The following is a 57,671-nucleotide window of genomic DNA, read 5'->3' as shown; positions in this document are numbered from 1 at the left end:
ACTTGGGCATCCCGGTACTGCCAGAGGTGAGGTTAAAGAAAACGACATCGTCAGGCTGACACGGGTGATGTGCCGTATCCGGCGGGTGAGCGCGTAACGTCTCAATCGCACTGATGGTTAAGGCGTCGGCAGGTAACCATTGCGACAGGTGTGCCACGGCTGGTTGCAGCGTTGCCGTTGTCAAGATCAGCGGTTGATCTAACAGCTTCCAGACGTTACACAGTTTTTCGACGCCGCTGTTTGCATCTTGATAAGACGGAGCCGGTGCCATGATCACGGGGATAAACCCACCGAGAATGCAGCCCCAAAACGCAGCGATAATATCCTGGTTGCGTTCCAGTTGAAAGATGACTTTGTCTTGCGGTTTAAGACCTTGTTGCCTCAGACCTGCCAGGATCTTTTCTGCTTCTTCCAGTAACCCGGCATAGGATTGATGCAAAACCGTGCCATCGGGTTGCAGATAAACAATCCGGTCGCCCAAAAATTTTTGAGCCGCTTGCTGTAAAACAGCCAGTAGAGTTTTTGGAGCATCTGCCTCGTCGGGTAACGGTCCGCCAAAACTCAGTGCCGGAACTTGAGATAAATGCTGTTCATCGGTTTCGGCAGCAGCAGCGGCGATATGTTCTGTAGTATCCGGAGCGATCGCCGGAGCCGCTTTCCAGTCAGGCAATAACGTAGCAAGATGCAGCAGAGAGGGTTTGAGGCTGGTTTCTTGCACCACCACAGCGGCTCGATCTACTGCCTCAACCGATTGCAATTTGGTTTCCCACCGCTGTGCCAGATCCGGATCAATCACCGGCAATTGCACAAGTGCCGCAAGATCCGGGGCACCCGTTGTCGTCAGCGGCAAATGAGAAACCGGAACATAGGCAGTCGGTAAAAGTTCGCCGGGTAAAACTGTTTTGAGATACGACTGTAAACGCTCTTCAGAAAACGGTTCGGATAAGACAACATAAGCGACTCGCTCGTGTCCGGTAACAGAAGATTCCCGTTTTAAAACAGTGCAGTCTTCAACGGACGATTCATCCCGCAACACAGCTGCAATCAACTGTTCATCCGTAATGCTGTCGGGTTGTTGGTGTATGGATTGAGCGAACCTCTGCCGCAATTCAGGAATTGATAGGCGCTGATCAGCCTTTGTAGATATATCTCTCCCTGTCAGAGTCATGCCGATTTCCCCTTGATTTTTGCAAGTTGTCAGGACTGGTTTAAGCGGCTTCAGTGAACCTTCCTAGTGTCAGGTTGGCATATCTCTCCGAAACATTACTAGGCTTGCCACTTAATCTTTATTGAAAGATTACAAACGTTTGATCAGATGGAAGTTTTTACGAATGTTGTGCAATGCTTCATGCTCAAACTTTAAAATTACTGAGAAAACTTGTAAGAATTAACTTTAAGGATCGTGAATTTAATAAAACCCAATTCTGTTCGTGAGAGCGATGGCAAAGCCATCGCTCTCACAAACAGGATGACAGGTTAATGAATCTCAGATCTTTATCAACCCACTTTATTTTGCCATCTAGAGTTTTCCCGGCAGAAACATTCCAGTTTTCAAGGCGATATGGATGTGTAAGGATCATGGATTTAATAAACCCCAAGATCTAGAGTTGGAAGCGCGGCGTTGCCGCGCTTCCAACCATAAACGTCCAGGGTTTATTGAATGGGTGATTCTCAATCGAAATTCACAATAGCCAGCCACAATAGCTAACCAGCAAGCTAAAACCCTTTAAGACTTAACGTATCGTTAATAAAATGGCACTCAATTCTTCAAGCCCCGATGTTGCCTCCCGCCAATCCTTAGAGCCGCGATCGCCAGCGTCACCGAGTTCGACGGGCGCAGATCTGTGGCAATCGATCCAAACTATTATTAGCCTGCAAAATCAAGCGCCTCCCCTGGTTGAAGTTAGCCGTGAGGAAGAAATCCCGGCATCCTTTACCCAAGAACGGCTATGGTTGCTCGATCAACTAGCCCCAGGAACCGCTGCCTACAATATCCCGTTTGCGTTTCAGATCACGGGAAAACTGGATATTGCTGCCTTAGAACACAGTCTTCAAGCTTTACTGCAACGACACGAAGCCCTACGCATCACGTTTGACGCGGTAGCCGGTAAACCTATTCAGGTGATCCATCCTTTCTCAACCGCATTGGTAGTAATCGATTTGCAGGCGATCGCGGATGGCGAACGGCAACGGCAAGCGCAGCAACTGGTTGAGCAAGAAGCACGGCAAGGGTTTGACTTGCAACAGGGACCCCTCTTCCGCTCTAAACTGTTGCAACTGGCGGCGGATGATTTTATTCTCATCCTCAATGTTCATCACATTGTCTTCGATGGCTGGTCAGAGGGCATTTTATTTCAAGAGCTTTCTGCCTACTATAATGCAGCCGTTAATGGCGAACCCCCCGTCCTCAAGAGTCTTCCAGTACAATATGCAGATTTTGCCAGCTGGCAACGCCAGTGGTTGCAGGGAGAATTTTTAGAAGCCTTGCAAACCTATTGGCAGCACCAGTTGGCAGGTGATTTACAAGAGTTACCGTTGCCCTGCGATCGCCCCTATGCCGAAGGACAAAAAACTCGGCGCAGTGCAGTACAAAAATTTGTCTTATCCAAAGATTTATCTTTCGCTCTCAAAACCCTGAGCCGACAAGAGCGCACAACCCTGTTCCCGACCTTACTTGCAGCGCTCCAACTCTTGCTCCATTTTTATACCGAACAAGACGATCTGGTGGTTTGCAGCCCTACAGCCAACCGCAACCGCAGCGAACTTAAAGGATTGATCGGCTATTTTGTAAATTTGTTGGTGCTCCGCAGTGACCTATCGGGCGATCCCAGTTTCAAAGAGTTTTTGGCACAGGTTCGCCAAGTCACCTCGGGTGCCAGTGCCCATCAAGACCTACCGATCCAGCAACTGGTCAATGGCCTGGAAGGTGGACAAGTACCCGTGTCGCAAGTCTTGTTTGCCTTTCAAAATATGCCGCGTCAAAGCTTAACCCTATCTAACGTCGAGGTTCAGCCGCTAGATGTAGATGGTGGTACGGCTGACTTTGACCTATTTCTTTCCATCATCGAAGATGCAGGCATCCTGAACGGCATCCTGAAATATAATGCTGATTTGTTTGATCACAGTACCATCGAACACTTCATTCGCCACTTTCAGACTCTCTTAGAAAATATTGTGAGTCATCCAGAGCAACCGCTGTCTCTGCTGATGCCGCTGAGCCAAGCCGAGTGCCAGCAGTTGCGTCATAAACGGCTTGAAAATTTTACAAAATCAGCCAAGCTTGCTGCCCCGACAAGTGCGTATGAAGCACCCCGCAATGCTATGGAGTTGCAGTTGTCGCAGCTCTGGCAAGAGTTGCTAAAAGTGCCCCAGGTAGGAATTCGAGATAACTTTTTTGAACTCGGAGGACAGTCGCTTTTGGCGTTGAGCCTGTTTGCCAAGATCGAACAACAGTTTGGCAAAAACTTACCGCTCGCAACCTTATTTCAAGCACCCACGATCGCCCAATTAGCAGAGGTATTGCGCCAGGAGAAGAGTTTGACATGTTGGGATTGTCTGGTTCCCATTCAAACGAGCGGTTCAAACTCTCCGTTTTTCTGTGTTCATGGGTTAGGCGGGCATGTTTTAGAGTTTTGGGATTTGGGACGTCATTTAGCACCAGATCAGCCCTTCTATGCCATCCAAGCCTTAGGACTCAATCCCGACAAGCAACCTCACCAGAGCATTCCCGAAATGGCGGCGTATTACTTAACCGAAATGCGAACCGTTCAACCCCACGGTCCCTACTTTTTAGGGGGATATTCGTTCGGCGGAATTGTTGCATTTGAGATGGCACAACAGCTTCAAGCCGCAGGTGAAACGGTCGCCCTATTAGCGATGCTCGATCGTCCTGGTCCTCATCTCAAATCCTCACCCACCTTTGCTGAACATCTCCGAGCCTTGAAATACAACCTTTCTCAATTTCAGCATTGGCATGAAAAGGTAGCTTTTCTGTGGTACCGAGTGTCTGAAAAATGGACGCCGTTCTATCGAAAGTGGCGCAACGTGTTGATGTCCCAAGTTTTGCGGCGGCAAATTACTAGACCTGTGAAAACCCCAGAACATGCTGTAAAACGGGCTAATTGGCTCGCTTTAAAGGACTATAAATTGGAAGTTTATCCAGGCAAATTAACCTTGTTCAAAGCCAAAATTAATTTAACGCAAGCCCATCGCGATCGCTTCTTTGGCTGGCAAGGTATGGCGGAACAGGGCATTGAAGTTCATGATGTCTCAGGCGACCACTCGACCATGATTCGAGAACCTCATGTCCAACGCTTTGCACTAGAGCTAAAGCAATGTATTAATCATGCCAACCACCCTAACCATGCCAACAGTACCCATCCATCAAGCAATATTTAGGCGATTCTGGTCCCCCAAGGTGCTTCATCGTCGGGACATTGAGTTTGGCAAAGGGGGCGATCGCCCTCTCAAAATGGATCTCTTAATGCCTCAAACGGCTACCCCGTCACCTTTTCCAGCTTTAGTATGGATACACGGTGGCGCTTGGCAAAGAGGTGAGAAGGAAAGTGGTATCCGATATCTCATGCCCTTTGCCAAAGCTGGATATCTTTGTGCCAGCATTGAATATCGCTTTAGCCAGGAAGCAATTTTTCCGGCTCAAATTGAAGACTGTAAATGCGCCATTCGGTTTTTGCGTGCCCATGCTAAAGAGTTGGGTTTAAATTCCGACAAAATTGGCGTTTGGGGAAGTTCGGCAGGCGGTCACTTGGCGGCTCTTTTAGGAACATCTCAACATGCCAGAGAATTAGAAGGAATAGGCGGATGGCAAGACTTTTCCAGCCAAGTCCAGGCTGTTTGCGATTGGTTTGGACCCACTGACTTTTCGAAAATGACCGCCTTTCCCAGTAGTATCGATCACACGGCAAAGGATAGCCCAGAATCCTTGTTAATTGGGGGATTCGTGCAAGATCATCCAGATAAAGTTGCACGCGCCAATCCGATTACCTACGTCACACCAGACGCTCCTCCTTTTTTGATCATGCATGCCGATAACGATGCCATTGTCCCGTTCAATCAAAGTGAGTTACTGTTTCAGGCTCTCAAGCAGGCAGGCGCAGAAGCGACCCTTGAGATGATCCGAAAAGGTGGACATGGAACAGGATTTAAATCACCTAATGTTTTGAAGAAAGTAAAAAACTTTTTCCAAAAACATCTTCAATAAATTCTCCAATAGATCTCTTGTAGATTAGTTTGGGCGGGGGCAAAGCCCCCGCCCAAACTAATCCCAAACCCTTAATTTGCAAGAGTTTTTGTAGGATGCGTTAGGCGATCGCCGTAACGCATCACAAGCCCCAGAGTCGATGCGTTACGCTGCGCTAACACATCCTACGCAAGAATCCGGTTTTATTAAATCCACGCTCCTTAATTTGCAAGAGGTCTAACATAGCGCTGTGCAGGTTGTGTTGTTGAGAGGGAGTTGCGTAGAGCTACGCTCTACGCAACTCCCTCTCAACAACCGACAAACCGATTCTGGGGAGTGGCTCTGCCACTCCCCAGAATCGGTTTGGGTCAGATTTAAACGAGAGGTTTAGCTAACCGCCGTCTTTTGATTCACGAGTTCAACGATATCGCCAACCGTCCGAAAATTTTCGAAGTTGATTTCACTCGCCTCAAACTTAATGCCAAATGCATCTTGAAGGTTGAACACCAACGTCATGGCATTGATGGAGTCCAGCCCCAAACCAAAAATATCGGTGTCGTCTGCAATTTCTTCATTGCCCACGTCTGGCAGTAGGTCTGAGATGATAGTCTGGGTTTTTTGCTTTAGTTCTTCAACACTCATAATTTGTACCGTAACGACTTAGTGCTTGCTGATGATTAAAAACTGATTTCGCAGATCTATATAGCGATCGCAACTAAACGTTGAACGCCATTAAAATCATAGTCGGGGCAGAGATTGATACCACGGCAAAGATAAATCTTAACCTCTAGTCGCTAGCAGATTGCGAACTGGCGTACCCGATACAACCATACCGCAGCTTTCCAACGTGATATTGCGATCGGCACTCAGTTTTTCATGGGCAGCTAGAATGACCGCTTCCGTTTCTTCCCAGTCAATGCATTTGTCTGTCACCGAGATGCCATACTTGAGCTGACTGAGATCGTTAGGAATATTTTGATTGCCTTCGTGCAAATTTGACTCCAGCATCATCCCGACAATAGATTGATTGCCATCAACAATTTGTTGCAGCACATCATCAAAAACCGTAGCTTGCAATTTGTGATTTTTGTAAGAGTTACCGTGGCTACAATCCACTACAATTCGAGTCGGCAACTTCAAACTCCGCAGTTTTTTCTCAACCCACGCAACCGTTGGCGCATCAAAATTGGGTTGCCCACCGCCACCCCTCAAAATCACGTGTCCGTAGATATTTCCTTTGGTTTTGAACGTATTGATCTGACCCATCTGATCAATACCCAAAAATTGATGGGGTGCCCTGGATGACTGAATAGCATCTAAAGCCACCTGAATGTTGCCATCCGTGCCATTTTTAAACCCAATTGGCATGGATAGACCACTTGCCATTTCCCGATGGGTTTGAGATTCAATCGTGCGTGCTCCGATCGCAGACCAGGAAATGAGTTCTGCCAAATATTGGGGTGTGATTGGGTCAAGCGCTTCTGTTGCCGACGGCAACCCCATCTCCGCAATTTTGATCAGCAGGTTCCGAGCAATCAACAATCCCTTTTGAATATTGAACGAACCATCAAGATCCGGATCATTAATCAGACCTTTCCATCCAACTGTCGTCCGAGGTTTTTCAAAATAAACCCGCATGACCACGAGTAATGTGTCTTGAACCTTCTCAGCCAGCACCTTCAGCTTCTCAGCATATGCCAGAGCCGCGTCTGGATCATGAATGGAACAGGGTCCCACCACCACAAACTTTCTCGGGTCTTTGCCATCTAAAATATTTTGAATCGCTTGCCTACCCTGCAACACGGTTTCCACCGCAGCCTGAGTGATAGGCATTTGCTCTTTGATTGCCGCTGGGTTAGTTAAGACCCTTGAAGATTCAATATTCGTGTCGAGAATTCTGCTGATGTCCATAATTAACCGTGCCTCAGCTTAAAGACGTGAATGCCGCTACACCCCGGCAGCGGATAATGCGTTTGACTAAACCAATGCTTTCCGCAAAATCTTACCCAGAGGGCTCTTGGGAATCTCATCGCGGAATTCGACGACTTTGGGGATTTTGAACTCCGCTAGACGTTCTTTACAATAGGAAAAAATCTCTTGTTCTTCACACACTGCCGCATCTTCAAGAACAAGAACTGCTTTGACAATTTCTCCGGCATGAGCGCCTTTGACGCCAACGACAACCGCCTCTTTCACCTTGGGATGAGTCACCAAAACGTCTTCTACTTCAATCGGGTCAACCTTGCGCCCACCCGTATCGATAAGAATTTTCTTTCTGCCAGTGATATAGAGTTTGCCCGTTGCATCAAACTTACCCAGATCGCCGGTGAGAAACATTCCGTCTTTGAATGCTTCCTGGTTTAACTCAGGCATATTGAAATAGCCATTGGTGAGCGTTGGGCTGTTGATGACCACTTCACCACTGGTTCCGGCAGGTACCTGATTGCCCTGTTCGTCAATAATCTGGATGTCCATGCCTTGTAGCGGCTTGCCCACTGAATCCCAGCTTTCTGGGACATCAGCATCTAAGTTAATGCAAACGGCACCAGCTTCAGTACAGCCATACAGTTGTCTGACCGGGATGCCAAACCGCTTGAAAAATTTGTCGAATACATCTTTACCCAGGAAATTACCCGCCGAGAAACAAAGCCTAATTTTAGATAAATCGGCTTGGGCGCTGGCTGGCGTTTCTGCCATGGCGTTAAAGATATAGGGAACACCTGGAAGAATCGTAATTTGCTCTGTGGTGATTAATTCTAGAATTCTAGGAACTTTGAAGACAAACGGCACCTCTACGGGAACCCCTTTCTGCATCGACTGCTCCAGGATAACTAACGTGGCACCGTTGCATAGAGATGCCAACATGCAGTTGCCTAAGCCGTGGGCATGGTAGAGGGGCACAATGCAGAGGTTGTTGTCAGAGGGGGTTACTTGCGCCGTTGCCGCAAATCCAGTGGCTTCGGCATGAAGATTTTTCTGGGTTCGACACACTCGTTTGGGTCTGCCCGTAGAACCGGAGGAATATTGATATAGCAAATCGCCTGCAAATGGCTCTGAGCCAGTACTCGCTCCGTCTGACCCCGCAAGCACCAGATCAGAAAAGTTTTGGGCTGGCGGTTGAGCCTGATCGACCACAATGAGCTCAATCTTTTTATCAAGATTGGCAAAAATACCCAGGCAAAGTTCTGCGCGTTTTGCATCGGTAATGATCACCTTAACGTTACTATCGTCGAGGTAATACCCAATTTCTTCCGCTTTGAACAAATGGTTGAGGGGCAAAACAATCGCATTAAGCTTGGCGATCGCATAGAAGCTAATCACGAATTCAGGGCAGTTGGGTAACAGTAGGGCAACACAATCACCCTGTCCAATGCCAATGGAACTCAACCCTTTGCTGAACCCTTCAACGTTGTCATGCAATTCTTGATAGCTCATTCTCAATTTGTCGTAGACAAGGGCTATCTTTTCAGGATGAGCGGATACAGCTTGGGTAAATAGTTGCGTTAACATACAGCACCTAAACTCTAAAACAACGTGCGATCGCCAGCGATTTGACTATCGACTTAGAAGCTCTTGGTGAAATAACTCTCAGGGAATTTCTCTGTAATCATCATCACAGATTTTCGATTAGTTACAACCCGATAGGTTCGAGACAAAAGCCGTTCAGACGGTTGCATGGTAAAGTGTTCAGCTATTTCACCAGGCGCTTCTTTGCTGGAGTCAAGAATTTCTTTAAAGGTTTCAACCCGCTGCTCAAACCAAATCTTACCGATCGGCATCTTGGTTTCTAGCAAAGCTTCTCTAAACCGCTCATCCAACCGCTCAGGAACAATGATGGAATCCGCATAAATAAAGTTTTTGCGGCTAATCTTCCCTTGCAGCAAGATTTTCCGGACAATGACCTCTGTTCCTTGCTTCAATTCCATCGCAGGAATATCGTGAGACAGTGAAACTAACTGCTCAGACAACTTAACCACGCGGATCTGTTCAAACAGATAAGCTTCCAAAATATCCGTAACCGTTCCATCAGTTGTCAGCAAAATGCGCTGGAACGTGCTCAGCGTCGATGGTTCAATGTGGCTACGTTCTAGGGTTTTTTGTAAATCAGTTCTCATCAACTGTTCTTCTGCTTGCACTGAAACCATGGCTCCCTTCTCCTCGAAAATTGCTTGATCCTGTGAAAGATTTTGGATGTGCGGATAAATATCTAAGCGGATAAATGTCTCAACAGTCTGTATCCCGTTATTCCGGACGGATCGCAAAACCAGACGAATGCACGCTGAATCTTCTCCCTTGGTCTTGAAAGGGTTGCTGTAAAGCAGATCAGACCTTGTAACATCTCCGCAGAATCCTACAGCATTCAATGTTTTAGATTTGTAAACAGTATGTCACATTTAAATAGGGTGACTATCCCGTTGACATCCATCTATCCAAATCTTCATTCATTCCTTGTCTAGCCTTAATCTTTTAGCTTTAATCCTATGCACTAGTAGACTCAATTAAAAATTTTGCAGGGGGTCAAGGGGAGAAAACTCCTCTCTTTGGGGCATAGCCCCTAATCCCTCAGGTTGCAAAATTTAGGATTTGCACTACTAGCGTTTTATTTCAAGTTTCGAGATGAGGCTAATAGACTGAGTGGTTCTTCTGAAAGATTGGCAGATCTTCCTTGAGTCTTGCTAGTGGTTCCACTTAATCTTTATCGAAAAAATACATTCATAATCCTGCTCTAAACCAGTGTCATTCTGGGTTTGATTGATCGAGGCTGGCATACGTTAATGCAACGAGATAACTGACGCTGGGGAAAATGTATGGAAACATCTGTAAAGCTTATATAAAGCATCTGGAATCCCTGGAAATACAGTGTGGGTTTGTTCTAATCCGCCATCAATCCTTGGAAACGACGAGGATAATAAGGGAATAAAAAGAGGATAAAGAAACATTTTCAGTCTGGTTCTAGTTAAGTCTAAAACCTTCCGAGTTGATGACATGGCTCAACTAAATTTCCTATGGCAATCGGCAAATGTGATATCCATATTGCCCCATGATCAGGTTCACGTTTGGTGCGCATCTTTAGAGCAATCGCTTGATAAAGTTCAAGCATTAGCTCAAACTTTATCGGCTGACGAACAGAGTCGCGCCAGCCGCTTTCGGTTTCGTCAACATCAGGAAAATTTTATTGTCAGTCGTGGATTTCTCAGAGAAATTTTGAGTCGTTATCTACAGATCAAAGCCGTTGATTTGCAGTTTTGTTATAGCCCCAATGGCAAGCCATCGCTAGTCAATACAGTTGAGGGAAATAGATTATCGTTTAACCTATCTCACTCAGGCAAAATTGTGCTTTATGCCATGAATTGGAATCATGAAATAGGGGTCGATATTGAAGAAGTTAAAGCCATTCCAGATCTAGACGGATTGGTCAAAAATTTCTTTTCTGAACCTGAAAAACGGACTATTTTAGAGCTTGAATCTGCTGAAAAAGTAGTCACTTTCTTTAATGGTTGGACTCGCAAGGAAGCGTATTTAAAAGCAGTGGGAACCGGGTTATCGCTATTTCCAGCACAGGTTGAGGTCTCACTCAGCTCAGACGAAGACCCCCGACTGATCAAGATTTCTGGCAATGCTGAAGCGGCAGAGAAATGGGTTCTGAAAACGCTGGTTCCAGCCGAGGGCTATGTTGGTGCGATCGCCCTTCCCAAGCACGACTGGCATTTTCAATATCGACAGTGGGTAGGTTAAACGCTCTCAATCATCCAACCTAATACCAATCTTTTATGAAGTTGCGCCAAACCAGAACCCCCTGTAGTCCCCTTTGGCAAAGGAAACGGTGACAGCCGGAGGTAAATCAGGCGCAGCCTCATATAAAAACGGTATAAAACTTAGGATCGGGGAGTTAATAAGACCGAAGCTTTATTTTTGGAAGCACGGCATCGTCGTGCTTCCAAAAATAAAGCTTCGGGGTTTATTTAATATGTGATCTTTAGTTAGTTTTTTCGATAGTTGTGATTGAGTAATCTTCACCTTTTTTCGTAATCGTAAACCGAACGCGATCGCCAGTTTTTAGATCTTTAACCAGATCTGGATTTGCTGCTTCAAATGGCATCATCATTCCTCCCATAAAGCCATCAAAGAAAGCTCCATGGTCAATGACAACAATCTCTCCACCATTTTGAATATCTTTAATCACGCCTACAGCGGAATGCTCTGTATCCTGACACCCACCCAGCAGCACCGTAACCGATAGCATTGTACAAAATGAAAAAGCTAGAAATGCCCTTTTCATTACCTACTCCTTAACAGAGTATTTTTAGAATAATTAAAACCTGGATCTAAAACCCTGCGCCATCCGCGCAGCGGATGGCGCAGGGTTTTAAGATTTCATGTCCAATGATGCCGACACACGGATACTCATACTCTGAGGATCAGAAATTAATTACCCTGTGATTCTTTCTAAGAGAGCGACAGCTTCGCCGTCGCTCTCTTAGAAAGAATTGGGCTTGATTAACTCTCCAAGCCTTAGCCTTGCTTGGACTTCAGCTTAGCCCCAACGGCGATCGCCCCTAAAGCAAGTAATGCGGCTCCAGAAGCAGGTTCGGGAACCGATTCCGGATCATCCCGGTGAGGACAGTGTCCTGTACATTGGTGGCAATTCATACCGAGTGGGCAGGGATGGGTTCCAGGCTCATTTTCACACGGCTCTACATGGTCTCCCATACTGCCGTGATCCATGCCCACGTGACCACCGCCATCGGTCTGGGTTGCCAACCAGTCTGCACAGAAAGCGACTTCGTCCACATCTAAACCCAGGATTTCAGTAGAACCAGGCATACCCATGTGTCCACCGCCATTGACCACCATATCAACAGCTTCTTCGCCCCAACCCATATGTTGGTCAGCACCATAGCAGTAAAACTCAGGTCCCATCCCAAAGTTGGGGTTATAAAGAGTATCCGAGGGATCGTTTAACAAGGCGTCTGGGTCGTTGGCAAAACCCTGGCTGGCGTCATCAGGATCGGCAAGCCCCAATGCGATCAAAGAATACACACCATTTTTGACACTAATGTCAAAGTCGTAAGCTTGGTCTAACCCAAAGATATTAATCTCAGAGAAATCACCCTCAATACCAGCCGCATTTAAGAAAGTGTATTCGTGTCCAATTTCTGGGACATAATCGCCCAGGAAGTAGAGATTGAGAACTCCATCCAGAGAAGCGATTCCAGAAATATTTAAGACATCAAATTCTGAGCCAGGAGTCAAGCCTGCAAATTCAATCGTCAACTCACCGGCAGCATCTTGGATATAGTCACCCAAAATATCAACCTGACCAGGCGAGTTGCCAGGGCTGACAACACCTGTATTGGTCAAATCACTGGATAAAGTGGTATTTCCATTGACGACCAGTTGCGCTCCACCTGTACCCGGAAGATTGGGCATTAAATCTTGTAAGTCAGCCGCAGCGCTCACAATCCCGCCATCCCAGGGATACATAGGGTCATTGAGGTTATGACCATAAGATTGTCCACTCGAAGGATAATAAGCACTACCCCAATGACCACTAACCTGCCACTCTGCCCAAATCCGGTCTACGTTGGCATGCAACAACCAGAACATAGGATCATTGGGAGATGCGGAAACGTTACTGATCGTGCCACCAAAGCCGCCGATCCAGCCATGCATATTATTATGCATACCATTGCCCGCTTCTAAGCGTCCTCGGAAAACGGTATAGCTGGTAGCTCCCAGAGAATTGTTGACCTGGGCTACAGTACCCAGACTGGTAATACGACCGCCCAAATCGCGAGTCAGGGCTTGAGACGTTGTATTGATACCGCGCCATCTGACAACGTTCAGGTCAGATCTAATTTTCCAGCCATTGCTCAGGGCAAAATACCCAGACATCACCTGAATTCCGTTGGAGCCGCCTGTTCCATCGGGCCCCATGAAATTATCTTGAAAGATTTTATTATAGGTTGCGGTAGTGTTTGTCCAATCCCAATACGGTAGCGTCACTGTTGGATCGACGGTTTGAAGCGCTTTTTCAAATTCATAGAGGAATTGTCTGTGCCAGGGGAGAAAGGCGGAGCCGCTATGGGCTGGATTCACTAATGTTGTTCCATTAGGTCCCATCCGACCCTGGACATCGGTAGTGGCAATATGAGTGGCAACAAACTGGTCATATTCACTGACGGCTAAGCCATTGTCTGTCGTCACTATCGTGTTCTTCAATGTCACAATCGCATTGATGAACTTATCAATTTCTGTTTGCGTTAAGTCCGCTGCATTCTTCCGAACCGATAACCCAGTCGTTGCTGCTGCCCCCGCAGGTAACGTATCAAAGTCGATATTGTATCCGTAGTCGTAGGTATATCCCAGATCAGTAAAGTCTAGAACATCGGCTGGGGTTACATAGCTTTGTGAAAATGTATACGCTCTAGCGGGTTCCACAACGATTAAAGCCAGTAAGCTGCTAACACTACCAGCGACTACACTGATGCAGGCGGAAAAAGTCTTAGATTTCATAGGGCAACTGGAGAGATTAAGATTGGGTTTTACAAGGATAGATAGAGTAACAAGCTTAGGAGTAGTGCCAATCGGCGATCGCTCTATAGCCGTAACCGAATTAGGCTATGTAATCTATAAAGAGTCGGTGTTTACCTAGTCAAAAGTACTATTACCAAACGGCTCATTGATACCCAGCACCCTTGTAGTCTTTCGGATATGCAGATGAGTTCTTAAGTATCAGATTGCCATGGTTGTAGTCTGATGGACAGTGTTATCACTAGAGGTTCATAGAAATTTCACCGAAACAGCAATTTCAGTCTCTGTATCATTAAGCGTCATTCCTGACTAATAGCTCAGTAATTACGCAAATAGATTGAAACGCCAGAGACTTCGCTACGAGCGTTAGGATGAATTATGGGTCACGTCCAAGGTGAAAAAAATCCAGGTGCGGCGAATGTGAGCGATGAGATTTGGTGTGGGTGCCGCACGCAGCGCGGCACCCACACCAAATCTCATCGCTAGATTAAGCCATGCCAACTTCCAAACGATGCGGTGGAGGAATTATGAAAACTTCGAGTCGTTTAGGTGTAGTAGTCCTTGCGTCTATGATGATGGCAGCGATCGCCCCTGCCATTGGGCAAGCCGTTCAACTCTCCGATGGCACCGTCTACTTCGTTCGACCGCCTAGCCTGGAATACGCCGCCACATCTCGCCGTCTCGCATTTGTCCGAGGTGCAACCTATTACTTCACCATCCATGTGCCAGAAAATGCTGGAGAACCCCTGGCACGCGTTGTGATTAACCAACGAGATGGAGCTTCTCACGCCCGACGAATTCAGTTTAATGCCGAGGATAGCTTTGCATTTGTTGGCACTCGGCGCGATCGCAGTGCCCAGATCAGCATTGGTGAAGCCCGCTACGATCGCGACACCCAATCTGTTTCACTAACGTTTGATCCGCCTATCCCGCCCAATACAACCTTTACCGTAGCATTACGTCCAGAGCGCAATCCCCAAACCGATGGGGTTTATCTATTTGGTGTGACAGCATTTCCTGCGGGAGAAATTGCCCATGGGCAATTTCTTGGCTATTGCCGCATTGATTTCGATGCCCGAGGAGATCAATTACTCTTATTTTGAGTTTTGTCACAATTAATACGCTGAGATTCTTGCCAGTAGCTTATGCCACTGAATCTTTAAAGAGGCAGTGCTGAATCTTGCTATGAATTTGAACGGAAAACCAGAGGTTTTCCGTTCAAATTCATACTTAAAACCAGCCTAAACAGGAATGTGATCGCCGTTGATTGATTTATTCTTATGGGCACTCTAGGGGAAGGGTTTTACATCCTGCCTCAAACTTGCTGGTGCGATCGCATATTTAGTACAAAGAATAAGGTTCTAAGCCTGATTCTGTCAGAGCTTCAGAAAAACCTAGCGACGATGTCTTTTATCTTTAGCCAAGCTGTTAATCTTAACTAAGGATTATGGATTGAATTCAATCGAAGATTTATTTTTGTAAGCGCGGCGACGCCACGCTGATAAAAATAAAGGTAGAGTCGCGGCAGTGCTGCGACTCTAATAATGCACATCTATCGGCATACCGACATTGCTTGGACGTGTTTTAAAACTCGCTAAGAGAATTTTTTGTGTGCGCTTTGCGTACACAAAAACAACTTTCAAAGTAGACCCCAGATGTGGATATGAATTTGACCAGGAAATCAGAGGTTTCACAACCAACTTCATGTCCGAGTTTAGCCACGTCTCTGCATACCCCCCCACGCTATTTTGTCTATGTCTTAAAGAGTGGTCATCCCCATCTATTTGGAAACCTGAAATTTTCCTCCAAAGCAAATTTCAGGTCTCAAGTTGAACCAGATATACCTGGTTCAGAGGTGGGAATATTACCTATTCTTTAATCCAGGGTAATAAGATGTGTTAGCGCTTTTTGATCCATTGCTCCATTCAAGGATATTTTTCCATTCGCAAGCCACGCTTGCCGACCGAAACATATCCCCGCTATCGTTCACGTCTTGCGGCACACTCTTCAGAGGAAATCATGGCAGCATTATCTCCCTTTGACAAAGTGATCCAGGGTTTAGAGCAAGATCACAACTTACTTCGCATTAAAAAGTTGATGGTCTATGCATGCCGAAATCTTTGGGAGAATGATCCACACCAGCTTGCCTGTTTTCAGCTGAGAGAGCTAGTGCAAGATTTTATGGCGATCGCCCCCACGCTGGATCAGTTCAAAGACCGTTTAGATAAAGTCGTACAAACGATTAACAAACGGGCAGAATATGCGCTCATTGCCAACGCCATCATCAACCACCTGACTCCTCTTTATTCCCACCAGCAACCCTCAGAACCTTCAGAATTAGACGGGCATCGGTATGTCAAAGTGGCTCAGGTTTTAGAACAAGATCCCGACCACATTCGTATCAAAAAGCTGTTGTTCTGCGCCTGTAAACATGTCTGGGAAAATGATCCAGCCAAATTAAACTATTTCAGCTCTGTTAGCTTAGTTCGCGAACTCTATAGTCTCACGCCATCTCCTGAAAGCCTCGACTCTGTACTTCGCAGCATTGTCAAAACCTTAAATCGGCAAGACATTTATCGGGCGATCGCTGAAAAAATTAGCAATGCTTTTCAGATGTTATACGCCGAACAAAGCGAGCCAGAAACCCACATTGTCATGGTTTCAACGGTTCCGGCGGCGGCTACATTCGACGACACCCAGGCGCACCCAGGCGCACTCATAGCGGCATTGTCAGGAAACTCACACCCTGTATCTGAGCCTCAAGTAGAGAGCCAACCCGCCCCCAATCCCCTGGAATCTAACGCGCTCAATCAATTATTTGAAAATCGCAAGCCCTTTGATGAGTTTGTGTCGGATTTATTTAATTTACGTCTAGAAATTATTAAATATACCAATCCACTCCGCGCCAAGCTCTTGATTTTTGCCTTACTCCACTCCCTACCCCAACTCGATAACCAGCCGTGGGGCTTAGTCAAAGAATATGACTTGGATGATCTACTACGGCGCATGTTTCAGTCCTATCGAATCTTTACTTATTTAGAAGTAGAACTGAAAGCAATCCCGGCAAAATTTCCAGATGCACATCACTACTCACAAGCCGCTTCAGCCTTACTCTGTTTACTAAAACCGATCTATCAAGGCGGGGTCGAAGACCTCAGCCTGACCCCAGAAGAGTTTGCGGCTGCCACTGCCCGTAAACCCAAAAAGACAAAGCGCAGAACCTCAGTCTCCAGCCCAGATCCCCTCAATCTCCAACCCATCGAAGATAGCAAAGGGCAGGCAACCTGCCAGTTTCCTACAACACGGAGCCAGTCAATCGTATCGGCTCCTGATATTTCGACTCCAGATAGCTCTAGCCCAGAGAGCAAAGAAGCAAAGACCCTGTTTTTGCCCGAGACCCTCCTCCAAAAAACGGGGCAAAATCAAGTTCACAGTAGTGACGACTATACGATTCCCCTCTCCCCCTAACCGTGCAGTAAGGACTCCATAATGGATATTCACGATCTATTGAAGCTCTACGAATCTGGACAGACTGATTTTAGGGGAACCAACCTGAGTGGGTTAGATATGACCGGAGCCGACTTGATCGGTGTCAATCTGAGTCAGGCTGATTTACACAGTGCGACGTTGGCATGGACCTATCTCAACCGGGCAAAGCTAAGCAAAGCCAATCTCACAGGAGCCATTTTATGTGGAGCCAATTTGAGTCAGGCAGATCTGATTGGGGCACTGTTACGCGATGCCGATTTGCATGGAGCCATGTTGCAAGGGGCTGATTTACGGAGTGCGGATCTGACGCTGGCAAATTTATTAGATGCCAATCTCATGGATGCAGATCTGCGCAATACCAAATTGGGAGGCGCAAATTTTACTGGGGCATGTCTGCGGGGCGCTAACTTGCGAGAAGAAAATCGTCGCTATGTAGTCAGTTTGCGGGGTGCAAATTTACGCAAAGCAGATTTACGGGGGGCAAACCTGACAGGGGCAGATCTAGCGAAAGTAGATTTACGAGGAGCCAACCTGAGTGAAGCCACTCTTCGGGGAGCGGATCTGAGAGGAGCGGACTTGAGCGAAGCCAATTTACGCGGCACATTCCTTACAGAAGCATTGCTCAACGGTGCCAATTTAAGGTCAGCCATTATGATCAACGCTAGAGTGGAGCGAGCAGACCTGACCGAGACAGATTTGGCAAGCGTTAACCTCCGAGGGGCAGTGTTACCCGATGTCAAACTCACCAAATCAAATTTGTGTCGGGCAAATCTTTCAATGGTGCAAATGCCCAGAGCCGATCTAAGTCGAGTCAACTTACGCGATGCAAATTTGCAAGATGCTAACTTGACCGATTGTTATATGGCGCGAGCGGATTTTACAAATGCGAATTTGAGAGATGCCAATTTAGTACGGGCAGAAATGAGCAGTGCTAATTTGACGGGTGCGGATTTGCAAGGTGTAACCATGCCCGATGGCAGTGTGCACTAAGAACCTATGTAAAAGCAATACTGTAGGACAGGGGTTCCACTCCGGCACCTCGTCTTAATTAACCATTCGATGGCTATAGAGCGAATTATCATCTGTCGGCAAATTTAATAATCAAATGTGTTCTATTTTTCTTTAAATTTGTAGAAAATTACGGTAGGCTAAGTCGGGCATCTTGATTTGTCTGGGGGCTATAGCAGTCAAGATGCCCACCTTACAGGTAACGGTTTTGGGGATAAATTTGAACGTCAGACCAGAGTGCTTCACATTCAAATTCATCTCGCTACTAAGCAATACCCTTACCTTCTACACCAGGCAGCTATCCGATTAAGCCAATAGGTTTAGTTCTATTGGGTGATGTTCTGCCCTTAAAATTTGTTTACCTTTATTGAGACCATCTCTGCTGCATCTCACTGCTTGACGTTGCAGCCTATCTCCTGCCCGAACTACCCAGTACACGTATTGATAAAGTTAAGGTTGAAAGCACAGTCGAAAGTTAGGTCGTAGGAACAGAACTGCTGCTCAGGGGGTAATAAAAAACACCACTGGGCTTGCATAAACAAAGCACCTGTGACACGTTGTGGCTAGCTCCACACACCTTACGAATGGCAGTGTGGCTTGCTGACCAATCCTTAACATCACTTATCCAAGATCCACAAGATCGAGTTAAAGCCCCGTCATCACGTTCCATCCATATCATCACGTTTCATAAAATTCCATAAAAGTCGGATAGTCATTTGACCCATCACGCCCAGCATGTTGCCCTCAATGCAGCGCTGATTGCGGTTTATCGCTCCTCCTTTCCATAGCCTTCTCCGCCGAGGAAATGGCGATCGCCCCCAATTCATTACCTTCTCTAAACTCATTACCCCCTCTATTCGTTGCCTACGATTTTAAGAGTCTCTTCAAAGGTCTCTTCTCGTTGCTCTGACCGGGGTCTTGTAGCGTCTCATTACCAGTTCTAACCCCTTATTTGATCGATCAACATCTATCCAAGGTTCTTGCCAGAATCCTTCCAGAGCGATAAGCTCAGGCGTTGCTTGACAAAGCACCTGTACTAAATTGATATGCTAATGTTTAATAAATTTTTTACAATTTACCTGGCTCAGCATCTATTACGCCATCAACGGTAGCAAGATTTGCACGCATTTCGTTCTGAACTAGCCAGTTCTAGCGATCGCCGCATCACTAATCTGATTTAGCTCAACGTCCCTGATTTAGCTCAACTTCTAGGAAACGAAGATGTCATCCTCTAAGCCTTCGTCCGACACGCTAGGACCGACTATCGAAAACCAAGGAAATGCTATTGACGCATCTCCTTCTCATCCACCGTCATCATCTAATCCACCCTGGCTCCTCATTCTTGGGGTAGTGATCTTGCTCGTTGGAGGTAGCTTGGGATGGCGTTGGTGGACGGGTAAGCAAGCTCAGGGAGCTGCGGCTCAACCTGCGGCAGCTCAAGGGATTCCCGTCAGGCTGGAAACAGTGAGAAGTGAATCCATTCAAGATTTTTCAGAATTTGTGGGAAGTTTAGAATCTCGAAATTCGGTCGTTCTTAAGCCAGAAATTGAAGGACGGGTCAGCCAAATTTTTGTCACGTCAGGCGATGTAGTCGAGGCAGGAACTCCGTTAGTAGAACTCAGTCCAGAAAAGCGAGAAGCAGAATTTGCCAGTGTTTTAGCCAGCGTCAATTCAGCTCGGGCAATTCGAGCCAATGCCGCATCTGAGTTACAGGCTCTACAAGCAGAACGGGTTTCGGCTGAGGCTGAAGTAGAGTTGCAAGAAGCCGAATATCGTCGGGCTGAAATACTAGTCAACGAAGGGGCGCGATCGCAGCAAGAGTTAGACATTGCAGAACGCGATCGCCGTGCCGCGATCGCCGCCCTCAACGCGGTTAGTGAACGGATTAATGCTTCTCGTGCCAGCCTTGCTGAGTCAGACTCAGCACTGCAACAGGCACAAGCCAACGCGTCTCTGGCAAGTGCCCAACTGCAAGATGCCACTATTGTTGCGCCCTTCTCTGGAACGGTAGGCGATATCCCTGTCAAAATTGGCGATTTTGCCGATAGCAGTACGACCTTGACCACCGTGACCCAAAACCAGGCACTTGATTTAAGGCTATCCATTCCTCTAGAACGCCGATCCAGTCTACGCCAAGGGCTACGGGTTGAATTAACAGATCCGCAAGGGAATACGCTGGGCACGGGGCAAATTAGCTTTATCTCTCCTCAAGTCGATGTGGCAGCCCAAAGTATTTTGGCAAAAGCTTCCTTTAATAATCTGCAAGGCTTATTGCTCGATGGGCAATATGTCAAAGCCAGAGTGATCTGGAATAGTTCATCCGGCGTTTTAGTCCCATCATCAGCAATTTCTCGATTAGGGGGGCAACCGTTTGTCTTTGTTGCCAAGCAACAATTGGCTGAACCCGGTCAACCGCCGATGTTGGTTGCAGAGCAACGAGAAATTCAGTTGGGTGCCCTTCAAGGGAACAAATATCAGGTGATCGAAGGGCTTCAGCCTGGAGAAAAAATCGTTGTTTCAGGGATTCTCAATTTGTCTGATGGTGCGCCAATCGCTCCCGAAACTCCTAATTCGGGTGGTTAAGACCTATGCAAACATCAACCTCTTCTCTTTAAAAGATTGATTTTCAGACAACGTGACAGAAAGAGCTGTTGCATATTCAATCCATCGCTGTTGGCGATCGCCGTTCAACTCCTGATCTGCTCTCTTGTTGACCCTCAACCGTCATACCAAATGTCAGGTGCTGCGGTTTTTGCGATCGCATAATGAGTGCAAAACTGCCCCCGACACGTTGGTCTACCTTCTCCTTGCAGTCCTTCGACCTACCGCATCTGTATGTTCTCCAACTTCTTCATCAGGCGACCTGTCTTCTCGATCGTTCTTGCGCTGATCATTCTGCTCGTTGGAGTCATCTCTATTCCAACGTTACCGATTGCCCAATATCCCAACATCAGCCCGACCCAAGTCACCGTTGCCGCAAACTACACCGGAGCCAATGCAGAGATTGTAGAGAGCAGCGTTACGAATATTTTGGAGCGAGAAATTAACGGGGTTCAGGGAGTTCGGTACATTTCTTCTAGCAGCACCAACAGCGGTTTTAGCAATATCACGGTCACGTTTGACTCTTCACGAGATCCTGATCTGGCAGCAGTAGATGTCCAAAACAGAGCCTCGATTGTGTCGCCTCAGTTACCTGAAAGTGTTCAGCGGACTGGGGTGCAGGTCACCAAAGAAAATAGCAACTTTCTGTTGGCGATCGGTCTGTTTTCAGAAAATGAGGAGTATGACAACCTATTTTTGAGCAACTACGCCGACCTCTATATGGTGGATGCGATTAAGCGCATCAAAGGGGTCGGGGGGGTGCAAATCTTTGGAGAACGGAAGTATGCCATGCGCATCTGGTTAGACCCCAGTCGTCTTGCCAGCCGTGGACTCACCCCCAGAGATGTAGTAGATGCCCTGACTGAACAAAACATTCAAATTGGGGCAGGGCGAATTGGTCAACCTCCAATTTCCAGCGATCAGGAATATCAGATTGACTTACGCGCAGCCAGCCGACTGACGGATGTAGCTGGGTTTGAGGAAATTGTTCTGAGAACTGGAGAGGATGGTAACTTAACCCGCTTAAAAGATGTTGGGCGAGCCGAACTGGGGGCTGAAGACTACAGCACATTCCTGCGATATAGAGGAAAGAATGCCGTTGGCATCGGGATTACGCAATTGCCTGGGAGTAATGCCCTTGATGTTGCCCGTGCAGCTAAAGCAGAAATGGCAAACCTGGCAAAGACATTTCCACCCGGATTAGAGTATCAGGTGGCGTTTGACACCACGCTGTTTGTGGAAGAGTCGATGTCAGAAGTGCTGAAGACATTGATTGAATCGGTTCTGCTGGTCGTTTTAGTGATCTTCGTCTTCCTGCAAGATTGGCGCACTACGCTGATTCCAGCGATTATAATTCCACTGTCGCTGATTGGTACGTTTATCTTTGTTAAAGCGTTCGGCTTTTCGATTAACACGCTCACCCTTTTTGGTCTAACCCTGGCAACGGGGATGGTTGTGGACGACGCCGTCATCGTTGTAGAAAATGTGAGCCGATTAATTCAGCAAAAGGGATCCACACCCAAACAAGCGGCGATCGCATCCATGCAAGAACTAGGGAGCGCAGTGATTGCAACCTCGTTAGTGCTAATGGCAGTGTTTGTACCCGTCGCTTTTTTCCCAGGAACCACGGGCGCACTCTATCGCCAGTTTGCACTGACAATCGCCTTCTCGACTGCAATTTCCACCCTCTTCGCGCTGACCTTAACGCCTTCGCTAGCGGCATTGATGTTGCGTCCCGGACAACGCCCACCGCGCTGGTTAACTGGATTTTTCGATGGCTTCAATCGCTTACAAGACTGGTGGCGACGGGGCTATCAGCAAGCACTCGGTCGGCTGGTGCGGTTCAAAATGATCATCCTGGGTCTATTTGTTCTGTCTTTAGGACTCACAGCCTATCTATTTGTGACGGTACCGAGTGGATTTTTGCCCGAAGAAGATCAGGGGTATTTTGTCACGATCATTCAGGCTCCCGAAGGTGTTTCTCTCAATTACACCGATAAAGTCATGCAGAAAGTTGAAAAAGAGCTGCTTGATTTACCGGAAGCCGTGGGTGTATTTGCGGTTGGTGGCTTTAGCTTTAGCGGCAGCACGGCAAATAATGGAATTATCTTCACTACGCTCAAGCCCTGGGATGAGCGCACCCGCCCCGATCAATCGGTACAAGCCATTATTGGTAGCTTATTTCCTAAATTCATTTCGATTCCCGAAGCCCGAGTGATTCCCATCAACTTGCCCCCTATTCAAGGGTTAGGAACCTATGGAGGATTTAGCTTCCAACTCCAAGATCGTAGAGGCAGCAGTGATCTGGGTGGGTTAGTGCAAACCACAGGGCAAATTATCGGCGAGGCGAATCAAACACCGGGTCTGCAAGCCGTTTTCACGACATTTGCAGCCAATACACCTCAGATGGTTGTAGAGGTCGATCGCAATACAGCCAAGGCGCTGGATATTTCAGTGGACGACATTTTTAGTACGTTGGAAACGGCGATGGGGTCGCAGTATGTCAACGACTTCACCTTAGGTCAACGAAACTATCGGGTTTACGTTCAAGCCGACGAGCAGTTTCGCGCTAAACCCGAAGATGTCGGTCAACTCTATGTCCGCTCTGGACAAGGTCAAATGATTCCGCTCAGCGGTCTGGTGACGTTAACATCGACAACAGGTGCCCAAAACATTACCCATTACAACTTGTTCCGGTCTATTGAAATTACTGGGTCTGCGGCTCCGGGATTTAGTTCGGGGGATGCCTTGAAAAAAATGCAGGGGCTTGCCGCCCAAGTTCTGCCGCCTGGTTTTGGCTATGAATGGTCGGGGACATCGTTAGAAGAAGTGGATTCGGGCGGGCAGGCACCCTTTATTTTTGGATTGGGTTTAATATTTGTATTTCTCGTACTCGCCGCTCAGTATGAGAATTTTATTGACCCTCTGATCATTATGTTGGCTGTACCCCTGGCAATTTTAGGGGCGTTGTTAGCTCAGTCGTTGCGGGGCTTGATCAACGACGTCTATTGTCAGGTGGGGCTGGTGATGCTGATTGGTTTAGCCAGTAAAAACTCGATTTTGATTGTGGAGTTTGCCAACCAGTTGCGTCGCGAGGGGCTGCCGATCGCCAAGGCGGTGGTCGAAGCATCTCAAGAACGATTGCGCCCCATTCTCATGACCTCTTTCTCAACCCTGATTGGTATTTTCCCATTGGCTACGGCAGTTGGTGCTGGGGCGGGTAGTCGGCAGTCGTTAGGAACAGCGGTATTTGGCGGTATGTTCGTTGCTACGTTTTTGAGCTTGTTTATTGTGCCGGTGTTGTATGTGATCGTGATTAGTTTGAGCGATCGCCTGATGCGTCGGTTTAAATCGGCTGAGGTTGACGGCAGTGGGGTCGCAGAAGCCGATTAGTTCACAGGCGCTCCATCTAGATCGTCACCCGAATGAGACAGATAGTTTGAGAGCCGCGCTTTGCGCGGCTCTCAAACTATCTGATCTATAACCAGTTTGAATGAATAGGGAGAGTGGCAGTTGACCGATAGTCAACTGCCACTTCTCAATTACAGCGCTTTGCGCTTGAGTAAGCCATAGTTATTTTTGTGAGAGCCGCGCTCCGCGCGGCTCTCACAAAAATAACCTGGTTTTAAGCGATTGAAAATCGCTGTAGATTGGATCGTATCAAACCCTTATGCCTGTCGTTCTTCTAACTGATTCAGCGGAATGGTGACGGTAAACGTAGTGGTGCCTGCAATACAGTCAACGTCAATCAATCCATTGAGCTGTTCGACGAGTTTTTTGACCAATGCCAAGCCCAACCCGGTTCCCCCATGTTTCCAGGGATCTTTGGTATTGGGAATGCGATAAAACTTCTCAAAAATGCGCGATCGCTCTTCGATAGGAATCTCTACACCCGAATTGCTCACACTAATTTTTAGATCGTTTCTCAACAATCTCACTGTCAGCCAGATCTGTTCTTTCGGCGGTGTGTATTTACAGGCATTTTGCAAAAGTTCAGCCAGAATTCGATCGAGTTTCGAAAAGTCAGAGGTGAGATGGATTAACCCAGATGGAATTTCGATTTGAAATTGCTGTTGTTGTTTATCTGTGCGTTCTACAAACGGTTCAACCAGATCAGACACCCAATCTTGCAACGACATCGATCGCAAATTGACCGGCTCAACCTGAGCTTCTAAACGTGATAAATCAAGTAAATCGTTGACCAGATTGATTTCCCGATTGCATTCGCCCTGCAAAATTTGTAAGTAGCGTGCTACAGGTGTACGAGTTGCTTCTAACAAACCGGCTTTATCGAGCGTTAGCTCCAGCATTTGAGTTGCCATTTTGATGCTGGCAATGGGCGTACGCAGTTCATGAGAAACCGTACTCAAGAAATCGTCCTTTAACCGATTTAACCGTTCTAGTTCAGCAACCTGTGCCTGAGCTGCTTTATAAAGTCGGGCTTGACGTAGCGCGATCGCACATTGGTTAGCAACCTGCTGCACCAGGCGAATATCTTGCTCGCTGAACGCATAAAACTTGTGGTTGATCAACCACAGATCTCCTAAAACACCTTGATCATCCAGAATGGGACATGCCAGCATCGAAACATGCCCCCGCACTGGATTAGGGACAATTGAACAAAACTGAAAGGAATGCCCTGTAAACAGTTGAGAATAAATTTCGGGAAACGCCTTCATATTGGCGACCCGCCCTTGAGATGGAGAAACGGCTGTTGTATGTTCGTAGCAAATCGTAGACGTGCCTTTCTCTAAATCATACAAAGCTGCATTACAACCGCTGATACCAATGGTTATCGTCAGTTCTTGCACCGCCCCCTGGAGAATTTGAGTTTCATCTAAACTATCGCGAACTTTGTCTGTAATCCGCTTTAAGGTCGCCTCAAACTCAAACGCCAATTGCAGTTGGGCATTTTGCAATTGATATTTGCGTTCTAACTCGATGTTGTATTGGTGCAAATGTTGATGGAGTTCTGCATGATCAATTGCAATACCCAAATGCGTCGCCAGTTGCTTCAGCAACTCTATTTCAGACTCATGCCAAGCGCGCGGACTGGTGCATTGATGCACAATCAACAATCCCCAGATCTGCTCTTTAATCATGATGGGCATGAATATGGCAGCTTTGACTTGTTGATCGTCTAAGGCTGTGGTGATTGCCGCAGGCAGCGCTGATGGCTTGGATAAGTCTTCAATAATTTGCGGGTGGCGTTCTCGAAAACTCTCCATCCAGGGTTGATACCAGGCTTTTTGCGAACTTCTTTGCTCGGGGCTCAGCGTCCAGGGAAGGTCTACCATCTCCGCTTGATTGATCACATGATCTGACAATACCTGGGAAATAATCACCCGATCTGCGTGGAGAAACTGGCGTAATTCTGAGGCAGTTTTTTCAAAAACGGTATTGATCTGAAACGTTTCGTGAATGTGCTCAATAATTTGAGCAGTAAAGGTGGCGATCGCAATTTTTTGGTTGGCTTGAGCAATCAGCGGATGCAATGATTTTGGGACAGATACAGGCTTCAGATCCGCCGCTGAACGTCTTGACTCAACTGACGGAGCACTCCCACCCGCCGCTGAACTCTGATCCTCACTCACTCGCTCTTGACGTTGCCGAGATGCATTGGGTCGATTGTGCTTGTGGGTATCAGTGTCCATTGTTTGGCATCCGGCGAGGGAGTTTCGTTGTGATAACGAATTAACAGGGTGACCAGCATGATCACTGGCGAACCCGGTCATTTCAGTCTCTAAATTCTGATGGCGGCTGAGATGCTTCATGGAACCCAATATCGCTTAGAGCAATTGCCAAATTTAAGAATAATGATTCGGTTGTAACCCAAGACCATGTGCAAACTGAATCGACTTATCGATTTTGCAAAGGGGCAATTTGCCCAAACCTCCTGCAACATCTTTAAGTCCCCAAAATAGATTTGGTTTATGGCTCTACGCAATCCAGTTAAGACATCGGGGGGTGGGGGCGGTGCCCCCCACGCAGGGGTTTCACCCCTGCACCCCGTCCTAACCCTAACGCGTACCGCCATATACGGATCTAGACACAATTAAAAGCCTCGATTCCACATTCTGTATCGTCCGTACGTAGTATAAATTTGGGGGTTTCAGATTTAAGTGTGCCTACGTACTTATGATTGACAACGCAGAGTGTAAATAACGGAAACCTGGTAGGATGTCTCCACAACTCCGTTGATTTACTGAATCAAACAGCTCAGATTGGCATAATGCATTGGCGTTGTTTCGTCTGTCTTTTAGTATTCCCCGTCCCCCAATAAAATGCTCAAATGACACCGGAGGAACTTACGTAATCAGCCCTAATTAGTTTTAGAAGAACCGATCGATTTACGGTAAAAACACTCAGTCCTGAAGCGGGTAGCGCCAACCTTTAATTGGGCACAGGCGGCTTCTGAAAAAACTGTCGCAAAACTTCTCCTGGCTTGCGATCCCAGGTATCAATATGCTCGTAAATCAACCCATTTCTGATGCGGTAGGTAGACGTCCCGTTGAAAAAAATCTGTGCATTCCAGGGAACCCGCAACGTCCCTCGGACCGTCCACACGGCTAAAACGGTATCTTCTTCAGTCTGCGTGACCGTGTGTAAATCAAAATGGAGGGCTGTAAAAAATAGTCGTCCGTGAAACCGCAGAGTCCAGAAAATAATGCGGTAATTCAACTTGCCTTTGAACGTATTAACGGGATCGCGGAAATAAATATCTTGAGAGTAAATATCGTAAGAGATATCTTGTGCAAACAAGGTGGGTAGATCGTGTCTAAGAGTTTGAATAATAGACTCAATTTGCGATCGCTGTTGTTCGTTTATCATCACCGCTATGGAATCAATCCAATTGGATACTAACAGACTCAATCAACAAATTCAGTTCATTCTGGAGATCGATCAACTCAAGCTAGTGCTGCGGCAAACGTTATTAACTGATGGGTCGCGTCGAGAAAATAGTGCAGAACATTCCTGGCACCTCGCCATCATGGCGATCGCTCTGGCGGAATATGCCCCAAATCCCATCAATTTACTACGCGTCATGCAAATGGCATTGATCCACGATTTGGTAGAAATTGATGCTGGAGATACGTTTTGCTACGATACGCAGGGCAACCAAAGCAAAGCAGAGCGGGAACAACAGGCTGCGGATCGGTTGTTTGGGCTATTGCCCAGCGGTCAACGCGCTTTCTTCCGCGAATTGTGGGACGAATTTGAAGCCGGAGACACGGACGATGCCCGCTTTGCCAAGGCACTGGATTGTTTGCAACCATTTTTACACAATATGCAGACCCAGGGCGGCACCTGGCGTTTGCACAATATTCACCACAACCAGGTACGTCAGCGGATGCAAGCCGTGAAGAGAGGCACACCAGATTTATGGAATACGGTCGAACAGATGATTGAACAGGCGATCGCCGCTGGATATCTCAAATCAGACGCTTAGGAATGGGACTTGAATAACGTCGATGATTTGCTGTAGAGGCGAACGGCCGTTCGCCCCTACAAACGATCTAATAGTCGATCTTATTCAATCCACGATCCTTAGAGTCACACATTACATAAAAATCGGACATTTAATGATGGAAGCGCGGCGTCGCCGCGCTTCCATCATTAAATCTTCGATTTAGGTTTCAGGGTTTGTCTACCAAACAGACACAAAATGCCATCCGACCGTGCTGACGGGATTACAGAATAACGGGTAGGCAAAACTGTCGTGATTCTGGAACAAACTCGAAGTCTACGCTGAGATGCATAATCCCCGGCTGCCATTCGTGATCAGAATTGAGCCAATCCACTGCAACCCCTTCCATCAACAGTTTAATTTCAGGGGTAGTTTGATGCAGTTGGCTAAACACTTTCTCTTGTAGCGTTTTCACCAGCGTTGGCTGCTGACACCAGGGGCTATCAGTCGCATCAAGAATAGCATCATCTGCCAGTTGAGAGTGGTTGCCAGTCGGCGATCGCCCGGTGACTAAATCCAGTTTCCAATCTAATTCTGGGGTGGTAACTTGCAAAATCACTTGCAACCGCAAACTACCCGTTTCCCATTCACTGCCTGGTTGCAATAGCTTGCCTTTCAACCCACCCATGAGTTGCATCACTTCATCCGCACTCCGGTTAAAACACCAGAGCACGCGTAGGGTCAGTTCGTCTAAGCCCAACTCTTGTTGAGGTAAATTTCGTCCAGACAGTGCCAGCGAGGTTTGTAACAACTCTGTGGCAGCCTGGACATCCTTGACTAACGGAATCACCAGCTCCGATATCGGCTGGGTCGTATTCTTAGCGCGTTGCAAACTGTCAAGGTGGGGTAAGATTTGGGCAAGCTGTTGGTAGACAACCATTTGCTGATAGCGGTTGACCCAATCAGCATCGGTGAAGCTAATGAGAGGCGCTAGAATGGGCGATCGCAAATCTGACGCAACCGTCTCCATGTCAGCCACTACCATTTCGGGCATTAACCGTTGGTTGATGCTGGGATCAACCGCATTGGGAATAAATTGCAATCCCAAATTCACCTGAAGGCTCCCAGATTGCCAGCCATGACGGGGGATCAACGCCTCAATTTGTGCCCCTTCTAAAAACTGACGAATAGCAGGGGTCGTCATTTGCATTTGATTCACCACATCGTGCAGCAACTTACCAACCGCAGAGGGTTGGCTGCACACGGCGTAGTCGGGCGTTTGGATAAGGGTGTCTGCCGATAGTAAAGCAGGGGGTAACTGATGGGTCACCAGATCGATCGCCCAGGTGGCTTCGGGTGTTCGCATGTGCAAAACCATGGCTAACCTCAACACCCCAGACTGCGTTTCTGTCTCCGTCTGTTGCACCGTTGCAGCAATACCTTCCAGTAATCGCATAGTCGCATAGGCACTCCGCGCGGCACACCAGATCAGCCAGGGTTCCAGAGTTTCTAGCGAAAAATAGTGTTGCCAATGAGTTGGGTTCGAGGCGGGCGGGGATAGATCGTCGTTAGCTTCCGTATCGGGTAGAGCGGTTTGTAAGGCATCTAAAACATCCTCAACCTCTTCCAACACATAGGGAGTAATGGTTTCTGGAGTTTGGGGAATATCAGGCGACCAGCCCGTATCCGGCGATCGCAATTTAGCAACGATGTCCATCAAGCGCTGCATTTTTTCCACAATGGGCGGCGAAATCAACCTGCTGTCATTGCCCTGTACTCCTATCTGAGACGATGAGCCTGTATCAACTAGTTTCAAAACAACCTGTCGAGCAGAGACAATATCTATCTCATGGTCAGATGATTGGATTGCCGTTAGAGGGTTAAGAATCTTTGGCTCAAGTAGCATAGGTGCAGCGAGAGTCAGCTCGATATCTGCCATAAATTTGTGGGTTGGAAAGAGACTAATGTCAGAGTTCCCACGTAAAGTTGAGTCTTTACCAGAACTCTGCTGGATTCTCTAGCCTGGATTATTCACCAGAGTTTTTGGCAATTCTAAAACCCTTCTGCGCGTTTCGTTTCGAGTTCCATGTATAAAAACACACTGTCGAAATCAAGAAATCACTAGAAGCCATTCTGGATAAGCAGTTCAGCCATTTTTTAGAAGGGGTCATGAATAATCCAGGCTAGACTTAAGGATCGTGGACGTAATCAAATCCACATTGTTTTGAGAGAGCAACGGCGGAGCCGTTGCTCTCTCAAAACAATGACAGATTCATTTATCTGTGATCCTGAGGATGACAAATGAATTCAAATCCAAAGATTTGGTGTGGGAAGCGCGGCGGAGCCGCACTTCCCACACCAAATCTTCAGTTGCATTAAATCTACGATCCTTAGCCACAGGACAAAACTATTGCCAATCCAGTTATTCTTTATTCCACACGAATAACAGACAAAACAGCATTGGTGTAATAATGAGTCACAATTTGTTGATAGGTGTAGCCCTGTTGCGCCAAAGCATAGGCTCCCCACTGACTCATGCCTAAACCATGCCCAAAGCCACGTCCAGTCACCTGAAACCCGGTTGGCTGAGTCACCGCATTACCTGCACTAGCCACATTTCCCATTTGTGGAGCGATACTAAATAGCGTACTTCTGAGATCTAAGGCATTGCGAATTTCATTGCCACTTAAAACCCGAGTCCCAGCCGTCCCAATCACCTGCATACTCATAACACGGCCGTGCTGAGTTGTTTCGAGTGGCTGAAATGAAATAATATCGCCAATGCCCGTAATTCTGCGGCGCATGGCATCAGAGGTAAAATTCGCAGACCATTGATAAACGGGTGCATTTTGGTCATAATCTTGCACAGCACGAAGATAAGGCAATGGATTAGACCAGACATCCTCTACGTTTTCGGTGTATCCACCAGAGGACGAATGAAAGACAGCTTCAATAATTTGACCGTTGTAGGTCAGCACTTGCCCCCTTGTAGCCTCAGCAGCAGCACGGGTGCTGTCAGTTTCTTCTTCGATGCCATTATAGACTTGCCAAGCTTGCGTATCGCCAACATCAAAAACGGAGTTGGCGCTGGTTTGCCGACGATATAAAACGTAGGAACGTGCGGCAACCGCTTGCGCTTTCAGGGCTTCAAGATGCCAGTTTGTGGGCATTTCGCCACCCACAACACTATAAAGATATTGTTCGAGATCCACATAGTTCACCGCTGTTAGCCCCGAACTGGTGGGCACAACGAGTGCTCGCCCGCGATACCATTTATCGCCAATGAATACATATCCACCCTCGCTGGGTTCGACCCAAAGATGCCCAGTTTGCCATTGATCCAGCACAATTCTGCCAGATTGAGCTTCGGCGTTGATTGCTTTCATGGCTGGGAGTTGCTCTAGCACTTGCCCAGAGGCATCTTTGACAACGGCAGTCGTCGAGCTACCAATTTTTATTTGGCTGGCATCTTGTTCAATCGCAACCCGTAGTTCTAGTTCTGCGCGGGCAGGGGCGATCGCCACACACCAAATTAAAAGGGACATCCACCAGGACTTTCTACCCAAATGCAGGATTTGCTTAAACCACAGCATCGGCAGGCTAGGATAAACTCTTGCGGTCATTCTTTGCTTTACTCCTCATTACGAAAGAGTCGAATTGGATTATGAGTAGCTGCCCTGATATGCAACGTTCCAGGTCAAAACATTAATAACCGATTCCAATAGGGGTTAGAAGAGTTTATTTTTGTACCTTGCGATCGCAAAAACAAACGTTCCGACTCATTTTTAGAAGTGCCACGCGCTGCACGACACTTCCAACCAATGACTGATGTCTATTGGAACTGTGATCCTAAAAGTCATGAAACCTAGACTTTTAAATGTACTGGGTTTCGCTCAACACTATATATCAACTTGAGTTCAACTGGGATCAATTTGACTCTCATTTCAGCTTATAAATTTTATGCCAGGCATCCAATCGGGTTGTGCCAGAGCGTTTCAGAGTGGGATTCTGACACAAACCAGTCCGTGCCCCTAAAACACAGATTTATCTTGAGAAGGTCGTTTCGCTTACCCCAACGGGATAAAATTCAAGCTGGTAGCGATATAGCGCAATGGGGCGATCGCTTGCCTTAAAGTAATCGGGGTCTTGGGGCGATAAATAAATGGCTGTGACCTGATCGGCTGTCACCTGGGGATTTTCATCAGGATGATAAAAATACGCTGTGGTGGTTTCCACTGTGTTGAAGTAGGGCTGCATCATGCCCCGAAACTCTTGAAGAAAAACTTCGGTTGTGAAGAACTGATCGTCATCAATAGTTTCTGTAGCACGTCCAGTAATGGTTGATACCAGTTGACGATTATCTTTCAACAACGTGATTTGGCGATTGGGATTACGCGAATCAACTTTGACGGCTAACACAGGAGACGACTCTGCGGTTTCTGTGTCATCGAGATAAGCATTTGCCAAATTGAGACCGTTAAAGGCACGATCTGCCACAACGTTTGTAGAAATCAAGTTCCAGGAATCGGGCACCAAAGACGGCGGAATAGGAAAGGGTAAATTTAACGTGTTGGCATTTTGTTCTATAAATCGGGCTTGAAAGGAAATCGGTTGCTGCAAATATTGGCGATTACCTTCAAATCCTGGTGTGACAATATCTGGAGCCAGGGGTGCTGCTAAGTCAACCAGCGTGGTCGTGACATCCCATGTCCCTGAAAACCAGTCGGGATAAACTAAGTCTCCCTTGGCAGCTTGCACAAGAGGCTTGGTTTGCCAATCGGGAAATTGCGAAAGCCGTTCTGCCAGTGGACTGGCCTGGGCAGTTCCACTGCAAACTAGCCAGAATAAAGTTAATGCCCAGACGTAGAGCGATCGCCATTTCATCATGCTTCTACCAATCTGGGTTCACAGGCTGCATCATGGTTGTCTTAACGATCCATGCTTTTTCCAGGTAATGTTTCAGGGTATCGGGTTGAGGGTTGGCAGATTCGTAACCCTGAGAGCCTATCCAAACCATTGATTTCATGTCCTTTGGTCACGAAGATCAACGTTTCTAAGCACGTTTCGGATAGGTTCTAGACCCAATACCGTTAAAACACCACTTCTTCTAGAACCAGCCTAACACCGTGCCCCTAGACTTGTCCGTAAATATTTTACGATTATGAGCATTGCCCGTTTCTATGGCTTCAACTATTCGCCACCCATAATTTGGGGAACTTTGAAGAATTCCCCTTCACGATCGGGCGCACCATCGAGGATCACGTCGCGATCGCTAAAAGGTTTGAGGTGATCTTGACGCACCACATTGCTCACATCAATTGCGCGTGCGGTCGGTGCCACGGTTGAGGTATCTAGCTCACTGAGTTGCTCAAAATAATCCAAAATACTACTCAACTGGGTCGTAAACTTCTCCTCTTCATCAGGAGTCAAATCTAAACGGGCTAAGTGAGCCACTTTCTGAACTTGATCGCGATTCAACATGAGTGATTTAAGACTAAATTTAAGGTTTGAGGGTTAAGGTTTAGCTAACCGCTAATCCAAATAGCGAAGATCCATTCGTTTTCAAGGCGAGGATCTAGACAGGTCAGAATTTTCATGAAACGCTCACGCCGTAAGCGTTTCATGAAAATCATCACCCATTTGAAACACAATCCAGGCACTCTAAAAATACACGTCAATTTTGGCGCGACCCGTCGTTTTCAGCCAGTTTTGCGCCTCAATGTAGTTGTTAGGTGCCAGTCGAATCGCCCGTTGCCAATACTCAGCAGCCTGATCATAATACTCATCCGCCGCTTCAGTATTGCCGTTCAATTGCGCTTGCTCACCCAGATAGTGATAGATCACAGCAATATTGTTGAGCGATTGAGTCATGCGAGGATTTAACTCTAGCGCTTCCTGATATTTTTCTAACGCGATGTCGTGTTCACCATTGCTAGCGTGAATCAACCCCATGTTGTAGAGGATAAAACTGCGATCGTAGGGGTCTTCTTCCAGGGTCAATGCTTCGTTATAGTTAGCCATCGCCTCAGCATATTCACCATCGGCTTGGGCAGACATGCCATCTCGGTAGTAAGCAAATGCTTCTTTAGCGGTTTTATTGGTGGGCAAAACTTTCAAGATCAGATCTGCCATGACAGTGAAAGTTTTGTCGATGAAGTTATCGTTGCGCTGACTTCTAGGCATAGCTGCTTAATGTTGGATGACTAACTTGGATGATTTTAAAGGTCTGATGGATTCGACGTCTATTCTGTTATGGTTCAAACTTAGTTTAACGCCGATTTGGCTCTCAAATGTGACTCGTCTTCCCGGCAGGTGTTCTGCGCCTCAGCGCCCACGAAGTGAAGAACACAATCCTATACTAAGAATAATTAGGATCGTGGATTGAATAAAATCGAAGATTTATTTCTGGCAGCGCGGCGACGCCGCGCTGCCAGAAATAAACCTCTAGTAGTGTAGGTACTAAATTTTGCAACATGGGGGGTGGGGGCTGCGCCCCCACGCAGGGGTTCCACCCCCGCACCCCGTTACAAAACATTTAATTGGGTCTACTAGGTTTCATTTAATTTATGGTTCTTAGGCAGAATTTTAGTCCAAACGACAGTGAGGGATAGGCATGGCTCCAGATCCCAATATTATGAGAGCGGTTGAGACGCTCGATTACCGGGTCACAGCGGGTGATGTTGCGTCTCAAGCAGGAATTGACATTAAGTTGGCAGAGCAAGGACTTTTGGTCTTGGCATCGGAAGCCGGTGGGCACTTACAGGTTGCAGAGTCCGGAGAAATTGCTTATTTATTTCCTCCCAGTTTTCGTACCATTCTCCAGGGCAAATATCTGCGGTTGCGACTCCAGGCTTTGTGGAAAAAAGTCTGGCAGGTTTTGTTTTACCTGATCCGGATTTCTTTTGGCATTTTGCTGATTGCCTCGATTGTCTTAATTGTCCTGGCGATCGCCATTATTTTGATTGCCCTGAGTTCTAGCCAAAACAACGAAAACAATGATCGTCGCGGCGGTTCGGGGGGTGGGTTTATCTTTCTCCCTCGCGTTTGGTTTGGGCCCGATCTGTTTTGGTTCTTTTCGCCCAACTACAACGAGCGTCGATATTATCGCCGGCAGACTCGAACCCGCAGAGATAATGCTGACTCTAAAATGAACTTTTTGGAGGCAATCTTCTCGTTTTTATTTGGTGATGGCAATCCTAATGCAGAACTAGAAGAAAAACGTTGGCAGGCGATCGCCACGGTTATTCGGAATCACCAGGGGGCGATCGTTGCCGAGCAAATTTCTCCCTATCTAGATCAGGTTGGCGAGGGATACAGCAATGAATACGAAGAATATATGTTGCCCGTACTGACGCGGTTTAATGGACGTCCGGAGGTCAGTCCAGAAGGACAACTCATCTACCACTTCCCAGAACTTCAGGTGATGGCAACTCGACAACAGCCTCAACCTGTATCGGCTTACCTCAAAGAATCACTCTGGCGTTTCAGTGAAGCCACATCCGGGCAATTGATGGGTGCCATTTCATTGGGTGCGGTCAATGTAGTGGGCGCGTTGATGCTGGGCTATTTGCTAAAAGATGGAACAATCGCCGCTCAACTGGGTGGATTGGTCGCCTTTGTCAGCAATATTTATTGGGTCTTATTGGCATATGGCATCGGCTTCTTAGCCGTACCCTTGATTCGCTACTTTTGGCTAAAAAGACGCAATGCTAAAATCGAAGCCCGCAATGAGCAACGTCTAGAAAGGGCTGACTTACTAAACCAGGCTGGGGATGAGGTGCGTCAGAAAATAGCCTTTGCGCGTCAGTTTGCCTCAGAAACCGTGATTGACGAAGCAGATCTGGCATACACCACAGAGAAGGATTTAACTGAACAGGAGCTGTCACAAGCTGACAAAATTGATGCCGAATGGCAACGGCGGTTAGAGCAGTCTAGCTAGTCATACATACCGCTATGAAAGCAATTTGTTCAGGGTCGTAGATTTTATCAAACCTAATTCTCACTGAGAAGGCAACGGCGAAGCTGTTGCCTTCTCAGTGAGAATGACAGGTTCACTACTCTGTAATCCTAAGGAATGGAAATTATAGCGCTGTGCAGGTTGATTCAGTACGGTGTTGTGGGGCGCGGAGCGCCCCACAATACCGTTTCTGTACTTAACGAACTTGCATACTGCTATAAATAACTCCGATGATGTGTTGTACGGGCGAACGGCCGTTCGCCCCTCCAAACGATTCAATCTTCAATCTTATTTAATCCACGATCCTAAGCCATTTTTAACTTGAGTATTGCGACGACGACGGGCATAGATCAGTAGACCCAATAGACCAGTGCTAAAACCACCCATCAGGGTCATCGGTTCAGGGACAGGGACGGCATCCCCGGTCACACCTCTTACCGCGATCACAACGTCGTTAAAATCTCGATCGGAATTTTGGTTGAGTCCCCCCGTTTTCCGATACGGACCATACAAATCTTCAAACCCTAGAATTGCGTAGTTTTGTTTCTCTACAGTATCGAAATAGTTATAGGCAATCAGATGTTGTAAGCCATCGGGATTTGCTCGCGCATCTGCACCATAGACATATTTCCCACCGTAGTAAGAATTTGCCTTAAGGAAAAAGCTAAGGTTGGTGGAACCGGAAAAATTACCTAAGCTAACCCCTTGACCAAGCTTGAGTGAACCATTCGCCTCAGGCAGAACACTATTGGGTGATGAAATGTCACCAAAAATCAGGTGCTGCGCGCCCCCATTGGCGGAATAAGACAACGCGCTTCTATATCCTGCTCCCTCATTGACAAAATAAACGGCAACATCACTCAGACCCTGTTCAAACCGCAGAGTATTAGGATTGAGCTGAAAAAGATTGGCGTTGGCAAAGGGAATGCTCTCGTTCTGGACGTAAGTATTAAAGGTTCGCAGTAAATCAGACCGTAATGTTAAAGACTGGGCATGAGCAGCGTTTGCAAAAAGAACTCCCGCTAGTGTTGCAGTGATAGTTACGGCACTACGAATAGGTCTAAAGCTCACGAAATTTCTCCTGATAGGTCAAGGGTAAGTTGATAACTGTTAAAACGTTAAAAATAGGACTCTAAAACAGCACTTAAATATGAGGATTATCGTCATACGGCTGACAATAATCTAAGCTAATGAAGAGGCAAAAGTGATGGGTAAAACCGTAGTCATAAACCCATCAAAAGCAGCTATACCGAAATCTGTAACCAATCCTGTTTAAGTTCAAATCAGTTTATAAAGCCGCAACTATTGGAAATCAAATCATGTATCTCACTAAATTTCTCAAATCCAATTTTGAGGTGAACGCTCATTTCAAATAGATTTCAAGATATCGGACATCTGAAGGTAATGATTAGACTTATAGATTCAAGTATTAAAAAGATCGCTCGGTTTGGCGACAGTAATTTCCTTGTTTTGTTGCCGCAGAAAATACGCAATCTCAGTGAAAAAATCTCCTTGTTTTTCGGGATGTTCAATCCCGTCAGTCTTGGAACCTAGAGTTTCTTCGTAAGGGAAAACTCTGGAGCTTTGTTAATACTTAGATATCGGGTTAAGGGATCAGGTAGAGTTGGTATTTGGCGATCGCCTCTCTAAAAGACGCTAGAAATCGTGGATTTTATCGATCCAATTCCTGTCAAGAGAGCCACAGCTCCGCCATTGCCCTATTAACAAGAATCACGGGTTACTCGATCTGTGAACTTAAGTTCGACAGCCTGTCTTTTGACAGATCGGGTTGTGTTCAGCAGCATGGAATGGAAGTTATCCTGCGACTAGAAAAAATGCTTTGCAAATTCCCCTGAGCAAGGTTCTAGTTGATGGATGTGTTGGAGAAGAGAACCATGCTGAAAAAATTACTTGCGATCGCACTGTTGGCGACTACTGTTTTGATGTCGGTCTTAAATACACCTGCTTTTGCAGCCGACTTAGGAAATGGCGCAAAGGTGTTTGAAGCCAATTGTGCTGCCTGTCATCTCGGTGGCGGCAATTTGGTGAACTCGGCTAAAACGCTTAAAAAAGAAGCATTAGAGCAATTTCAAATGGCATCCGTAGATGCGATTAAGACTCAGGTAATCAATGGTAAAGCGGCGATGCCGTCGTTTAAGAGTCGTCTGACTGCCGATCAAATTGACGATGTAGCAGCTTATGTGCTGGATCAGTCTGACAAAGGTTGGTAGATCATCCTCATCAATTGCGTGAAGTACGAGTTGTTGTGAGCGCGTTCAAACTCATCCCCACAACGGTGTACAAGCCCGTTAAGTACAAAGACGGTGTTGTGAGGCGCTCCGCGCCTCACAACACCGGGCTAAATTAACCCGCACAGCACCATAAAATCAGCAACGCCTTTGTTTTATTCCATACAACATCATGAAACCCAACGTCATCTTGATTGCAACTAGCTTTATTTACATGGCAGCAATGAATGTGGGAATTCAAGCGGCTAACGGCTTACCACCTCAAGCGCCTCTGCTCATTGCTCATGAAGGGAATGATCACCCTCATCCTGACGAGGAGTCTCATCCTGACTTAAATGCACCTGAGACGGGTATGCCTGAGATGCAGGGTGAAGGTGAACACGAACATGGGGCGATCGCTATTCCCGCCGATCAACCCATTCCGACCCTCCATCTCATCGTCCATCCCGATACGCGGCAAGGATGGAACCTGGAATTACAAGTTGCAAACTTTAGCTTTGCACCTGAACATGTCAATCAAGAGAGCAGCACAACCGAAGGACATGCCCATCTTTACATTGACGGTGTAAAAATTACTCGGTTATATGGAACCTGGTATTATCTCGCCGATCTTGCCTCTGGCACTCATGAAATCACGGTAAGCCTGAATGCAAACGGGCATGAAGCACTGATGTATGATGGGCAACCCATCGCCGATACTGTGATAGTAGAAGTGCCCTAAAGACCATCACCGACTAGATCAGAGTTAGCTGACTGAGGATATCTGTAGTTCGCTTCGTATTCAATTCATAACCTAAATCTCACCCTGCCGCTGTTGGAGCTTGAGGAATGTGCTGGATTTACTGCTAATCATGCTCTTGGGATTTTTGGGAAGTTTTGGACATTGCATCGGCGTTTGTGGTCCGATTACCGTTGCGTTTTCTCTGTATGACCGTCAAGAGACGCCTTTTTCTCGCTGGCAACAGATTTGGTTTCATGTCCTTTTAAACATAGGACGCGTTTTAAGTTATGCCCTGGTAGGAGCCGGAATGGGTGCCCTCGGCTCTGTTTTGGTGGCAGGGGGCGAGATGGCAGGGGTAGGAAGTGACGCTCGTCGATACATTGCCCTACTGACCGGGATTTTGCTGATCTGGATGGGGTTAGCCCAGGTCAGTCCGCAGCTCTTGCCAGCCATTCCGTTTCTGCATCCTTCGCGGCAGGATGGCTTACATCATCGGCTTAATGCGCTGATGATGCGGATGGCATCGCGATCGCATTGGTGGACTCCAGCCAGTTTGGGCATGATTTGGGGGCTAATTCCCTGCGGATTTCTCTACATCGCTCAGGTGAAAGCGGCTGAAACCAGCAGTTTGATGTGGGGTTGCGCCACTATGCTGGCATTTGGTTTGGGAACACTACCCACTATGGTCGGGGTTGGAATGTTGACGGCTTTAGTCAGCGGCGATCGCCGCAGTCAACTGTTTCGGTTGGGCAGTTGGGTAACGCTGATCATCGGCATTTTGATGCTGTTTCGTTCTGGTTATGCCATGACCGATTACACGGGGCATGGTGCTTTGATCTGCTTGGTTTTGGCGTTGATTGCGCGTCCGGTCAGCCGCATTTGGTCATCGTTGTTGCCCTATCGTCGGGCTTTTGGGGTGGGAGCGTTTATTCTGTCTATTGCCCATCTGCTACACATGATGGAACACAGCTGGGGCTGGAAGCTGGAAGCCATTCTATTTATGCTGCCCCAACATCAGTGGGGTATCGCCATCGGAGCGATCGCCCTGATTCTGATGACTCCGGCAGCTTTGACTAGTTTTGATGGGGCACAAAAGCGGTTGGGGCGTCGCTGGCGACCCCTGCACCTTTTGGCAGTGCCAGCCTTCTTACTGGCTGCACTTCATACCGCCATGGTGGGGTCTCACTATCTAGGTGGGTTTCAGCTCACCCCATGGAATGGATTGCAAACAATCTTGCTCAGCCTTGTAGTGTCGGGTGTTCTGTTAATCCGTTGGCGTTGGATCTGGACACGTTTGTCTCTGGAGAATTACTATGTTTCTGCGGCGCAGCCTAAGCTTAGGAATGAGTTGGGTTCTGATATTGGGGCTGATAGCATCTCCAGCGATCGCCCATGAAGTGCAGATTTCAGGCAGTGTCGGTGGCACCCTGCATATCGAACCCAATGACCAACCTCGTGCCGGTCAACCCACTCAAGCCTGGTTTATCTTAACACAACGCGGTGGACAAACTATCCCTTTATCAAACTGTCACTGTCATTTAGCTATTTATCCTGAACCTCATGGGTCAAGCGATTCACCCGTTCAAGAACCTGCCCTAACAGCAGTAACAGCGGAGGGGAGGCAAGGCATTCCCAGTGCAACGATTACCTTTCCTGGTTCGGGCACGTATGTATTGGTATTGAGCGGCAGACCCGTGACCTCAGGAATGTTTACCCCATTTGAGCTACGCTTTTCAGTGACCGTTGCCCGCTAAAGGATAACATCGCGATCTGTTCTTTAAGAGACTCTGGTACAGATCCAAATCGACGATTGAGTTGTCGTAACACAAGCGATCGCGCTCCGTTCGCCCTACCTTCTTCTCTGCCTTCAGCTTTAATCTCCTGATAAATCATAAATCACAGATTCTTGCAAGAGTTCTCCCCGTAAGACTTGCCTGATCGTCTCTCTCTAATACTAACCCTGCTAAAACAGCTGCACAGGCTGTTACATTACTTTGTATGCGGGTGTCCGCAAGTTGGTCAATTTTCTGGGCAACCTGCCGTAGGATTTGACTACGGTCATCACTTTGACATAGTGGTGTCAAACATACCCGTGCCCTTCAATCAGAGTCATCGTAACAGTTTGGAGCATTTATAGTTGACGGGTTTTTATAAGAGCGATCGCCCTGATCTATAGCCTTCTGCATACAAAACCATCAGGATGCTGTGTTGAAACGTGGCGCGCTGCGCCACGTTTCAACACAGCATCCGTTCTAACACGATGGCGTAAAGCTATACCGATCTTGGGGAGGGTTGGCAGATAACTTGTCATCTTTGCCAAGCATTCGCTATGGTGAGCACAATGCTCTACCGCAGCTATTAACCCAATGCCTATGATTGCCAGCGCGATCGATATAGTGATCTTGATCCTTAGAAGTATTCGCAGTCACATCCGTTGGATGACCTGGAACTTATTTCTGGCGATCATTCCTTTGCTGCTGAGCGTGTGGTTATTTCGCCAACAGCGATCGCGATCCTGGTTGTGGTGGCTGGGGCTTCTGACATTTATTGCATTTTTACCCAATGCGCCCTACGTATTGACAGACATCATTCATTTGGTCTACGACATTCGTCAAGAATCCTCCATCTGGATGATTACCTTAGTGGTCGTGCCTCAATATCTTCTTTTTATGCTGATAGGGTTTGGGGCATATGTTTTATCACTGATCAACCTGGGTTACTACCTGCAACAGCAAGGGTTACGCCGATGGATTTTTCCTGCTGAATTATTGCTGCACACGCTCAGTGCTGTGGGTGTTTATTTGGGGCGGTTTGAGCGGTTCAACAGCTGGGATTTTGTTACTCAACCAGATGCCGTAGTTTTTAGTACGTTTCACAACTTGATGTCAAAACGTCCTGCGTTTGTCATGATCATTTCTCTGTTCGTCATTACCAGTTTGTATTGGGTGATGAAGCAGATTATCCTGGCAGTTTTGCTGCGCAAACGCTATGGCAAAGTTTTAGAACGTCTTGATGCAGACTCCAAATCATCGGGAGATATTGCGTCTTAACAGCGTAGCCAATCAATCCCCGCCTTTAAACCCTGCGGCTTTCATCTGCTGGGTCGTGATATTCATGTCATGATTTTTTGTAGCGCGGGCGTTGCTCGCACCACAAAAAATCATGCCTTTTTTAGGATGACTCATCTGTTGGTAAAGGCGGCACCACAATAATATTGCGCTGAGGGTTTGTGTTTAAAGTCGAGAGTAATTGTCGGTGTTGGGGCTGCGCCAGTTCGACAAACTCTGTGTAGCCCAACGCTTGCAGTTGCTGAATCAGAGTATCGGCATTGACAGCGGCAGCTTGCATACTATTGGGATTAATTTCAAGCAAGATGAAGGGCTTGCGGGTGCCAATCATTTCACTCGCCCCTTTAAGAAATAGCAACTCACTGCCTTCAACATCGAGCTTAAGAAAAATCTGACCCGGAAAATTTCGCCAGTTGACCAGATCATCCCAGCGTTTGAGAGGCACAGAAAGCGTTTGTTCCCCTGCCCCAGCAGAAAACTCTGGAAAAATTCCGGCAGACCCCGATGTGTCATCAGGAATGTAAAAGGTAATAGTATCGTCGCGATCGCCACAGGCAACTCGGTAGATTTCATAGGGACAACGGGCATTGGCTGCCAGAGATTTTTCTAACAGATCTGCCAGGTGGGGCTGGGGTTCTACTGCAATGATCTGCCCGGTCTGCCCCAACAATTCAGCAGCAACGATCGAAAAAGAACCATGATTTGCCCCCACGTCTAAGAACGTATCGCCTTCCCTGATAAAGACGTTGAGTACCGATGTATCCAGATTATTAGACTGAAGTTCATTGGGAACTTGCAACATTCGCGGATCAAGCAAATTAAGAAATATGGTTCTCGATCCGAGACTAAGCGGAGCGTAATCAGTAAACTTGAAAATTTTGGTGAACCGAATAATAGTCAGAAAAACAGTACGTCCACCTTTAATTTTGGGTGAGCTAGAGTTTTTCTGGAGCCAGCAATATAGCCCAAATAGGCGGTAAAGCAGGGGCAGTTGTTGTCTTAATTTGGGTTTGTAGAGCCATGAAATAATCGTTTTCTGATACAGCCAATTGCCGCTGGTTTTACAAGTCATCTCTACCTCAAACTGAAGCTGATTAAAACTGTGCAATGCTTTGCGAAACAGCGACGGCAGAGCCGTCGCTGTTTCACAAAGCATGAGATTCCATGCCATCTACGATTCTGACCACGCTTCGCAATTGGATATCGCGCAGAGCGCGGCACACAACCAAAAATCTGTAATTTAAGCCATTGAGAATCGCGATAGCTAGCAAATATTGCTTCAGTCTTAACCTACGGTTCAAGAGGATGGCACCCGTGGCACGATGTGATCAATCGATCAGGGCAATTAAACACAGATGAAGTGTTGGAAAGCGGTGCGCTGCACCGCTTTCCAACACTTCATCCTACTGGCTCTGAGCGTGGAGTGCTGTATCCCTACGCCATGACCATACCGCCGTCTACATTGAGAACTTGTCCGGTAATGTAAGCGGCAGCGGGATCGGCTGCTAAAAATCGTACTAAGCCTGCAACTTCTTCGGGTTGTCCCAAACGGTTGAGAGGAATGAACTTGAGGATTTCGTCTGTCTGTAAACCGTGAGTCATGTCAGTCGCAATGAACCCCGGAGCTACGGCATTTACAGTGATGCTACGGCTTGCCAGTTCTTTTGCCATGGCTTTGGTAAAGCCCAGTACCCCGGCTTTGGCAGCGCTATAGTTTGCCTGACCCGGATTCCCCATTTCACCGACGACAGAGGAGATATTGATAATCCGTCCCGATTTTTGTTTCAGCATAACTTTGCTGATCGCTTTGGTGCAAAGGAAGACACCCGTCAGATTGAGGTTGATGACAGCTTGCCAATCTTCTAATTTCATCCGCAGCAACAAGGTATCGCGGGTAATGCCAGCATTATTGACCAAAACATCAATACGTCCCCATTTATCCATCACAGCGCTGACCATGGCATCGACCTGATCGGCTTGGGAAACATCAGCTTTGAGAGCGATCGCATCGGCTCCCATGCCCACAATTTCTGCAACTACTGCATCGGCAGCATCGCTAGAACTGGCATAATTGACCACCACATTGGCACCTGCTGAAGCCAGGGATAGGGCGATCGCCCGACCAATTCCCCGCGAAGCACCCGTTACAATTGCCACTTGACCCTTTAATTGCTGCGATGTCTCTGGGGATACTGCCATAATCTCAACCTCGTAAACACAAGGCTATCAGCGGTTAGCTAAGGGCGATCGCGGGATCAACAATCAACCCATAGCTAACAGCCAACAGCTATTAGCTAAACGATCTTAAGGCATTTGGGGTACCTCAGCCGAGTCCCCAAAAACTGGATTACGATGGAACTATCACCTCTCATTTATGGATGTGATTATGGTTACTAAGAAACAGTTCGGTAGTTTTCAAGACCTGATTGCTGATTCAGAGTTACCGTTGCTCGTTGATTTTTATTCGCCCCGGTGCGGTCCCTGCCACATGATGGCAAAAATTTTGGATCAGGTGAACGAGCAATTTAAGACTCAACTGCGAGTCGTTAAAATTAATACCGATAACTATCCTCAACTCGCCTCTGCGTATCAAATATACGCATTACCGACCCTGGTATTCTTCAAAAATGGGCAACAAATCGACCGTTTTGAAGGGGTCGTGCCGATTCCCAAACTGACTCAATATCTCCAGTCTTTTCTTCGATAACCGATCAGTCCTTTAGGATCACAGATTAATTAACCTGTAATTCTTTTTGAGAGCGCGGCGGCTCCGCCGCGCTCTCAAAAAGAATCGAGTTTTAAATCCCACGATCCTTACTTAGATCAGACGATTGATCAGCAGATGAATGAGTGTACAAGCAAGCTTGTACACTCATTCATCTGCAAAACTCAGCTTTTTAGGGTGCAGATTCGCTTGAGACATCAGCTTTAGACAGGGTTTCCGGATTGGGTCGGTTAGCCTCTGTCAAACGTTTGTAAGTTATCTACCTGCGTCTAACCATGCACCCTCAAAATAGCAAGATTGAGCTTGAACGGCTGCTACAAATTCGCAACGAGCATCCCGAAAAGGCAAGCGATGTTGATCTTAAAATCAAAGAAATTTTCGCGGAAACCCATGCCATTTTGGTACTGGATATGTCGGGGTTTTCTCGCCTGACGATTCGCTACAGCATCATTCATTTTTTGGCATCATTGCGCCGCTTATGTGCGATCGCCATGCCCATCATTCAGCAGCACCAGGGCACTTTGGTAAAACAAGAAGCCGACAACATTTTTGCCGTGTTCGCCAAGGTTGACAGTGCCGTAGATGCAGCGATCGACATTCTCAAAAGCCTTGCAGCCATTAATACCGGACTCCCCGATGCCCTCGATCTCTACGCCAGCATTGGCATTGGCTATGGTGAAATCTTGATGATCGAGGGTAAAGATGTATTTGGGTGCGAAATGAACCTGGCATCTAAATTGGGTGAAGATCTGGCGCGTCCGAGCGAAATTTTGCTGACCGAAGCCGCCTATGAACACGTAGACCCATCTCGCCGATCTTGGGAAAAACTAGAATTTTCAGTGTCTGGGCTAAATCTGTTGACCTATAAAGTCTTGACCGCAGTACCCATGATATAGCCCTGGCAAAGCAAATATATAGTTGAGAGCCTCGCTGCGCGAGGCTCTCAACTATATATTTGCCTGACAACTACGTTGCCTTTGTCTCAGACCATTACAGGTCAAACGCATCGTAGTCAGGGTTACCCCGAATCATGGTGCGATCGAGAGCAGATAAAGTCTTGCCAATGGCTCGTTCTGAGGTCAGACATTGACAGGCAAGTTTGGCAACGTCGCTACGACTCACAACGCCGCTAATCATATAATTTTCGGTCAGAATGCCATGGCTGAGAGCGGGATCAGACACCAGCCCTCCCGGTCGAATAATCGTGTAATTCAGCCCACTGGCAACCAGATAATTTTCTGCTTTCTCTTTTTCTACCAAGATAGAGCCGATGATTTCTCGTTCTCGGGCTGGAATCACATCGGCACTATTGCCTGTGCCAATCGATGAAATCAAAATAAATCGCTGCACACCAGCTTTGACAGCGGCATCGATTAAATGTTGGTTGCCCACAAAATCAATCAAATTGCGATCGCCCGGAATGCTACCCAGTGTGCTGATGACCGCATGAATAGAGTCATCTGTCACCATTACCTGTTCCACCTCAGCGGCATTGAAAGCATCACCTCGAACGACGGTGATCCCCAACGCCTCGATTTCGGCACGAGTCGCCTCCGATCGCAATAAAGCCTTCGTTGCTAACCCCTGGAACGATAAGTATTTGGCGATTTCTCGCCCCACACCACGACTTGCCCCGGCTAAAAAAATGTAAGACGCCATAACCCTAAAAAATCAGCACCACCCCAAAGTCTACAGGATTGTCGGCAGCAAGGTTAAGGCAACGTCATCAGCGCATCAACAAATAAACTCAAATAGTGATTAATTAACGCCGCACTGTTGGCGGGCAACTTTTCGGTGACAACCTCTTGGAACAGTTTATAGGCTCTGGCAGACTGGGCCTCTTTGCGCAATGCCACCATAATATTTTGCATCCACAAAATCAGCTGTTCTCGAAACGCAGCTTCATCATCTCGCAACAGCGACAAGGCAAGCGCTTGAATCACATAGCTCATATCGCGCTTACAGGTATCTCTATGATTAGTTACCGTATCAGGCTCTAAGCGCTGTAGCTTGTACAATGTCAGATCGATCAGTGCCTCAGATTGTTGCTTAAGCAGGTGATAGGTCATAACCCGTGTCTGATACGTCTGCAAAAAATTTTCTAACGGTTGCAGCTCAGCATCGGTAAAATAGCGACCATCAGCCTGACGAAGATTGTTCTCAAGGGTGCTGTTCATAAATCAGGAATAAAACCTCAAATCCTGGGATACCTGTTCATTGATCAGGGGTTCCAGACCGGATTATTTTTCGCAAACGCTTGCGTCGCAGGCATTGCAACCAATCAATCCGATCGCTGCCCTACTATCTATGGCTTCTTAGATAAACAGAGATCAAGAAACGAACCCGTATCGTTACAGAACGTTTTAACGGATCTTTACAAAGTATGCCCATCCTGGGGAGGGCGATCGCTACGTCCGCCCATCACCCTATTGCTTCGACTGGCTAAAACGAACCGTTCTATTCCCGCCAGATCTGGATGAATCTGAATCATCCGATAGCTTCCCTGAGCGTTCAGTAAATCCACCACCGCTTGCGCCTGTCCAGCCATCAGCTCAATCAACCAGATGCCGCCAGGTTTGAGATAGAGAGGAGCTTGGTTCACCAGATGACGAATGCAATCTAAACCGTCGGTGCCACCATCTAATGCCAGATGAGGTTCATGATCGGCAACTTCGGGTTGCAAATCTGGGATCAAAGACGTGGGGATATAGGGAGGATTAGAAACAAGCCCACTCAATCTTCCTTGCAAGCCATCGAGCGGTTGTAGCCAGTCGCCCTGATAAAATCGAATGTTGTCTGAAAACCCAAGCTGGTCAGCATTGTGTTGCGCGATCGCCAGTGCCTCTGAGCTAACATCAACTGCATGCAAAGTTGCCTGAGGAAATGCATCGGCTAAGCCAATGGCGATCGCGCCACTACCCGTTCCCAGATCTGCCCAATCACCTGCCGCCAAAGTTGGATCAGTTTGCTGAACAGCAGCAACTGCCAGATCGATCACCAACTCTGTTTCAGGTCGAGGAATTAAAACGGCTGGAGATACCGTCAGCAAAAAATTTCGCCAGGGTGCGGCACCAATTAAATATTGCAGCGGAATTCGCTGATCAAGACGCTTTTGCCACAGCTGCATCACATCAGCCAGCGATCGCTGTAATGTGATCTCTGCCCGATCTTTAAACGATTCAAGGCGCAACGCTAATCGATCTAAACCCGCGACTTCTGCCAACAGCCAATCCACTTCGGCAATCGGAATCTCAGCAGCGATCGCCTGCTGACGAGCAAGACATCGCCATCGCCACACATCAATTCCAGCGACTAAATAAGGGTCATGCTCTGGCATACCTGGGATACAGCGATTAGCAATCGATTCCTGACAGAAAGTTTTTGGATGCGAAACCTGCGGTTTCGCATCCAAAAACTTGCTTGAGCAAAATTAACACTTAACCAGTGTTGCAAACACCAAATTTTGCAACATGGGGGGTTGGAGGCAAAGCCCCCAAGAAGGGGTTCCACCCCTTCACCCCTTACAAAACTTTCGTTTTGCTGTATTGGTACTTACATTGTTTTTGTGTGGAGTGGGCTTCGTCCACTCCACACAAAAACAATGATCTATATAGCGGACTTATATATGTCCTCTTTACCCACCATGGCTCTGAAAATGCCACCTTTTAGAGGTTGAGATGAGGCATGGCGATCGCCATGCTCATGCGCGATGAAAAGCCCGTAGCCGGATTGAAGTTACTGCTGCTCTTGCGGAGATTCTTCAGGTTGCAACGAGCGAATGTAATCAATCGATTCACGAGGGGGAACCAGTTGAATTTGGGTTAATCCTGGGTCATTACTCGTTTGCAGAGTGTCAATCAGGTTTTCTAAGTTAATCACCTGTATCACCATGGTACCAGCCAGATCGGGCTGCTCTTGCTGAAGACGAGAGAGCATGGTTTGCAATTCTTCACGCTTAAAGAAAATAGGGATAACCTGCTGTTCATCTTGGCGAACCGTCAGATAACCGCCCCCTTCTTCGGAAGACCGTGCCAAAAATAAAGGCACACCCGTAAACTCAGTGATATCCTCGCCATTCTCTTGAAGCACGGAAACAGCCGACTCTACCTCTTGCTCCATCGGCACAAACGTGAAATTAATAGCCGACTGTTGGTCATTACGGCTGGTTAATGCCAGTTGGTACACTTCTGCCAACGAAACAGGAACGACCTGAACTCCGCTCGCCAAGTCAGGATCATTGGTGCGCAAGTTGGTTAAAAATGTCTGAGCATCGGCCTGGCTAATAAATACTCCAGCCACTGGAGCACCCTCTTGGCCTTCCTCTGGAGCCGCAACAAGTGGAGCCCCTTCTGAGTCTGTGATCGTAAAGACCGGCACTGCACGTAGCTCTGTGACAATTTGTTCTTCAGGCAATGCCAGAGCACGGGCACTTGTGAATAAAAAGGAACTGAGGCAAACGCTGCTAACTAGACCAAGCGTTGCACTCCAGCGCATGAGCGACTTCATAATTTCTCCGATTAATGAGGCTGAATTCATCAATGTTCAACAGCTAAGAACAATCATCTGGCAACTTTGAAGTGAAACTGTCCAAAGTTTAAGATGCATGGTTAAGGCTCAGAGGTGTTACATGATCATTGACAGGAGTCTGATCAAGATGGTTCCGTTACCGTAATCTCTCTGATGGGTCAGGCTTTGAATGCTGTGACGGATTAATGGAGCTTGTAAAATTATCTTGCAGTATAGTTTAGATTGTTCGAGAAGTGTATCTTGAAGGATACTAACAGTCTTTGAGGAAGTTCGTAGAGATTTTTTTTGCGATCGCTCTCTATCGCCTGTGCGATCGACCAGATGATTGAGTCGTTTTTACAGTGGCAACCCCATTCTGGTTGAGCGCAAGGTAGCAGAACCGTCGCTCTCTTAACCAGAATTCCAATTTAAAGCGTCAATAATTCCCAGTCTGATAGCGATCGCTATGGCAGTCCTAAAATAAGTGATTTAGATAAGCGGGTTGCGAGAGATGCACCCCGAAGGGGTGCGCCTCTCGCAACCCATTTGGAATTGCTATATATCTTAATTAATTAATTATTCGTTTTTTGTTGAGGAAGGTGATGCTATGAGTCGTACTCAAAATCATTTAATATCCCTGAAAAATACTGGAACTTGGGTTTGTCGGAGTGGGGCGATCGCTTTCTTACTGCTTGCCGCTGCCTGCCAACCCACCACCCAAACTGAAACCAGCCCAACACCCGAAGCGTCCGGTTCCCCTGCCGGAGCAGAAGGCGCGCTCAAACTGGCTACCTTATTACCCCTGACGGGAGACTTAGCCCAGTATGGCGGTCCAATGCAAGAAAGCGCTGCCCTTTTAATCGAAACTGTCAATGGCTGCGATGGCGCACTCGGCAAACCCGTCGAACTGCTGTCTGAAGATGATGAAACCAACCCCGCTGCCGGAGCCGCTGCTATGACCAAACTGGCAGAGGTCGATCGCGTTGCCGGAGTGGTAGGGGCTGCGGGCAGTGCCGTTTCTGCGGCAGCCATCGATATTGCAGTCAGAAACGAAGTTGTACAAATTTCACCGTCCAGCACCAGTCCCGACTTTACAGAGAGAGCGGCTAAGGGCGAATTTAATGGCTATTGGTTCCGCACAGCACCACCGGATACGTTCCAAGGCGATGCACTGGCTCAACTGTCCAAAGAGCAAGGCTTTCAGAAAGTTGCCGTTCTCTCCATTAATAATGACTACGGCAACGGCTTAATTCAATCGTTCATTCCTGCCTTTAAAGCGGGCGGTGGCACAGTCATTAATGAAGCCAGCCCGACGCTCTATCCACCAGATGCCACGACGTTTGACTCAGAAGTCACCGCCGCCTTTCAAGATCAACCCGATGCCGTATTGATCATTGCCTATCCTGAAACCGGCAGCTTAATTCTTAAAGCCGCTTATGAACAAGGGTTACTTGACGGCAAAACCAAGATTTTGCTGACCGATGGCATGAAGACTGATAACCTGGCAGAGCTAGTCGGCAAGACCACAGATGGCACCTTTATTGCCGCCGGTGTGCTGGGTACAGCTCCCAGTGCGGGTGGTCCTGCTCTGGAGCAATTTAAGCAACTTTATACTGCCAAGTTTGACCGTGACCCAGGCGTTTATGATCCCAATTCCTGGGATGCTGCCGCTGTTTTGGTCTTAGCCGCCGAAGCAGCGAAGGGAACAACGGGGGCAGCCATCAAAGATAAAATTCGTGAGGTCGCAAACCCACCCGGCGAAGAAGTCACAGATGTCTGTCAGGCTCTCTCTCTGGTGCGAGAGGGGCAAGACATTAACTATCAAGGCGCAAGCGGTAGCGTTGACTTTAATGACAACGGCGATGTAGTTGGTAGCTACGATGTCTGGACCATTACCGACGACGGCAAACTTGATGTTGAGTCAGTCATTAACGTCGGCGGTTAATTAAAGCATGTCTGTACCATAGAGATGTAGGGGCAATGCTCCTACATCTCTATCGCAATTCTCAATGGCGTGAATACGGGTTATTGTGTGATAGCCGCGCGGAGCGCGGCTATCACACAATAACCTTGTCAGACTTTCAATCGGGATGACAGGATTTGAACCTGCGACATCCTGCTCCCAAAGCAGGCGCGCTACCAAGCTGCGCTACATCCCGCAACGCTCTTTCCCAGTATACCTCGTTTAGCTCCTTCCTCTGCAATCAATCTCTATAAAACAGCGATCGCCAATCATTATGAGTACGGGACAACAGACCAGAGGCAGACCCAATCAGCCTTGCAACTGGGCAATTGGAGAATTGCCTGGACTCAGCCAGCAGCATCGAGATCAGTTAATTGAGCAAGGTATCCAAACCACCCATCAATTGCTAATCCAAACTAAAACGCCTGTTCTCAAACAAGCGCTTGCGACCCAACTCCAGATTCATATTCAATATGTCAACAAATGGGTAGCATTAGCCCACCTTGCCTGCATTCCCGCCGTGGGCTGCCAGCATTGTGGGTTACTGCTCCACGCGGGCATCAGTTCCCCACAACAGGTGGCGCAAATGTCATTGCAAAAAGTTCATCAACAAATTCTCAAGTTGCAAGTGGCAACGCTACAGCGGGAAGATCTGTGCCCTTCGATAGAGCAAGTTTCGCTTTGGGTACAACAAGCGCGATCGCTCGTTGCCCAACAAAAATAAACCCTAATCTGGATACCAAAACATACCTTTGATGCCTTCTGGGTCGGACATAAACCCCAAACCCCGATAAAAGTTGACCACATGAGGATCAGCAAACAGCGTAATGTTGCTGATATCTTCGCTACGCAATTTTTTGATCATGTGCCGCATCAAAGCTTTACCCATTCCTTTGCCTTGGAAGTCTGGATGAACCACGACATCCCAAATAGTGGCATTAAATGCATGGTCTGACGTTGCCCGCGAAAAGCCGATGAGGCGGCGTTGTGCGCCTCGTTGCTCCCACATAGAGACAACTAAGAAACTGTGCTGAATCGCCTTTTTCACCTTACGTAAGGGGCGGCGAGACCAACCGACTGCATCACACAACTCTTCCAACTCGTACAGATCAATGTCTCGATCAGTACTAAAGAAAATGCGAGAAGTTACGCTGGTTGCTACAGTTTGAGCACCATAGTCTTCGCTTTGGGTTGGCTTGGGTGTAGCAGTTGTATCTGAGGTGCTAAATAAGCTTTTCCAAAAACCCATGCAAGTGTGATCAGTTAAGTAAACGCGAAATAACCGTTAATAGTTAGTATATCCCTCGTATCCCAGTCCCATTGCTGTATCTATTGAACTTGTCCAAAAATTAGAAGAGCCTTAAGGGCAATACATTATAATCTCTCTAGTTTTAGAACAATATTGATAGCAATCTCAAATAAATAGAGAGGTTTTTATGACCTGAGAGAAGGGTGCCGTAATCCCCCAAACAGGTTACAAATATAGGTTATGACTGCTTCATCTGAAGAACTCAAATTCTGCCTGCGGGAAAATTCTAAGTTTCAAATTAGCTCCTATCTATATTGAGAATTGTAGCGTTTGCCTCAACGCTACAGCATTTCCTCAACCAGGGGAAAGTACCTTGTCATCTGGCTGCTCTGCCCATTTTTCAGCAGAAAGGCTGACACTTGAACGCTATGTTAGACTTTCGTCTTCAAATATCCATTTTAAAAACCAATCTGAGCTGCAACTCAAACAACTGATTCTTCGTACCTCCTAGGGACAAAAAACCACCTCTTTGCTTGGGATCGCAGATTCACCCATCATGTGGAATCCTGTTTGAGAGAGCGACGGCAGAGCCATCGCTCTCTCAAACAGGATTAGGGTTTATTCAATCCACAACCCTCAGGTAGTTAGGGATGTTTCAAATTAAATCGGTATAAAATTTTTATAGATAAAATTCCCTGGTCACTTGAACTGGAAAAAATAGGGCGCAAAGCACACTGTCAGCGACCCGGACCAGTTTCAATTTCTGTCGCACTCAGTGGGGAGTAACGATTCCGCCAATAAAAGGGGTTGGAATCCAGCAAAAATGATGATTTTTGCCTGTGCCATTCAGACCTAAAAAAATTGCGTTGAGAATCCCTTTGAATCTTGGAATTGTGTGAGAGATTGACCTAAACTTAGGGTTTTCTAGTATTAGAGCATTTAGTCGTATTTCACTCACCCTTGCCCGGTCAAGGTAGGCTTTCCTGTTATGGCTTCAGGTTTAAAACCATCGACACTAGAACTCCTGAAACGCTTTAATCGAGCGTTTCCGCAGTTTTATGAACAATTTGTCAGCAGTGAAATTCAGTTGCAAAACTTACGACTCGCTTACCAACTATATAAAAGCAAACAGGCTGTTATTGAGTTAAAGCCAGAAGGGAGTAAGAGTGCGCTGCATTTTGCCTATCGCAATCAATCCTTTTTGCTCAGTGATATTTTTGGAGTTTTGGCGGCGTATGGTTTAACCATTCACAGCCTCAGCCTCTATGGGCAGATTTATCCGCCCATGTTGGTGTTTATTAAGTTGGTCGTCTCCAGGGGGGGTAAGACATTAACAGAGAAAACAGCAGAAAATGTCTGTCGAGCCGTGCGAGAAGCGCTTGCCGGACGATTTGAAGTGGAAGAAATGCTGGCGGTAGAATTTAATCTCGATGCGGGATTAGAGCAGGTGGAGACAGAATTTTATGTCGATCCAGTTTTCCATCTACCAGCCCTGCTAATAGAAGCCGATAACCAACCTGGATTGTTTTACAAGGTGATGTATGCAATCTGGCAAGAAGATTTATTAGTCGTGAATGCTAATTTGTTAGTGTGGCGCGGGCGAACGCGTTTAATTCTCTATTTACTTGGACCAAACGAAAGTGTTATCCCTGAATATTTAGGACAGAAAATTGCCGAGGGAGTACGCCAACGACTACTCGGACGACGATTTTAGATAGCACAGATGTAAACGGCGAACGGTGAACGGCATGAAATCAGCATGAATAGCTACGAAACACAGACAAATCGAGAGTGGTGGGCACAACGTTGGATTGATGTACTGGAGTCGTTTGGCTGGATTCGGCGTCTGGCGCGTGCTCGTAACTATGCGCGAGAAGGAAATGTCCTCAAAATAGAGTTTAAAGGCTCGAAAGTGTTTGCTTTGGTGCAAGGCACTGCACCCGAACCCTACAAGGTCTCATTGGCTCTCGATCCGTTTAGCGACGAGCAATGGCAGTATGTGGTGGAGTCGCTGGCAGATCAAGCAATTTTCTCTGCCAAGTTGCTGGCAGGAGAGATGCCCCAAAACATCCAAGAAGCATTTACAGCCAATGGGTTAAGTCTCTTTCCCTTAACCAAGTTTGATATTCACAGCCGTTGTTCGTGCCCGGATAAAGCCAATCCTTGTAAACATATCGGGGCAGTTTATTATTTATTGGGCGATCGCTTTAGTGAAGATCCGTTTGTTCTATTTCAGTTACGGGGACGGACAAAAGAGCAAATTATCAGTGCCCTGCGCCAAATCCGCAGCCCTCAGACGATAGCAGAAGAGGGGCAACCGGCTGAATCTCAGCCACAATCGCCAGCCAGCCAGCCCCAGATTAATCTAGAAAATTTTTGGAAGTGCAATACTCAACTCGAATCTTCTCTTGTGGTGATTTCGCCGTCCGTAGGTGGAGAAACTGTTTTAGATATGTTGGGGGCAATTCCGCTTAAATCAGATCTTCCAGATGCATCGGCAGGCACATCAGTGCAATTGGCAATGGAATATTTGAACGCCATTTACCACCAGATCAGTGAACAGGCCGTATTGACAGCAATGGCAACAGGCAATCGAGAATAGGCGTTGCTTTTAATAGCACAATCAGCATGATGCGTTGCAGGAGAGCAGTACTTTCCCACGGCAGATAAAAAGGCTTCCACATTGCTATGGAAGCCTTTTTAATTATTTGACAAATTCTAAGTTATGGCAGCCGCCGCAGGCTTTTTAGGAAATAGGTGCGGGGGCAAAGCCCCCACCCCCAGGTTGCAAAACTTAGAATCTGCAACACTAGTCGAGATCTGGCATAGAGAGCACTGGCTCATCTTCACGGTCGATGCCTTTCTCAAAACCAGCCGCCGCAGCACGAGCACGACCAGCATGCCACAGGTGCCCAACCAGGAAGAAGAAGCCAAGGACAAAGTGAGATGTAGACAACCAGGCGCGAGGAGACACGAAGTTAACAGAGTTGATTTCTGTTGCAACGCCACCCACAGAGTTCAAAGAACCGAGAGGGGCATGGGTCATGTACTCAGCAGCACGACGAGCTTGCCAGGGTTGAATGTCGTTTTTGATCTTGTCTAGATCCAAACCGTTGGGTCCACGGAGGGGCTCCAACCAGGGACCTTGGAAATCCCAGAAGCGCATGGTTTCACCACCAAAGATGATTTCACCACTGGGAGAACGCATCAGATACTTACCTAGACCTGTTGGACCTTGAGCAGAACCGACATCTGCACCCAGGCGTTGGTCACGAATCAAGAAGGTCATCGCTTGCGCTTGAGACGCTTCAGGACCCGTAGGACCGAAGAATTCACTGGGATAGGCTGTGTTGTTGTACCAAACCATGATCGAGGCAATGAAGCCCATCATGGACAAAGCACCCAAACTGTAAGACAGATAAGCTTCACCCGACCAGATGAATGTGCGGCGAACCCAACCAAACGGTTTGGTAAGAATGTGCCAAACACCACCAGCAATACAGATGAAACCAATCCAGATGTGACCCCCAATCAGGTCTTCCATGTTGTTGACGCTGACAATCCAACCTTCACCACCGAAAGGTGACTTGGTTAGGTAGCCAAAGATAACAGCAGGATTAAGAGTTGGGTTGGTAATCACGCGGACATCGCCACCACCGGGTGCCCATGTGTCATACACACCGCCGAAGAACATTGCCTTGAGCACCAGCAAGAAGGCACCGCAACCCAGAAGGATTAGGTGGATTCCGATAATGGTGGTCATCTTGTTCTTGTCTCTCCAGTCGTAACCGAAGAAGTTGGAATATTCTTCTAAGGTGTCGGGACCCCGAACAGCATGGTAAATGCCGCCTAAGCCCAATACAGCCGAAGAAATTAGATGGAGAACACCAACCACAAAGTAAGGAAAAGTATCAATGACTTCTCCACCGGGACCGACACCCCAACCCAACGTAGCCAGGTGAGGTAGAAGAATCAAGCCCTGTTCGTACATCGGCTTTTCTGGAACAAAGTGAGCGACTTCAAATAAAGTCATTGCTCCAGCCCAGAAGACGATCAGACCAGCGTGGGCGACATGGGCACCCAACAGCTTACCGGAGAGATTAATGAGACGGGCATTTCCTGCCCACCAGGCAAATCCAGAAGATTCTTGGTCGCGATTTCCCGCAACCATTGAATTACTAGAGAGCGTTACCACGTGGTAATACCTCCTCAGGGAATACAAAGTGTTCGTGAGGCTGATCTTGAGGAGCCATCCAAGCGCGAATCCCTTCGTTCAACAAAATGTTCTTGGTGTAGAACGTTTCAAACTCAGGGTCTTCTGCCGCTCTCAACTCCTGTGAAACAAAGTCATATGCCCGTAGGTTCAATGCCAAGCCGATGATACCGATGCTTGCCATCCACAAACCCGTCACAGGTACAAATAACATGAAAAAGTGCAACCAGCGCTTGTTGGAAAACGCAATCCCGAAAATCTGTGACCAGAATCGGTTTGCCGTCACCATTGAGTAGGTTTCTTCTGACTGCGTCGGATTGAAGGCGCGGAACGTGTTTGCCTTATCGCCATCTTCATACAAGGTGTTCTCGACCGTCGCACCGTGAATCGCACACAGCAACGCTCCGCCCAATACACCCGCTACTCCCATCATATGGAATGGGTTGAGCGTAAAGTTGTGGAACCCTTGCACGAAAATGATGAAGCGGAAAATGGCGGCGACTCCAAAGCTAGGAGCAAAAAACCAGCCCGACTGTCCCAAGGGGTACATCAAAAATACAGATGTAAAAACAGCGATCGGGGCTGAAAATGCGATCGCGTTGTAAGGACGAATCCCCACCAACCGAGCAATTTCAAACTGCCGCAGCATGAAGCCGATCAGGGCAAACGCACCGTGTAAGGCAACAAATGTCCACAGACCGCCCAGTTGACACCAACGGGTGAAATCCCATTGAGCTTCAGGACCCCACAAGAACAGCAAGGAATGCCCCAGGCTGTTT

General features: G+C 47.3%; 47 protein-coding genes and 1 tRNA gene (1 of these 48 running past the window's edge). 21 read left to right on the top strand and 27 right to left on the bottom strand.

The window, feature by feature from the left end:
• Positions 1 to 1,168, bottom strand: the 5' end (the start) of a protein-coding gene (locus tag ACR6Z4_RS12955; protein WP_479717695.1) for an alpha/beta fold hydrolase. 4,136 nt of this gene lie to the left of the window's left edge; the window shows 1,168 of its 5,304 coding nt (coding positions 1-1,168); its start codon is at positions 1,166 to 1,168; the stop codon falls past the left edge of the window.
• A 584-nt stretch (positions 1,169 to 1,752) separates the two neighbouring features.
• Here ACR6Z4_RS12955 and ACR6Z4_RS12950 point away from each other — a divergent pair.
• Together ACR6Z4_RS12950 and ACR6Z4_RS12945 are read left to right on the top strand one after the other, a co-directional pair.
• Complete coding sequence (locus ACR6Z4_RS12950) at positions 1,753 to 4,398, top strand: alpha/beta fold hydrolase (protein WP_479717694.1); 2,646 nt, start codon at positions 1,753 to 1,755, stop codon at positions 4,396 to 4,398.
• 19 nt (positions 4,399 to 4,417) lie between these two features.
• Positions 4,418 to 5,221 carry an alpha/beta hydrolase fold domain-containing protein gene (locus ACR6Z4_RS12945; protein WP_479717693.1) on the top strand — a complete coding sequence of 268 codons (804 nt, stop codon included), beginning with the start codon at positions 4,418 to 4,420 and terminating at the stop codon, positions 5,219 to 5,221.
• 366 nt (positions 5,222 to 5,587) lie between these two features.
• On the opposite strand, the gene ACR6Z4_RS12940 is transcribed toward ACR6Z4_RS12945, so the two are convergent.
• The 4 genes from ACR6Z4_RS12940 to ACR6Z4_RS12925 form a co-directional block, all read right to left on the bottom strand.
• A complete protein-coding gene (locus tag ACR6Z4_RS12940; protein ID WP_479717692.1) occupies positions 5,588 to 5,842 on the bottom strand; it encodes an acyl carrier protein in 255 nt (84 codons plus the stop codon).
• A gap of 138 nt (positions 5,843 to 5,980) precedes the next feature.
• The gene (locus ACR6Z4_RS12935; protein WP_479717691.1) at positions 5,981 to 7,111 is read right to left on the bottom strand and encodes a 3-deoxy-7-phosphoheptulonate synthase; all 1,131 of its coding nucleotides are present in this window, start codon (positions 7,109 to 7,111) and stop codon (positions 5,981 to 5,983) included.
• 66 nt (positions 7,112 to 7,177) lie between these two features.
• Positions 7,178 to 8,710: a class I adenylate-forming enzyme family protein gene (locus tag ACR6Z4_RS12930; protein ID WP_479717690.1), complete on the bottom strand. Its 1,533-nt coding sequence runs from the start codon at positions 8,708 to 8,710 to the stop codon at positions 7,178 to 7,180.
• Between the two features lie 53 nt (positions 8,711 to 8,763).
• The gene (locus tag ACR6Z4_RS12925) at positions 8,764 to 9,345 is read right to left on the bottom strand and encodes a chorismate--pyruvate lyase family protein (protein WP_479717689.1); all 582 of its coding nucleotides are present in this window, start codon (positions 9,343 to 9,345) and stop codon (positions 8,764 to 8,766) included.
• An 841-nt stretch (positions 9,346 to 10,186) separates the two neighbouring features.
• On the opposite strand from ACR6Z4_RS12925, the gene ACR6Z4_RS12920 reads away from it, so the two are divergent.
• Complete coding sequence (locus tag ACR6Z4_RS12920; RefSeq protein ID WP_479717688.1) at positions 10,187 to 10,936, top strand: 4'-phosphopantetheinyl transferase family protein; 750 nt, start codon at positions 10,187 to 10,189, stop codon at positions 10,934 to 10,936.
• A 241-nt stretch (positions 10,937 to 11,177) separates the two neighbouring features.
• Here ACR6Z4_RS12920 and ACR6Z4_RS12915 read toward each other — a convergent pair whose 3' ends face one another.
• Positions 11,178 to 11,480: a copper-binding protein gene (locus ACR6Z4_RS12915; protein WP_479717687.1), complete on the bottom strand. Its 303-nt coding sequence runs from the start codon at positions 11,478 to 11,480 to the stop codon at positions 11,178 to 11,180.
• Positions 11,481 to 11,713: 233 nt separating this feature from the next.
• A complete protein-coding gene (locus ACR6Z4_RS12910; protein WP_479717686.1) occupies positions 11,714 to 13,717 on the bottom strand; it encodes a tyrosinase family protein in 2,004 nt (667 codons plus the stop codon).
• Positions 13,718 to 14,262: 545 nt separating this feature from the next.
• Between ACR6Z4_RS12910 and ACR6Z4_RS12905 the strand changes: the two genes are divergently transcribed.
• The 5 genes from ACR6Z4_RS12905 (at position 14,263) to ACR6Z4_RS12885 (ending at position 24,226) form a co-directional block, all read left to right on the top strand.
• Positions 14,263 to 14,838, top strand: coding sequence for a DUF2808 domain-containing protein (locus ACR6Z4_RS12905; protein ID WP_479717685.1), 576 nt, complete (start codon positions 14,263 to 14,265; stop codon positions 14,836 to 14,838).
• 916 nt (positions 14,839 to 15,754) lie between these two features.
• Entirely contained in the window at positions 15,755 to 17,203 is a 1,449-nt protein-coding gene (locus ACR6Z4_RS12900; RefSeq protein ID WP_479717684.1) for a hypothetical protein, read from the top strand.
• Positions 17,204 to 17,224: 21 nt separating this feature from the next.
• Positions 17,225 to 18,214, top strand: coding sequence for a pentapeptide repeat-containing protein (locus tag ACR6Z4_RS12895; RefSeq protein ID WP_479717683.1), 990 nt, complete (start codon positions 17,225 to 17,227; stop codon positions 18,212 to 18,214).
• Positions 18,215 to 19,453: 1,239 nt separating this feature from the next.
• Entirely contained in the window at positions 19,454 to 20,815 is a 1,362-nt protein-coding gene (locus ACR6Z4_RS12890; protein ID WP_479717682.1) for an efflux RND transporter periplasmic adaptor subunit, read from the top strand.
• A gap of 252 nt (positions 20,816 to 21,067) precedes the next feature.
• Positions 21,068 to 24,226 (top strand): efflux RND transporter permease subunit, encoded by a 3,159-nt coding sequence (locus tag ACR6Z4_RS12885; RefSeq protein ID WP_479717681.1) that lies wholly within the window; start codon positions 21,068 to 21,070, stop codon positions 24,224 to 24,226.
• A gap of 275 nt (positions 24,227 to 24,501) precedes the next feature.
• Here ACR6Z4_RS12885 and ACR6Z4_RS12880 read toward each other — a convergent pair whose 3' ends face one another.
• Both ACR6Z4_RS12880 and ACR6Z4_RS12875 read right to left on the bottom strand, forming a co-directional pair.
• Positions 24,502 to 26,487, bottom strand: coding sequence for a sensor histidine kinase (locus ACR6Z4_RS12880; RefSeq protein ID WP_479717680.1), 1,986 nt, complete (start codon positions 26,485 to 26,487; stop codon positions 24,502 to 24,504).
• A gap of 739 nt (positions 26,488 to 27,226) precedes the next feature.
• Entirely contained in the window at positions 27,227 to 27,664 is a 438-nt protein-coding gene (locus tag ACR6Z4_RS12875; RefSeq protein WP_479717679.1) for a DUF2358 domain-containing protein, read from the bottom strand.
• A 7-nt stretch (positions 27,665 to 27,671) separates the two neighbouring features.
• Here ACR6Z4_RS12875 and ACR6Z4_RS12870 point away from each other — a divergent pair, with 7 nt between their 5' ends.
• Positions 27,672 to 28,283 (top strand): HD domain-containing protein, encoded by a 612-nt coding sequence (locus ACR6Z4_RS12870; RefSeq protein WP_479717678.1) that lies wholly within the window; start codon positions 27,672 to 27,674, stop codon positions 28,281 to 28,283.
• Positions 28,284 to 28,524: 241 nt separating this feature from the next.
• On the opposite strand, the gene ACR6Z4_RS12865 is transcribed toward ACR6Z4_RS12870, so the two are convergent.
• The 6 genes from ACR6Z4_RS12865 to ACR6Z4_RS12840 all read right to left on the bottom strand — a co-directional run bounded on the left by ACR6Z4_RS12865 (position 28,525) and on the right by ACR6Z4_RS12840 (position 34,424).
• Entirely contained in the window at positions 28,525 to 30,180 is a 1,656-nt protein-coding gene (locus tag ACR6Z4_RS12865) for a hypothetical protein (RefSeq protein ID WP_479717677.1), read from the bottom strand.
• Between the two features lie 490 nt (positions 30,181 to 30,670).
• Positions 30,671 to 31,864, bottom strand: coding sequence for a SpoIID/LytB domain-containing protein (locus ACR6Z4_RS12860; RefSeq protein WP_479717676.1), 1,194 nt, complete (start codon positions 31,862 to 31,864; stop codon positions 30,671 to 30,673).
• A 421-nt stretch (positions 31,865 to 32,285) separates the two neighbouring features.
• The gene (locus ACR6Z4_RS12855; protein ID WP_479717675.1) at positions 32,286 to 33,128 is read right to left on the bottom strand and encodes a DUF6816 family protein; all 843 of its coding nucleotides are present in this window, start codon (positions 33,126 to 33,128) and stop codon (positions 32,286 to 32,288) included.
• 4 nt (positions 33,129 to 33,132) lie between these two features.
• A complete protein-coding gene (locus tag ACR6Z4_RS12850; RefSeq protein ID WP_479717674.1) occupies positions 33,133 to 33,258 on the bottom strand; it encodes a hypothetical protein in 126 nt (41 codons plus the stop codon).
• 173 nt (positions 33,259 to 33,431) lie between these two features.
• A complete protein-coding gene (gatC, locus tag ACR6Z4_RS12845) occupies positions 33,432 to 33,722 on the bottom strand; it encodes an Asp-tRNA(Asn)/Glu-tRNA(Gln) amidotransferase subunit GatC (RefSeq protein WP_479717673.1) in 291 nt (96 codons plus the stop codon).
• Between the two features lie 180 nt (positions 33,723 to 33,902).
• Complete coding sequence (locus tag ACR6Z4_RS12840; RefSeq protein WP_479717672.1) at positions 33,903 to 34,424, bottom strand: photosystem I assembly protein Ycf3; 522 nt, start codon at positions 34,422 to 34,424, stop codon at positions 33,903 to 33,905.
• A 430-nt stretch (positions 34,425 to 34,854) separates the two neighbouring features.
• On the opposite strand from ACR6Z4_RS12840, the gene ACR6Z4_RS12835 reads away from it, so the two are divergent.
• Positions 34,855 to 36,180 carry a hypothetical protein gene (locus ACR6Z4_RS12835; protein ID WP_479717671.1) on the top strand — a complete coding sequence of 442 codons (1,326 nt, stop codon included), beginning with the start codon at positions 34,855 to 34,857 and terminating at the stop codon, positions 36,178 to 36,180.
• A 306-nt stretch (positions 36,181 to 36,486) separates the two neighbouring features.
• On the opposite strand, the gene ACR6Z4_RS12830 is transcribed toward ACR6Z4_RS12835, so the two are convergent.
• Positions 36,487 to 37,269 carry a DUF4114 domain-containing protein gene (locus ACR6Z4_RS12830; protein ID WP_479717670.1) on the bottom strand — a complete coding sequence of 261 codons (783 nt, stop codon included), beginning with the start codon at positions 37,267 to 37,269 and terminating at the stop codon, positions 36,487 to 36,489.
• An 827-nt stretch (positions 37,270 to 38,096) separates the two neighbouring features.
• Here ACR6Z4_RS12830 and petJ point away from each other — a divergent pair.
• The 4 genes from petJ to ACR6Z4_RS12810 all read left to right on the top strand — a co-directional run bounded on the left by petJ (position 38,097) and on the right by ACR6Z4_RS12810 (position 40,922).
• Positions 38,097 to 38,429, top strand: a complete 333-nt coding sequence (gene petJ / locus ACR6Z4_RS12825) for a cytochrome c6 PetJ (protein WP_479717757.1) — start codon at positions 38,097 to 38,099, stop codon at positions 38,427 to 38,429.
• Between the two features lie 190 nt (positions 38,430 to 38,619).
• On the top strand, positions 38,620 to 39,168 hold the full coding sequence (locus ACR6Z4_RS12820; protein WP_479717669.1) for a hypothetical protein: 549 nt from the start codon (positions 38,620 to 38,622) through the stop codon (positions 39,166 to 39,168).
• Between the two features lie 109 nt (positions 39,169 to 39,277).
• Positions 39,278 to 40,564 carry an urease accessory protein UreH domain-containing protein gene (locus ACR6Z4_RS12815; protein ID WP_479717668.1) on the top strand — a complete coding sequence of 429 codons (1,287 nt, stop codon included), beginning with the start codon at positions 39,278 to 39,280 and terminating at the stop codon, positions 40,562 to 40,564.
• Positions 40,512 to 40,922 (top strand): hypothetical protein, encoded by a 411-nt coding sequence (locus ACR6Z4_RS12810; RefSeq protein WP_479717667.1) that lies wholly within the window; start codon positions 40,512 to 40,514, stop codon positions 40,920 to 40,922. Before ACR6Z4_RS12815 ends, ACR6Z4_RS12810 begins: the two co-directional genes overlap by 53 nt.
• Here ACR6Z4_RS12810 and ACR6Z4_RS12805 read toward each other — a convergent pair.
• Positions 40,879 to 41,061 carry a DUF4351 domain-containing protein gene (locus ACR6Z4_RS12805; protein ID WP_479717666.1) on the bottom strand — a complete coding sequence of 61 codons (183 nt, stop codon included), beginning with the start codon at positions 41,059 to 41,061 and terminating at the stop codon, positions 40,879 to 40,881. The genes ACR6Z4_RS12810 and ACR6Z4_RS12805 overlap by 44 nt on opposite strands.
• A 479-nt stretch (positions 41,062 to 41,540) precedes the next feature.
• Between ACR6Z4_RS12805 and ACR6Z4_RS12800 the strand changes: the two genes are divergently transcribed.
• A complete protein-coding gene (locus ACR6Z4_RS12800) occupies positions 41,541 to 42,218 on the top strand; it encodes a DUF1361 domain-containing protein (RefSeq protein WP_479717756.1) in 678 nt (225 codons plus the stop codon).
• A gap of 121 nt (positions 42,219 to 42,339) precedes the next feature.
• Here the strand turns inward: ACR6Z4_RS12800 and ACR6Z4_RS12795 are convergent, their stop codons facing one another.
• A complete protein-coding gene (locus ACR6Z4_RS12795) occupies positions 42,340 to 43,407 on the bottom strand; it encodes an FkbM family methyltransferase (RefSeq protein ID WP_479717665.1) in 1,068 nt (355 codons plus the stop codon).
• A gap of 263 nt (positions 43,408 to 43,670) precedes the next feature.
• Positions 43,671 to 44,435 carry a 3-oxoacyl-[acyl-carrier-protein] reductase gene (gene fabG, locus ACR6Z4_RS12790; protein ID WP_479717664.1) on the bottom strand — a complete coding sequence of 255 codons (765 nt, stop codon included), beginning with the start codon at positions 44,433 to 44,435 and terminating at the stop codon, positions 43,671 to 43,673.
• Positions 44,436 to 44,622: 187 nt separating this feature from the next.
• Here fabG and trxA point away from each other — a divergent pair, with 187 nt between their 5' ends.
• Entirely contained in the window at positions 44,623 to 44,943 is a 321-nt protein-coding gene (gene trxA / locus ACR6Z4_RS12785) for a thioredoxin (RefSeq protein ID WP_479717663.1), read from the top strand.
• Between the two features lie 293 nt (positions 44,944 to 45,236).
• Complete coding sequence (locus tag ACR6Z4_RS12780) at positions 45,237 to 45,857, top strand: adenylate/guanylate cyclase domain-containing protein (protein ID WP_479717662.1); 621 nt, start codon at positions 45,237 to 45,239, stop codon at positions 45,855 to 45,857.
• A 94-nt stretch (positions 45,858 to 45,951) separates the two neighbouring features.
• Here ACR6Z4_RS12780 and ACR6Z4_RS12775 read toward each other — a convergent pair whose 3' ends face one another.
• From ACR6Z4_RS12775 to ACR6Z4_RS12760, 4 genes are all read right to left on the bottom strand, one after another.
• Complete coding sequence (locus ACR6Z4_RS12775; protein ID WP_479717661.1) at positions 45,952 to 46,620, bottom strand: SDR family oxidoreductase; 669 nt, start codon at positions 46,618 to 46,620, stop codon at positions 45,952 to 45,954.
• A gap of 53 nt (positions 46,621 to 46,673) precedes the next feature.
• Entirely contained in the window at positions 46,674 to 47,138 is a 465-nt protein-coding gene (locus ACR6Z4_RS12770; protein ID WP_479717660.1) for a globin family protein, read from the bottom strand.
• 197 nt (positions 47,139 to 47,335) lie between these two features.
• Positions 47,336 to 48,298, bottom strand: coding sequence for a peptide chain release factor N(5)-glutamine methyltransferase (gene prmC / locus ACR6Z4_RS12765; RefSeq protein ID WP_479717659.1), 963 nt, complete (start codon positions 48,296 to 48,298; stop codon positions 47,336 to 47,338).
• 398 nt (positions 48,299 to 48,696) lie between these two features.
• On the bottom strand, positions 48,697 to 49,467 hold the full coding sequence (locus tag ACR6Z4_RS12760; protein WP_479717658.1) for a Tic22 family protein: 771 nt from the start codon (positions 49,465 to 49,467) through the stop codon (positions 48,697 to 48,699).
• A 607-nt stretch (positions 49,468 to 50,074) separates the two neighbouring features.
• Between ACR6Z4_RS12760 and ACR6Z4_RS12755 the strand changes: the two genes are divergently transcribed.
• Positions 50,075 to 51,412 (top strand): ABC transporter substrate-binding protein, encoded by a 1,338-nt coding sequence (locus tag ACR6Z4_RS12755; protein WP_479717657.1) that lies wholly within the window; start codon positions 50,075 to 50,077, stop codon positions 51,410 to 51,412.
• Between the two features lie 140 nt (positions 51,413 to 51,552).
• Here the strand turns inward: ACR6Z4_RS12755 and ACR6Z4_RS12750 are convergent.
• Positions 51,553 to 51,626: transfer RNA gene (locus tag ACR6Z4_RS12750), tRNA-Pro, on the bottom strand.
• 78 nt (positions 51,627 to 51,704) lie between these two features.
• On the opposite strand from ACR6Z4_RS12750, the gene ACR6Z4_RS12745 reads away from it, so the two are divergent.
• Positions 51,705 to 52,154 carry a DUF4332 domain-containing protein gene (locus ACR6Z4_RS12745; protein ID WP_479717656.1) on the top strand — a complete coding sequence of 150 codons (450 nt, stop codon included), beginning with the start codon at positions 51,705 to 51,707 and terminating at the stop codon, positions 52,152 to 52,154.
• Between the two features lie 3 nt (positions 52,155 to 52,157).
• Here the strand turns inward: ACR6Z4_RS12745 and ACR6Z4_RS12740 are convergent, their stop codons facing one another.
• The gene (locus ACR6Z4_RS12740) at positions 52,158 to 52,679 is read right to left on the bottom strand and encodes a GNAT family N-acetyltransferase (RefSeq protein ID WP_479717655.1); all 522 of its coding nucleotides are present in this window, start codon (positions 52,677 to 52,679) and stop codon (positions 52,158 to 52,160) included.
• 988 nt (positions 52,680 to 53,667) lie between these two features.
• Between ACR6Z4_RS12740 and ACR6Z4_RS12735 the strand changes: the two genes are divergently transcribed.
• Positions 53,668 to 54,393: an ACT domain-containing protein gene (locus tag ACR6Z4_RS12735; RefSeq protein ID WP_479717654.1), complete on the top strand. Its 726-nt coding sequence runs from the start codon at positions 53,668 to 53,670 to the stop codon at positions 54,391 to 54,393.
• A 45-nt stretch (positions 54,394 to 54,438) separates the two neighbouring features.
• Positions 54,439 to 55,281 carry an SWIM zinc finger family protein gene (locus tag ACR6Z4_RS12730; protein ID WP_479717653.1) on the top strand — a complete coding sequence of 281 codons (843 nt, stop codon included), beginning with the start codon at positions 54,439 to 54,441 and terminating at the stop codon, positions 55,279 to 55,281.
• A gap of 207 nt (positions 55,282 to 55,488) precedes the next feature.
• Here ACR6Z4_RS12730 and psbC read toward each other — a convergent pair whose 3' ends face one another.
• Together psbC and ACR6Z4_RS12720 are read right to left on the bottom strand one after the other, a co-directional pair.
• On the bottom strand, positions 55,489 to 56,874 hold the full coding sequence (gene psbC, locus ACR6Z4_RS12725; RefSeq protein WP_479717652.1) for a photosystem II reaction center protein CP43: 1,386 nt from the start codon (positions 56,872 to 56,874) through the stop codon (positions 55,489 to 55,491).
• Positions 56,858 to 57,671 (bottom strand): photosynthetic reaction center family protein (locus ACR6Z4_RS12720; RefSeq protein ID WP_479717651.1); only part of this gene is annotated, 814 nt, incomplete at its 5' end. The genes psbC and ACR6Z4_RS12720, both read right to left, overlap by 17 nt.

It is taken from the genome of Calyptranema fuscum S582, from assembly GCF_055793305.1.
This window is presented reverse-complemented; position numbering and strand designations above follow the sequence as displayed.

Coding starts and splice junctions, on each gene's coding strand:
- ACR6Z4_RS12950 (WP_479717694.1), top strand. CDS start 1,753: ATGGCACTCAATTCTTCAAGCCCCGATGTTGCCTCCCGCCAATCCTTA.
- ACR6Z4_RS12940 (WP_479717692.1), bottom strand. CDS start 5,842: ATGAGTGTTGAAGAACTAAAGCAAAAAACCCAGACTATCATCTCAGAC.
- ACR6Z4_RS12935 (WP_479717691.1), bottom strand. CDS start 7,111: ATGGACATCAGCAGAATTCTCGACACGAATATTGAATCTTCAAGGGTC.
- ACR6Z4_RS12930 (WP_479717690.1), bottom strand. CDS start 8,710: ATGTTAACGCAACTATTTACCCAAGCTGTATCCGCTCATCCTGAAAAG.
- ACR6Z4_RS12925 (WP_479717689.1), bottom strand. CDS start 9,345: ATGGTTTCAGTGCAAGCAGAAGAACAGTTGATGAGAACTGATTTACAA.
- ACR6Z4_RS12920 (WP_479717688.1), top strand. CDS start 10,187: ATGGCTCAACTAAATTTCCTATGGCAATCGGCAAATGTGATATCCATA.
- ACR6Z4_RS12915 (WP_479717687.1), bottom strand. CDS start 11,480: ATGAAAAGGGCATTTCTAGCTTTTTCATTTTGTACAATGCTATCGGTT.
- ACR6Z4_RS12910 (WP_479717686.1), bottom strand. CDS start 13,717: ATGAAATCTAAGACTTTTTCCGCCTGCATCAGTGTAGTCGCTGGTAGT.
- ACR6Z4_RS12905 (WP_479717685.1), top strand. CDS start 14,263: ATGAAAACTTCGAGTCGTTTAGGTGTAGTAGTCCTTGCGTCTATGATG.
- ACR6Z4_RS12900 (WP_479717684.1), top strand. CDS start 15,755: ATGGCAGCATTATCTCCCTTTGACAAAGTGATCCAGGGTTTAGAGCAA.
- ACR6Z4_RS12895 (WP_479717683.1), top strand. CDS start 17,225: ATGGATATTCACGATCTATTGAAGCTCTACGAATCTGGACAGACTGAT.
- ACR6Z4_RS12890 (WP_479717682.1), top strand. CDS start 19,454: ATGTCATCCTCTAAGCCTTCGTCCGACACGCTAGGACCGACTATCGAA.
- ACR6Z4_RS12885 (WP_479717681.1), top strand. CDS start 21,068: ATGTTCTCCAACTTCTTCATCAGGCGACCTGTCTTCTCGATCGTTCTT.
- ACR6Z4_RS12880 (WP_479717680.1), bottom strand. CDS start 26,487: ATGGACACTGATACCCACAAGCACAATCGACCCAATGCATCTCGGCAA.
- ACR6Z4_RS12875 (WP_479717679.1), bottom strand. CDS start 27,664: ATGATAAACGAACAACAGCGATCGCAAATTGAGTCTATTATTCAAACT.
- ACR6Z4_RS12870 (WP_479717678.1), top strand. CDS start 27,672: ATGGAATCAATCCAATTGGATACTAACAGACTCAATCAACAAATTCAG.
- ACR6Z4_RS12865 (WP_479717677.1), bottom strand. CDS start 30,180: ATGGCAGATATCGAGCTGACTCTCGCTGCACCTATGCTACTTGAGCCA.
- ACR6Z4_RS12860 (WP_479717676.1), bottom strand. CDS start 31,864: ATGACCGCAAGAGTTTATCCTAGCCTGCCGATGCTGTGGTTTAAGCAA.
- ACR6Z4_RS12855 (WP_479717675.1), bottom strand. CDS start 33,128: ATGATGAAATGGCGATCGCTCTACGTCTGGGCATTAACTTTATTCTGG.
- ACR6Z4_RS12850 (WP_479717674.1), bottom strand. CDS start 33,258: ATGGTTTGGATAGGCTCTCAGGGTTACGAATCTGCCAACCCTCAACCC.
- gatC (WP_479717673.1), bottom strand. CDS start 33,722: ATGTTGAATCGCGATCAAGTTCAGAAAGTGGCTCACTTAGCCCGTTTA.
- ACR6Z4_RS12840 (WP_479717672.1), bottom strand. CDS start 34,424: ATGCCTAGAAGTCAGCGCAACGATAACTTCATCGACAAAACTTTCACT.
- ACR6Z4_RS12835 (WP_479717671.1), top strand. CDS start 34,855: ATGGCTCCAGATCCCAATATTATGAGAGCGGTTGAGACGCTCGATTAC.
- ACR6Z4_RS12820 (WP_479717669.1), top strand. CDS start 38,620: ATGAAACCCAACGTCATCTTGATTGCAACTAGCTTTATTTACATGGCA.
- ACR6Z4_RS12810 (WP_479717667.1), top strand. CDS start 40,512: ATGAGTTGGGTTCTGATATTGGGGCTGATAGCATCTCCAGCGATCGCC.
- ACR6Z4_RS12805 (WP_479717666.1), bottom strand. CDS start 41,061: ATGATTTATCAGGAGATTAAAGCTGAAGGCAGAGAAGAAGGTAGGGCG.
- ACR6Z4_RS12800 (WP_479717756.1), top strand. CDS start 41,541: ATGATTGCCAGCGCGATCGATATAGTGATCTTGATCCTTAGAAGTATT.
- ACR6Z4_RS12795 (WP_479717665.1), bottom strand. CDS start 43,407: ATGGCATGGAATCTCATGCTTTGTGAAACAGCGACGGCTCTGCCGTCG.
- fabG (WP_479717664.1), bottom strand. CDS start 44,435: ATGGCAGTATCCCCAGAGACATCGCAGCAATTAAAGGGTCAAGTGGCA.
- trxA (WP_479717663.1), top strand. CDS start 44,623: ATGGTTACTAAGAAACAGTTCGGTAGTTTTCAAGACCTGATTGCTGAT.
- ACR6Z4_RS12780 (WP_479717662.1), top strand. CDS start 45,237: ATGCACCCTCAAAATAGCAAGATTGAGCTTGAACGGCTGCTACAAATT.
- ACR6Z4_RS12775 (WP_479717661.1), bottom strand. CDS start 46,620: ATGGCGTCTTACATTTTTTTAGCCGGGGCAAGTCGTGGTGTGGGGCGA.
- ACR6Z4_RS12770 (WP_479717660.1), bottom strand. CDS start 47,138: ATGAACAGCACCCTTGAGAACAATCTTCGTCAGGCTGATGGTCGCTAT.
- prmC (WP_479717659.1), bottom strand. CDS start 48,298: ATGCCAGAGCATGACCCTTATTTAGTCGCTGGAATTGATGTGTGGCGA.
- ACR6Z4_RS12760 (WP_479717658.1), bottom strand. CDS start 49,467: ATGAAGTCGCTCATGCGCTGGAGTGCAACGCTTGGTCTAGTTAGCAGC.
- ACR6Z4_RS12755 (WP_479717657.1), top strand. CDS start 50,075: ATGAGTCGTACTCAAAATCATTTAATATCCCTGAAAAATACTGGAACT.
- ACR6Z4_RS12745 (WP_479717656.1), top strand. CDS start 51,705: ATGAGTACGGGACAACAGACCAGAGGCAGACCCAATCAGCCTTGCAAC.
- ACR6Z4_RS12740 (WP_479717655.1), bottom strand. CDS start 52,679: ATGGGTTTTTGGAAAAGCTTATTTAGCACCTCAGATACAACTGCTACA.
- ACR6Z4_RS12735 (WP_479717654.1), top strand. CDS start 53,668: ATGGCTTCAGGTTTAAAACCATCGACACTAGAACTCCTGAAACGCTTT.
- ACR6Z4_RS12730 (WP_479717653.1), top strand. CDS start 54,439: ATGAATAGCTACGAAACACAGACAAATCGAGAGTGGTGGGCACAACGT.